The 54,158-nt window shown below is 63.9% G+C and carries 55 protein-coding genes (1 of these 55 running past the window's edge); 24 read left to right on the forward strand and 31 right to left on the reverse strand.

All coding sequences use genetic code 11. The annotated features are described in order from the left end of the window. Window positions 1-168 precede the first annotated feature (168 nt). Window positions 169-387 (reverse strand): hypothetical protein, encoded by a 219-nt coding sequence (locus tag HYH08_RS11020; RefSeq protein ID WP_220009818.1) that lies wholly within the window; start codon window positions 385-387, stop codon window positions 169-171. A gap of 242 nt (window positions 388-629) precedes the next feature. Between HYH08_RS11020 and HYH08_RS11025 the strand changes: the two genes are divergently transcribed. The 4 genes from HYH08_RS11025 (at window position 630) to uraD (ending at window position 3,251) form a co-directional block, all read left to right on the forward strand. Beyond that, window positions 630-917 (forward strand): hypothetical protein, encoded by a 288-nt coding sequence (locus HYH08_RS11025; RefSeq protein WP_220009819.1) that lies wholly within the window; start codon window positions 630-632, stop codon window positions 915-917. A gap of 89 nt (window positions 918-1,006) precedes the next feature. Beyond that, entirely contained in the window at window positions 1,007-1,420 is a 414-nt protein-coding gene (locus tag HYH08_RS11030) for a DUF3830 family protein (protein ID WP_220009820.1), read from the forward strand. Further along, on the forward strand, window positions 1,421-2,356 hold the full coding sequence (puuE, locus tag HYH08_RS11035) for an allantoinase PuuE (RefSeq protein ID WP_220009821.1): 936 nt from the start codon (window positions 1,421-1,423) through the stop codon (window positions 2,354-2,356). Window positions 2,357-2,360: 4 nt separating this feature from the next. Then, window positions 2,361-3,251 (forward strand): 2-oxo-4-hydroxy-4-carboxy-5-ureidoimidazoline decarboxylase, encoded by an 891-nt coding sequence (uraD, locus tag HYH08_RS11040; RefSeq protein WP_220009822.1) that lies wholly within the window; start codon window positions 2,361-2,363, stop codon window positions 3,249-3,251. Here uraD and HYH08_RS11045 read toward each other — a convergent pair. From HYH08_RS11045 to HYH08_RS11055, 3 genes are read right to left on the reverse strand one after another with little or no spacing between them, the layout of a single operon-like run. Further along, window positions 3,248-4,645 carry a nucleobase:cation symporter-2 family protein gene (locus HYH08_RS11045; RefSeq protein WP_220009823.1) on the reverse strand — a complete coding sequence of 466 codons (1,398 nt, stop codon included), beginning with the start codon at window positions 4,643-4,645 and terminating at the stop codon, window positions 3,248-3,250. The genes uraD and HYH08_RS11045 overlap by 4 nt on opposite strands. Window positions 4,646-4,669: 24 nt before the next feature. Continuing rightward, entirely contained in the window at window positions 4,670-7,393 is a 2,724-nt protein-coding gene (locus HYH08_RS11050) for a molybdopterin-dependent oxidoreductase (protein WP_220009824.1), read from the reverse strand. Continuing rightward, entirely contained in the window at window positions 7,390-8,217 is an 828-nt protein-coding gene (locus HYH08_RS11055; RefSeq protein ID WP_220009825.1) for an FAD binding domain-containing protein, read from the reverse strand. Before HYH08_RS11055 ends, HYH08_RS11050 begins: the two co-directional genes overlap by 4 nt. 152 nt (window positions 8,218-8,369) lie before the next feature. On the opposite strand from HYH08_RS11055, the gene HYH08_RS11060 reads away from it, so the two are divergent. Continuing rightward, on the forward strand, window positions 8,370-9,719 hold the full coding sequence (locus tag HYH08_RS11060; RefSeq protein WP_220009826.1) for an 8-oxoguanine deaminase: 1,350 nt from the start codon (window positions 8,370-8,372) through the stop codon (window positions 9,717-9,719). 109 nt (window positions 9,720-9,828) lie between these two features. Here HYH08_RS11060 and HYH08_RS11065 read toward each other — a convergent pair whose 3' ends face one another. The 4 genes from HYH08_RS11065 to HYH08_RS11080 all read right to left on the reverse strand — a co-directional run bounded on the left by HYH08_RS11065 (window position 9,829) and on the right by HYH08_RS11080 (window position 14,534). Then, the gene (locus HYH08_RS11065) at window positions 9,829-10,905 is read right to left on the reverse strand and encodes a BMP family ABC transporter substrate-binding protein (protein ID WP_220010120.1); all 1,077 of its coding nucleotides are present in this window, start codon (window positions 10,903-10,905) and stop codon (window positions 9,829-9,831) included. A 78-nt stretch (window positions 10,906-10,983) separates the two neighbouring features. Continuing rightward, the gene (locus tag HYH08_RS11070; protein WP_220009827.1) at window positions 10,984-11,901 is read right to left on the reverse strand and encodes an ABC transporter permease; all 918 of its coding nucleotides are present in this window, start codon (window positions 11,899-11,901) and stop codon (window positions 10,984-10,986) included. Further along, on the reverse strand, window positions 11,888-12,979 hold the full coding sequence (locus tag HYH08_RS11075) for an ABC transporter permease (RefSeq protein WP_220009828.1): 1,092 nt from the start codon (window positions 12,977-12,979) through the stop codon (window positions 11,888-11,890). Before HYH08_RS11075 ends, HYH08_RS11070 begins: the two co-directional genes overlap by 14 nt. After that, entirely contained in the window at window positions 12,963-14,534 is a 1,572-nt protein-coding gene (locus HYH08_RS11080) for an ABC transporter ATP-binding protein (RefSeq protein ID WP_220009829.1), read from the reverse strand. Before HYH08_RS11080 ends, HYH08_RS11075 begins: the two co-directional genes overlap by 17 nt. Before the next feature lie 580 nt (window positions 14,535-15,114). On the opposite strand from HYH08_RS11080, the gene HYH08_RS11085 reads away from it, so the two are divergent. Further along, window positions 15,115-16,221 (forward strand): hypothetical protein, encoded by a 1,107-nt coding sequence (locus tag HYH08_RS11085; protein ID WP_220009830.1) that lies wholly within the window; start codon window positions 15,115-15,117, stop codon window positions 16,219-16,221. A gap of 191 nt (window positions 16,222-16,412) precedes the next feature. On the opposite strand, the gene HYH08_RS11090 is transcribed toward HYH08_RS11085, so the two are convergent. Genes HYH08_RS11090 through HYH08_RS11115 form a run of 6 tightly spaced genes read right to left on the reverse strand, consistent with a single transcriptional unit; the run spans window position 16,413 to window position 22,290 of the window. Further along, the gene (locus HYH08_RS11090) at window positions 16,413-16,898 is read right to left on the reverse strand and encodes a nucleoside deaminase (protein WP_220009831.1); all 486 of its coding nucleotides are present in this window, start codon (window positions 16,896-16,898) and stop codon (window positions 16,413-16,415) included. Window positions 16,899-16,911: 13 nt separating this feature from the next. Next, complete coding sequence (locus HYH08_RS11095) at window positions 16,912-18,444, reverse strand: ABC transporter ATP-binding protein (RefSeq protein WP_220009832.1); 1,533 nt, start codon at window positions 18,442-18,444, stop codon at window positions 16,912-16,914. Then, window positions 18,441-19,124, reverse strand: coding sequence for a biuret amidohydrolase (gene biuH / locus HYH08_RS11100; RefSeq protein WP_220009833.1), 684 nt, complete (start codon window positions 19,122-19,124; stop codon window positions 18,441-18,443). The genes HYH08_RS11095 and biuH overlap by 4 nt, the downstream gene beginning before the upstream one ends. Before the next feature lie 18 nt (window positions 19,125-19,142). After that, on the reverse strand, window positions 19,143-20,069 hold the full coding sequence (locus HYH08_RS11105) for an ABC transporter permease (RefSeq protein ID WP_220009834.1): 927 nt from the start codon (window positions 20,067-20,069) through the stop codon (window positions 19,143-19,145). Further along, window positions 20,069-21,181, reverse strand: coding sequence for an ABC transporter permease (locus HYH08_RS11110; RefSeq protein WP_220009835.1), 1,113 nt, complete (start codon window positions 21,179-21,181; stop codon window positions 20,069-20,071). The genes HYH08_RS11105 and HYH08_RS11110 overlap by 1 nt, the downstream gene beginning before the upstream one ends. Further along, window positions 21,178-22,290 carry a BMP family ABC transporter substrate-binding protein gene (locus HYH08_RS11115; protein ID WP_220009836.1) on the reverse strand — a complete coding sequence of 371 codons (1,113 nt, stop codon included), beginning with the start codon at window positions 22,288-22,290 and terminating at the stop codon, window positions 21,178-21,180. The genes HYH08_RS11110 and HYH08_RS11115 overlap by 4 nt, the downstream gene beginning before the upstream one ends. A gap of 405 nt (window positions 22,291-22,695) precedes the next feature. Here HYH08_RS11115 and HYH08_RS11120 point away from each other — a divergent pair, with 405 nt between their 5' ends. Together HYH08_RS11120 and HYH08_RS11125 are read left to right on the forward strand one after the other, a co-directional pair. Beyond that, on the forward strand, window positions 22,696-23,958 hold the full coding sequence (locus HYH08_RS11120; protein WP_220009837.1) for an allantoate amidohydrolase: 1,263 nt from the start codon (window positions 22,696-22,698) through the stop codon (window positions 23,956-23,958). A 92-nt stretch (window positions 23,959-24,050) separates the two neighbouring features. Further along, the gene (locus HYH08_RS11125) at window positions 24,051-25,424 is read left to right on the forward strand and encodes a hypothetical protein (protein ID WP_220009838.1); all 1,374 of its coding nucleotides are present in this window, start codon (window positions 24,051-24,053) and stop codon (window positions 25,422-25,424) included. Window positions 25,425-25,434: 10 nt separating this feature from the next. Here HYH08_RS11125 and HYH08_RS11130 read toward each other — a convergent pair whose 3' ends face one another. The 3 genes from HYH08_RS11130 to HYH08_RS11140 form a co-directional block, all read right to left on the reverse strand. Further along, the gene (locus HYH08_RS11130; protein WP_220009839.1) at window positions 25,435-26,754 is read right to left on the reverse strand and encodes a dicarboxylate/amino acid:cation symporter; all 1,320 of its coding nucleotides are present in this window, start codon (window positions 26,752-26,754) and stop codon (window positions 25,435-25,437) included. 84 nt (window positions 26,755-26,838) lie between these two features. After that, the gene (locus HYH08_RS11135; RefSeq protein WP_220009840.1) at window positions 26,839-27,852 is read right to left on the reverse strand and encodes a formamidase; all 1,014 of its coding nucleotides are present in this window, start codon (window positions 27,850-27,852) and stop codon (window positions 26,839-26,841) included. Between the two features lie 327 nt (window positions 27,853-28,179). Then, complete coding sequence (locus tag HYH08_RS11140) at window positions 28,180-28,401, reverse strand: hypothetical protein (RefSeq protein ID WP_220009841.1); 222 nt, start codon at window positions 28,399-28,401, stop codon at window positions 28,180-28,182. A 344-nt stretch (window positions 28,402-28,745) separates the two neighbouring features. On the opposite strand from HYH08_RS11140, the gene HYH08_RS11145 reads away from it, so the two are divergent. Then, window positions 28,746-28,928, forward strand: a complete 183-nt coding sequence (locus HYH08_RS11145) for a hypothetical protein (RefSeq protein ID WP_220009842.1) — start codon at window positions 28,746-28,748, stop codon at window positions 28,926-28,928. A gap of 21 nt (window positions 28,929-28,949) precedes the next feature. Here HYH08_RS11145 and HYH08_RS11150 read toward each other — a convergent pair whose 3' ends face one another. From HYH08_RS11150 to HYH08_RS11160, 3 genes are all read right to left on the reverse strand, one after another. After that, entirely contained in the window at window positions 28,950-30,329 is a 1,380-nt protein-coding gene (locus HYH08_RS11150) for a vWA domain-containing protein (RefSeq protein ID WP_220009843.1), read from the reverse strand. Between the two features lie 6 nt (window positions 30,330-30,335). Next, window positions 30,336-31,283, reverse strand: coding sequence for an AAA family ATPase (locus HYH08_RS11155; RefSeq protein WP_220009844.1), 948 nt, complete (start codon window positions 31,281-31,283; stop codon window positions 30,336-30,338). A 147-nt stretch (window positions 31,284-31,430) separates the two neighbouring features. Beyond that, on the reverse strand, window positions 31,431-31,631 hold the full coding sequence (locus tag HYH08_RS11160) for a hypothetical protein (protein WP_057749711.1): 201 nt from the start codon (window positions 31,629-31,631) through the stop codon (window positions 31,431-31,433). A gap of 227 nt (window positions 31,632-31,858) precedes the next feature. On the opposite strand from HYH08_RS11160, the gene HYH08_RS11165 reads away from it, so the two are divergent. Continuing rightward, window positions 31,859-32,833, forward strand: a complete 975-nt coding sequence (locus tag HYH08_RS11165; RefSeq protein ID WP_220009845.1) for a quinone oxidoreductase family protein — start codon at window positions 31,859-31,861, stop codon at window positions 32,831-32,833. Window positions 32,834-32,875: 42 nt separating this feature from the next. Here HYH08_RS11165 and HYH08_RS11170 read toward each other — a convergent pair whose 3' ends face one another. Further along, window positions 32,876-33,151 (reverse strand): hypothetical protein, encoded by a 276-nt coding sequence (locus HYH08_RS11170; protein WP_220009846.1) that lies wholly within the window; start codon window positions 33,149-33,151, stop codon window positions 32,876-32,878. Between the two features lie 95 nt (window positions 33,152-33,246). Continuing rightward, on the reverse strand, window positions 33,247-33,855 hold the full coding sequence (locus tag HYH08_RS11175) for a S24 family peptidase (RefSeq protein WP_220009847.1): 609 nt from the start codon (window positions 33,853-33,855) through the stop codon (window positions 33,247-33,249). Between the two features lie 168 nt (window positions 33,856-34,023). Here HYH08_RS11175 and HYH08_RS11180 point away from each other — a divergent pair, with 168 nt between their 5' ends. Further along, window positions 34,024-34,551: a GcrA family cell cycle regulator gene (locus HYH08_RS11180; protein ID WP_220009848.1), complete on the forward strand. Its 528-nt coding sequence runs from the start codon at window positions 34,024-34,026 to the stop codon at window positions 34,549-34,551. A 45-nt stretch (window positions 34,552-34,596) separates the two neighbouring features. After that, the gene (locus HYH08_RS11185; RefSeq protein WP_220009849.1) at window positions 34,597-35,172 is read left to right on the forward strand and encodes a hypothetical protein; all 576 of its coding nucleotides are present in this window, start codon (window positions 34,597-34,599) and stop codon (window positions 35,170-35,172) included. A gap of 45 nt (window positions 35,173-35,217) precedes the next feature. Here HYH08_RS11185 and HYH08_RS11190 read toward each other — a convergent pair whose 3' ends face one another. Continuing rightward, on the reverse strand, window positions 35,218-35,574 hold the full coding sequence (locus HYH08_RS11190) for a hypothetical protein (protein ID WP_220009850.1): 357 nt from the start codon (window positions 35,572-35,574) through the stop codon (window positions 35,218-35,220). 634 nt (window positions 35,575-36,208) lie between these two features. Between HYH08_RS11190 and HYH08_RS11195 the strand changes: the two genes are divergently transcribed. Further along, window positions 36,209-36,394, forward strand: a complete 186-nt coding sequence (locus HYH08_RS11195) for a hypothetical protein (protein WP_007601490.1) — start codon at window positions 36,209-36,211, stop codon at window positions 36,392-36,394. A 139-nt stretch (window positions 36,395-36,533) separates the two neighbouring features. Beyond that, on the forward strand, window positions 36,534-36,875 hold the full coding sequence (locus HYH08_RS11200) for a phasin (protein WP_220009851.1): 342 nt from the start codon (window positions 36,534-36,536) through the stop codon (window positions 36,873-36,875). 221 nt (window positions 36,876-37,096) lie between these two features. Here HYH08_RS11200 and HYH08_RS11205 read toward each other — a convergent pair whose 3' ends face one another. The 3 genes from HYH08_RS11205 to HYH08_RS11215 form a co-directional block, all read right to left on the reverse strand. Beyond that, window positions 37,097-37,417, reverse strand: coding sequence for a c-type cytochrome (locus tag HYH08_RS11205; RefSeq protein ID WP_220009852.1), 321 nt, complete (start codon window positions 37,415-37,417; stop codon window positions 37,097-37,099). Between the two features lie 309 nt (window positions 37,418-37,726). Next, window positions 37,727-38,557: an alpha/beta hydrolase gene (locus HYH08_RS11210; RefSeq protein ID WP_220009853.1), complete on the reverse strand. Its 831-nt coding sequence runs from the start codon at window positions 38,555-38,557 to the stop codon at window positions 37,727-37,729. 152 nt (window positions 38,558-38,709) lie between these two features. Then, a complete protein-coding gene (locus tag HYH08_RS11215) occupies window positions 38,710-40,212 on the reverse strand; it encodes a ShlB/FhaC/HecB family hemolysin secretion/activation protein (protein WP_349631414.1) in 1,503 nt (500 codons plus the stop codon). Between HYH08_RS11215 and HYH08_RS37790 the strand changes: the two genes are divergently transcribed. From HYH08_RS37790 to HYH08_RS11225, 3 genes are all read left to right on the forward strand, one after another. Then, window positions 40,195-40,464 carry a hypothetical protein gene (locus tag HYH08_RS37790; protein ID WP_228747806.1) on the forward strand — a complete coding sequence of 90 codons (270 nt, stop codon included), beginning with the start codon at window positions 40,195-40,197 and terminating at the stop codon, window positions 40,462-40,464. The genes HYH08_RS11215 and HYH08_RS37790 overlap by 18 nt on opposite strands. Before the next feature lie 172 nt (window positions 40,465-40,636). Continuing rightward, window positions 40,637-41,920: a FecR family protein gene (locus tag HYH08_RS11220; protein ID WP_220009855.1), complete on the forward strand. Its 1,284-nt coding sequence runs from the start codon at window positions 40,637-40,639 to the stop codon at window positions 41,918-41,920. Between the two features lie 61 nt (window positions 41,921-41,981). Further along, window positions 41,982-44,726 carry an EAL domain-containing protein gene (locus tag HYH08_RS11225; protein WP_220009856.1) on the forward strand — a complete coding sequence of 915 codons (2,745 nt, stop codon included), beginning with the start codon at window positions 41,982-41,984 and terminating at the stop codon, window positions 44,724-44,726. A gap of 24 nt (window positions 44,727-44,750) precedes the next feature. Here the strand turns inward: HYH08_RS11225 and HYH08_RS11230 are convergent, their stop codons facing one another. Beyond that, entirely contained in the window at window positions 44,751-45,011 is a 261-nt protein-coding gene (locus tag HYH08_RS11230; protein ID WP_220009857.1) for a hypothetical protein, read from the reverse strand. A gap of 255 nt (window positions 45,012-45,266) precedes the next feature. Between HYH08_RS11230 and rocF the strand changes: the two genes are divergently transcribed. The 4 genes from rocF to HYH08_RS11250 all read left to right on the forward strand — a co-directional run bounded on the left by rocF (window position 45,267) and on the right by HYH08_RS11250 (window position 48,604). Next, window positions 45,267-46,244, forward strand: a complete 978-nt coding sequence (gene rocF / locus HYH08_RS11235) for an arginase (protein ID WP_220009858.1) — start codon at window positions 45,267-45,269, stop codon at window positions 46,242-46,244. A 164-nt stretch (window positions 46,245-46,408) separates the two neighbouring features. Further along, window positions 46,409-47,677 carry a sulfite dehydrogenase gene (gene soxC / locus HYH08_RS11240; RefSeq protein ID WP_220009859.1) on the forward strand — a complete coding sequence of 423 codons (1,269 nt, stop codon included), beginning with the start codon at window positions 46,409-46,411 and terminating at the stop codon, window positions 47,675-47,677. Further along, the gene (locus HYH08_RS11245) at window positions 47,664-48,206 is read left to right on the forward strand and encodes a c-type cytochrome (RefSeq protein ID WP_220009860.1); all 543 of its coding nucleotides are present in this window, start codon (window positions 47,664-47,666) and stop codon (window positions 48,204-48,206) included. Before soxC ends, HYH08_RS11245 begins: the two co-directional genes overlap by 14 nt. Window positions 48,207-48,319: 113 nt before the next feature. After that, window positions 48,320-48,604: a hypothetical protein gene (locus tag HYH08_RS11250; RefSeq protein ID WP_220009861.1), complete on the forward strand. Its 285-nt coding sequence runs from the start codon at window positions 48,320-48,322 to the stop codon at window positions 48,602-48,604. 6 nt (window positions 48,605-48,610) lie between these two features. Here the strand turns inward: HYH08_RS11250 and HYH08_RS11255 are convergent, their stop codons facing one another. Continuing rightward, window positions 48,611-49,825: a mandelate racemase/muconate lactonizing enzyme family protein gene (locus HYH08_RS11255; protein ID WP_220009862.1), complete on the reverse strand. Its 1,215-nt coding sequence runs from the start codon at window positions 49,823-49,825 to the stop codon at window positions 48,611-48,613. Between the two features lie 172 nt (window positions 49,826-49,997). Here HYH08_RS11255 and HYH08_RS11260 point away from each other — a divergent pair, with 172 nt between their 5' ends. Beyond that, window positions 49,998-50,186 carry a hypothetical protein gene (locus tag HYH08_RS11260; protein WP_220009863.1) on the forward strand — a complete coding sequence of 63 codons (189 nt, stop codon included), beginning with the start codon at window positions 49,998-50,000 and terminating at the stop codon, window positions 50,184-50,186. Between the two features lie 141 nt (window positions 50,187-50,327). Here the strand turns inward: HYH08_RS11260 and HYH08_RS11265 are convergent, their stop codons facing one another. Next, complete coding sequence (locus HYH08_RS11265; RefSeq protein WP_220009864.1) at window positions 50,328-51,617, reverse strand: NRAMP family divalent metal transporter; 1,290 nt, start codon at window positions 51,615-51,617, stop codon at window positions 50,328-50,330. 271 nt (window positions 51,618-51,888) lie between these two features. Here HYH08_RS11265 and HYH08_RS11270 point away from each other — a divergent pair, with 271 nt between their 5' ends. Then, a complete protein-coding gene (locus HYH08_RS11270) occupies window positions 51,889-52,566 on the forward strand; it encodes a phytanoyl-CoA dioxygenase family protein (protein ID WP_220009865.1) in 678 nt (225 codons plus the stop codon). Between the two features lie 16 nt (window positions 52,567-52,582). Here HYH08_RS11270 and HYH08_RS11275 read toward each other — a convergent pair whose 3' ends face one another. Beyond that, on the reverse strand, window positions 52,583-53,314 hold the full coding sequence (locus HYH08_RS11275; protein WP_220009866.1) for a Crp/Fnr family transcriptional regulator: 732 nt from the start codon (window positions 53,312-53,314) through the stop codon (window positions 52,583-52,585). Between the two features lie 568 nt (window positions 53,315-53,882). On the opposite strand from HYH08_RS11275, the gene HYH08_RS11280 reads away from it, so the two are divergent. Next, entirely contained in the window at window positions 53,883-54,056 is a 174-nt protein-coding gene (locus HYH08_RS11280; RefSeq protein WP_220009867.1) for a DUF3606 domain-containing protein, read from the forward strand. 20 nt (window positions 54,057-54,076) lie between these two features. On the opposite strand, the gene HYH08_RS11285 is transcribed toward HYH08_RS11280, so the two are convergent. Then, window positions 54,077-54,158, reverse strand: partial view of a hypothetical protein gene (locus HYH08_RS11285; RefSeq protein WP_220010121.1) — the final stretch only. It continues 104 nt past the right edge of the window; 82 of the gene's 186 nt are visible here — the last part of the coding sequence; the start codon falls outside the window, past its right edge; the stop codon is at window positions 54,077-54,079.

The following is a 54,158-nucleotide window of genomic DNA, read 5'->3' on the forward strand; positions in this document are numbered from 1 at the left end:
GGACGCAGCGCAGCGTCTCTTCGACGGTGCGCTGCAGAGCCGGGGCCCATCTCTCCACACCGCCCGTGCCGCCTTCTGGGTCCCGGCTCTGCGCCGCAGCGCTGCACGCTGCAGCGCGTCCGGGACACGCGCGGAGTGTTGAAGCAACTGCGCTCTACGCGCCCAACCTCACCGTCCCGCGGGCGCCGACATCGCACCATTCTCGTAACGCTGCCAGTCGGGCGTCGTCGGCTGCGACGGCCAGATCGCGGCGTTGGAATCGCGAACGGACTGGGACATCGGCGCGGGCTGGGCCTTGCGGGCGTGGTGGCGATCGTTCGCCGCGGCGGTCTGGATGGTGGCGGCGGTGATCAGCGTGGCGCTGAGAATGGCAAGAGTCTTTCGCATGGTTGTTTCTCCCGTGACGACGCTCCGGCTGTCAGACATGTTGTCGTCGTCGCAGCTGAGGTGGCGATGCGGCCTGCCGAATATCAGCAGCGCTGGCTTCACGATCGGCGGCGCCGCCTTCACGATGGGGCGAGCCAATTTTTTGGTCCCGGCTAAATATTCGGCAACCGCACCCGTGGCCCCGATGGACTTGCTCCCCGCAATCCGGTTCAATGGGGTCAATTGGTTTCAAGGCGACAAAGATGTCGAAATATCTGCTGGTTCTCCTCCTGATCGCCTCGCCGGCGGCTGCGCAGGTCAAGCTCACTCCGAAGAGCACGGCGGCGCATCCGGACCCCTGCGCCCCGATCGGACGGACCGCGGACGGCAAGCTGGTCTATTCCATGAAGTGCGAGACCCTGCCGCCCCCGCCCGCACCGCCGCCGCAGGCGGAACTGAAGGAGGCGCCGCCCTCGGCCGCGCCCGCCGCCGAGGCGGAGCCGGAGGTGCGACGGAGCGGCATTTTCGGCTGGTCCTACGATCGCAGGTGAGGGTCCGCGCCACTTGCGCGAAGCCCGGTGGAATGCTCTTTGCTTGAAAATTCCCCGTGGGGTACCCGCCCCCGATCCAGAGAGATGAGATGAGCAAACTCGTTATCCGCGCCGGCGACTACACCTTCGATGCACGCTTCGAGGAGCAGGCCGCGCCCAAGACCGTCGCCGCGTTCCGCAAGGCGATGCCATTCGAAAGCCACATCATCCATGTGCGCTGGAGCGGCGAGGCGGTGTGGATGCCGCTCGGCGACCTCGATTTCGGCGTCGGCTATGAGAACCACACCAGCTATCCCGCACCGGGCCAGATCATCCTCTATCCCGGCGGCATCAGCGAGACCGAGATTCTGATGGCGTATGGCGGCGTGAGCTTCGCCAGCAAGATGGGCCAGCTCGCCGGCAACCACTTCGTCACCGTGACCTCGGGCCTGGAGAATCTGGCGACCCTCGGCAAAAGCGTACTCTGGAAGGGTGCACTGCCGATCCGCTTCGAGGAAGTCTGAGTGATAGAGCCCCGCTACCCGCGCGATCTTCGCGGCTACGGCCGCAATCCGCCGCATCCACAATGGCCGGGCAACGCGCGGGTCGCGGTGCAGTTCGTCGTCAATTTCGAGGAAGGCGGCGAGAACAACATCCTGCACGGCGACCGCGCCTCGGAAGCGTTTTTGTCCGACGTGCTCGGCGCGCAGCCCTGGCCGGGCCAGCGCCACGCCAATATCGAATCCATGTTCGAATATGGCTCGCGCGCCGGCTTCTGGCGGCTGTGGCGGATGTTCGGTGAACGGAAATGGCCGACCACCGTGTTCGGTGTCGCCACGGCGCTGCAGCGCAATCCGGAGATCGTGGCGGCGATGAAGGAGTCCGGCTGGGACATCGCCAGCCACAGCCTGAAATGGATCGAGCACAAGGACATGACCGAGGCGCAGGAGCGCGCCGAGATCGCCGAGTCCATTCGCGTCCACACCGAGGCCACGGGATCGCGTCCACTCGGCTGGTACACCGGGCGCTCCTCGATCAACACCAACCGGCTGCTGATGGAGGAGGGCGGCTTCCTCTATCTCTGCGACTCCTATGCCGACGATCTGCCCTATTGGGTCAAGGGCGCCAACGGCAAGCAGCTCATCATTCCCTATACGCTGGACGCCAACGACATGCGGTTCATCAACCCGCAGGGTTTTGCCGAAGGCGAGCAGTTCTACACCTATCTGAAGGACGCTTTCGACGTGCTCTATGCCGAAGGCGAGACCGCGCCGAAGATGATGTCGGTCGGCCTGCACTGCCGTCTCGCCGGCCGGCCCGGCCGTGCGGCGGGGCTCATCCGCTTCCTCGATTACATCGGCAAGCACGAACGCGTCTGGGTGCCGACGCGATTGCAGATCGCGCAGCATTGGCACGACAAGCATGCGCATCTGGCGGCCGATGCGTTCGAGATCGGGTGAAGATATGACTTCGCAAATTTCGCTCGCCGCTCTCAACGCCGCCAGCAAGGCCGACTTCGTCGCGGCGCTCGCCAATGTCGTCGAATATTCGCCGTGGATCGCCGAGCAGATCGCGGCGCAGCGGCCGTTCGCCGGCATCAACCAGCTCCACGCCGCGTTGATGGCGGCGATCCAGGCCGCCGAGCCCGACGTGCAACTGGCGCTGATCCGCGCCCATCCCGATCTCGCCAACAAGACCCAGCGCGCGGCAGGGCTCACGGCAGAATCGACCGAGGAGCAGAACAGCGCGGGCCTCGACCGTCTCTCGGATGCCGAATACACGGCATTCGAACGCGTCAACAACGCCTATCGCGAAAAGTTCGGCTTCCCCTACATCGTCTGCGTGCGACGTCACACCAAGGATTCCGTGCTGCGGGACTTCGAGACGCGGTTGCGCAATATCGCCAAGACAGAGACCCGCCGCGCGATCGAGGAGATCGGCCGCATCTCGGCGTTGCGGCTCGATCAGCTCGTCACTGCCGACGACAAGCTGAAAGTGCACGGTCGTCTCTCGACGCATGTGCTCGATAATCACGCCGGCAAGCCCGCGCCCGGCATTCCGGTCGAGCTCGTCGAGCTTGCGAATCTCGGCGAGAGCCGCGTCATCGCGCGCACCGTGACGAATGCGGACGGTCGTACCGACCAGCCGTTGATCGGCGGGCGCCCGCTGCCGATCGGCCGCTACGAACTCCGCTTCAGCGTCGCCAAATATTACGCCGAGCGCAACGTGCCGCTGTCGGACCCGCCGTTCCTCGACGAGATCCCGCTGCGCTTTTCGATCAGCGAGCCGGAGAGCCATTACCACGTGCCGCTGCTGGTGACGCCGTGGAGCTATTCGACCTATCGCGGCAGTTAGACATGCTGCGCCGATGCGGAGGCTGACGCTGCATCGGCTTCCGCTGCGGCGCCACCGCTCAAGCCGTTGAAGAACGCGTTGAGCAGCACCGAGACGACCGCGCAGAGCAAAATGCCGGACTCCAGCAGCGGCTGGAGATCGTGCGGCAGATTCCGGAAGAAGCCGGGTGCTGCGAGCGGGATCAGGCCGAAGCCGATCGAGATCGCGACGATGAAGAGATTGTAGCGGTTGTTGCGGAAATCGACTGCGGTAAGGATGCGCGCGCCTGTTGCCGCGACCATGCCGAACATCACGAGGCCGGCGCCGCCGAGCACGACCAGCGGCACCGCCTCGACCAGCGCGGCGAGCTTCGGCAGCAGCCCGAGCACGAGCATGATGCAGCCGCCTGTTACGGTCACCCAGCGCGAGCGCACGCCGGTGACCGAGACGAGGCCGACATTCTGCGAGAACGAGGTGTAGGGAAACGTGTTGAAGATGCCGCCGAGCAGCGTGCCGACGCCGTCGGCCCGCAGGCCGCGACTGAGGGCTTCACGGTCGATCGACTTGCCGGTGATGTCGCCGAGCGCGAGGAACATGCCGAGAGACTCGATCATCACCACGATCATGACGATGCACATGGTGACGACAGGCACGAGATGGAATTGCGGCATGCCGAAGCGGAACGGGATCACGACAGCGCCCCAGGAGGCCGCCGCGACCTTGTCGAAATGCATCACGCCCAGGATGCTCGCCAGGACGGCACCGGCGATGATGCCGAGCAGCACCGAGACGTTGGCGAGGAAGCCGGTGCCCCATTTGATCAGGCCGAGGATGAAGAGCAGCACAAACAGCGAGATGCCGAGGCCCTGCAACTGCCCGTAGGCCGGATTGGGAAAGCTGCCGGGGACGCCGTCGACGACCTTGGTCAGCGTCGGCAGGCCGCCGCCGGCCCAGTTGATGCCGACCCGCATCAGCGAGATGCCGATGACGAGAATGATGGTACCGGTGACGACGGGCGGAAACAGGGGCAGCAGCCGGCTGACGAACGGCGCGACGATGATGCCGAAAATGCCGGCCGCGATAACGGAGCCGTAGATGCCGAGCAGGCCGATATCGGGCGCCGCCGCCATCGACAGCATCGGGCCGACCGACGCAAAGGTCACGCCCATCATCACGGGCAGGCGGATGCCGACACCGGGGAAGCCGAGACATTGCACCAGCGTCGCCAGCCCGCAGGCGAACAGATCGGCGCTGATCAGGAAGGCGACGTCCTCCGGCGGCAGCTTGAGCGCGCGTCCGATGATCAGAGGCACCGCGACCGCGCCGGCATACATCACCAGCACATGCTGGAGCCCGAGTGCGAGGAGGCGCGGAACCGGCAAAACCTCGTCGACGGGATGCACTTCGCTGGCCATCGATCAATCCTCAATGAAATGTGCTCAACCAAATTTATCGTGCAGGGCCGGAAACAGCCGGTCCGGCTTGAAAGGCGGCGCGGTGAAGCGGATGCCGGTGGCATTCGCGATGGCGTTGCCGAGCGCCGCGGCGACCGGATTGTACGGGCTCTCGCTCATCGACTTCGCGCCGAGCGGCCCGATCGTGTCGGATGTCTCGGCGAACAGCACCTCGGTGCGCGGAACGTCGGCGAAAGATGGCAAATGATAGTCGCGGAATTTCGGGTTGGTGACGCGCCCCTCCGCATCGATCACCATCTCCTCGTACAGCGCGGCACCCAGCGCCTGCGCGACGCCGCCTTCAACTTGGCCCCGGCACTGCATGGGATTGGCGACTACGCCGGCGTCCGCCGCCTGCACGCTCCGGAGAATCTTGAGCTCGCCGGTCGCCTTGTTCACGGCGACACGAAAGCCCTGGACGTTGAAGCCGACCGACCGCGGCGTTCCGCCGGAATTGCCGCTCGCCGCGAGCGGCAGGCCGCGTTCGCGGGCAAGCTTCGCCAGTTCGGCAAAGGACATCCGCCGGACGCCGCTGACGACGGCCTCGCCCTCGAGCGCGCAGGTCCTGATGTCGCAAAGCCAGGCGTCTGCCGCCGCGGCCTTCAGATCGGTCGCGAGCTGCATCGCTGCGGCATGCGTCGCCTTGCCGGCGACGAAGGTGCCGGCGCTGCCATAGGCGCCGGTGTCGTGGCCGCCATGGGCGGTGTCGGACTGGCGCAGGCGGATCCGGTCGACCGTCGTCGCCAGCGTCGTCGCGGCGATCTGCCGGTGCACGGTGCTGGTGCCGTTGCCAAACTCGGCGGTCCCGACGGTGAGATCGAAACCGCCGTCCTCGTTGAGGACGATCGTGGCGTCCGCGATGTGGCCGGCCGGCGGCACCGTGTCGATCATGGTCAGCGCGATGCCGTCGCCGATCAGCCATTCCGGCGACAGATCCGGCTGCGGGCCGTCCGCGTGCATCGCGCGCTCGACGAGGTCCAGGCACTGATCGAGCCCGTAGGAGCCATAGAGCACGTCGTGGAATTCGGACGGCGGCGGCGACAGCATGGGATCGCCGGGCTTGACGACGTTCAGCCTGCGCATGTCGTAGGGGCTGATGCCGAGCTGCCGGGCAAGCTCATCGATCGCCGCTTCGACCGCGATCTGCGTCTGCGGCAGTCCATAGCCACGAAACGCGCCTGCAGGTACCGTGTTGGTGTAGACGGCATAGCCGTCCACCCGCTTGTTCGGGCAATTGTAGACGCTGATGGACTCCCCCAGCGAATGGAACATCACCGGGCCGGCATGATTGCCGTAGGCGCCAGTGTTGGAGAGCACCTCGAGCTGAAGCGCGGTCAGCTTGCCGTCCGCATCGGCGCCGGCCTTGACGTGAACCCGCATCGGATGCCGCGTCGAGGTCGCGATGAACTGCTCTTCGCGCGTGAGCTCCAGCTTCACCGGGCGTCCGCTCCTGAGAGCGGCGAGCGCCAGGATGTCCTCGACGAACATCTCCTGCTTGCCGCCAAAGCCGCCGCCGACGCGCTCGCAGAACACGCGGACCTTGTCCATCGGAAGCTGGAAGATGTCCGACAGCGCGCGCCGCGTCAGGAAAGGCACCTGCGTCGAGGTGCGGACGTTGAGCACGCCTTCGGCATCCAGCCAGGCGAGGCCGCCGTGAGTTTCCAGGGCCGCATGCTGCACGCGATGACTGTGGAAGGTTGCCTCATAGGTGACGGCGGAGGTGGCGAGCGCGGTCGCGACATCGCCGTATTCGCCATGCGTCTCCGCGACGAGGTTGCGCTGCGCGTCGGCGACACGACTCTCCGTGGTGCGGTCGGGATGAATGATCGGCGCGCCCGGCGCCATCGCCTGCTCGGGATCGATCAGCGCAGGAAGGATCTCGTAGTCGACCTTGATGCGCCGGCAGGCCTCCTCGGCGGCCGCTTCGGTCTCGGCGACGACGGCGGCAACCTTTTGGCCGATGAAGCGAACGACGTCGTCGAGGACGCGGGTGTCCTCGGGGTCCATCCAGTCCTTCTCGTGCCGCGCGGTCGACATCAGCACCGAGGGCGCGTCCTCATGGGTCAGCACCGTATGCACGCCGGGAACACGAAGCGCGTCCGAGGTGTCGATCGCGACGATCCTCGCATGCGCATGCGGCGAGCGCAGCAGCTTGATGTGCAGCAGGCCGTCGATGACTGTGTCGAACGTATAGCGCGCCTGGCCGCGCACGACATCGGGACCCGCCGGGGCCGGCAGGCTGCGGCCGAAGGCGGCGCCGGCTTCGACGCTCGCCTCGACATTGTTTTTGCCGAGGATCGCATCCTCGATCGCGCGATAACCGGTGCAGCGGCAGATGTTGCCCTTCAATGCAACGCCGAGATCGGTGCGCTGCGCCTGGTTGAGCGAGGCGCAGGTCAGGATCATGCCGGCGGTGCAGAAGCCGCATTGAAAGCCTTGTGCATCGAGAAAGGCCTGCTGCATCGGATGTGCGCCGTGATCGCCGCCCAGGCCTTCGATCGTGGTGACGACGCGACCTTCGGCGCGGAAGGCGGGGATCAGGCAGCTATGCACGGGCTCGCCGTCGAGCAGCACGGTGCAGGCGCCGCAATCGCCGGCATCACACCCCTTTTTCACGCCGAAATGGCCGAGCTCCCGCAGGAACGTGCGCAGGCACTGGCCGGCGCGCGGCTCCTGCGTAAACGGCGTGCCGTTGATCTCGAAGCTCATGACGGCGATGCCTCGCGTAGTTCGCGGCGGATCTCCTCGGCGAGCCGCAGCGTCATGTGCTTGCGCCAGAGCGGCTTGCCGTGGATGTCGGTGTGGTACAGCTCGTCCGTGATCTGCTGCGAGATCGCGTCAGCAAGCGCGCTCGCGTCCGGGGCCTTGGGAAACGACAGCCGGATGGGGCGCACGGTCGAAGCGGTCACGGTCAGCGCCAATGCGCCATTGCTATCGAGGCTGCCGATCAGGAGCGCCGCGGAGCGGCCGACCGGTGCCAGCGAGATCTGGCGAAACGCCGTGCGGCGCTTCAACGCTGCAAGCGGGATGTCGATCTGCCGCAGCAGGTCGCCTTGCGTCAGGCGGTTGCGCTGATTGCCGGTCACGAAGTCGATGACGGGAATCCTCTGCTCGCCGCCGCCGGCTTTCCAGATCGTGCAGACGCCATCGAGCGCGGAAGTGAGCGAGATCATCGGTCCCGCCGGCAGCGACATGCAGAGATTGCCGCCGACGGTCGCCGTCTTCCAGATCTTGAACGAGGCAAGAAAGGCGCGGCAGCACTGGCCGATCAGCGGCGCTGCGAGCCAGTCGGGCGGGCAGGCGAAGCCATCGAGCTGCGCGACGGTGCAGGTGGCGGCAATCGAGAGATGGTCATCCGTGATCGTCAGCGCCGGCCATTTCAGATCGGTAAGATCGATCAGCCGTGTTAGGTGCGCTTGCGGCTCCGAGAACAGCCAGGTGCCGCCTGCGAGCCAAGCATCACCTGACGTCCAAACGGGCAGGTCGGAGCGCGTTTGCGGACGGGCCACCGTGGTGATGGTATTCAAATCCATGGCTGCGCCGCGCTTGCACCGAGTGAATCGAACAGGGAGAAAGTCTTGCAAGACCAGCGCCAAGTGGCAACAACAACTCGCGGTGATGACGCAGCCGGACTGGCCTCCGCCTTGCAGGCCCGTCTTCGGCGAAGATGAGGAGAACCGTGATCATGAGCGACGCAAAGCCGATCTGGATCAGGGATCCCCTGGCCATCCTCGCCGACGGTGCCGAGCGCGGAGTCGTGGTGAAGGGCGGCCGGATCGTCGAGCTCGTACCGGCCGGCGGCACGCCCGCGACCGCGGATGTCGCGGCGTTCGATGCAGCAGAACATGTCGTGCTGCCGGGCCTGATCAACACGCACCATCATTTCTACCAGACACTGACGCGGGCGCTGCCGGCGGCGATGGACCGCGAGCTGTTTCCCTGGCTCCAGGCGCTCTATCCGGTATGGGCGAAGCTGACGCCGGAGCGGTTGCAACTCGGCGTCACGGTGGCGATGTCGGAGCTGCTGCTTTCGGGCTGCACCACGACGACGGACCATCACTATGTCTTTCCGGCCGGGCTCGAAGAGTCCGTCGATATCGAGGTCGACGTCGCCAAGCGGCTCGGTGTGCGTGTGCTGCTGACACGCGGCTCGATGAACCTGTCGCAACGCGACGGCGGACTGCCGCCGGATAGCGTCGTGCAGGACGAGGATACCATCCTCGCCGACAGTGCGCGCGTGGTGACCAAATATCATCAGCGCGGTGCGGATGCGATGGTGCAGATCGCGCTCGCGCCGTGCTCGCCGTTCTCGGTGACGACGTCGCTGATGCGGGCGACCGCCGACCTCGCCGACAAGCTCGACGTGCGCCTGCACACTCATCTTGCCGAGACCGAGGACGAGAACAAATTCTGTCAGCAGATGTATGGCTGCCGGCCGCTCGACTATCTCGAACAATGCGGCTGGCTCAACGCGCGGACCTGGCTCGCCCACGGCATATTTTTCAACGCCGACGAGATGAAGCGGCTGGGTAAGGCGAAGACGACCATCAGCCATTGTGCGTGCAGCAACCAGTTGCTGGCGTCCGGCTGCTGCCCGGTGTGCGATATGGAGGAGGCGGGTGTCGGGATCGGCATCGGTGTCGACGGCTCCGCTTCGAACGACGGATCGAACCTGATGCAGGAGGTGCGCGCCGCGTTCCTGCTGCAACGGGCGCGCTACGGCGTGACGAAGGTCAGTCACAAGGATGCGCTGCGCTGGGCCACCAAGGGCTCGGCGGCCTGCGTCGGCCGGCCGGAACTCGGCGAGATCGCCGTCGGCAAGGCGGCCGATCTCGCGCTGTTCAAGTTGGACGAATTGCGCTTTTCCGGCCATGGCGATCCCTTGGCCGCGTTGGTGCTGTGCGGGGCGCATCGGGCCGATCGGGTGATGGTGGCGGGGAAATGGGCCGTGATCGACGGGGCGATCCCGGGACTGGATGTCACTGACCTGATCCGCCGTCATAGTTCGGCGGCGCGGGCCATGCACGCGGGATAGACCGGGAAAGATAGAAAGAGGGGGCGACCACAAGTGCCGGGTGCTTCTGGCCACCCCCTCCGAACCTCCTCCGGGAGGAGCAGGTGATTTGGTCAATGCAAGAAGCGTGCTACTTGCCCGGCAGCTTGTCGTCGATGCCCTTCACGTAGAAATTCATCCCGAGAATCTGCCCGTCGGCGAGATTGGCGCCGCCCTTGCACTCGATCTCCTTGCCGTCCTGCCCAATGACCGGGCATTTGAACGGATGCAGCTTGCCCGCGGTGATCGCGGCCTGGGCATCCTCGGCGATTTTCTTCACGTCGTCCGGCATGTTGGTGTAGGGCGCCATGGCGAACATGTGGCTGTCGAGGCCGCCCCAGGTGTCCTCGGACTTCCAGGTTCCCGCGAGCTCGGCCTTGACGCGCTCGATGTAATAGGGGCCCCAGGTGTCGAGGATCGAGGTCAGCTGGGTCTTCGGGCCGAACTTGATCATCTCGGAATCCTGGCCGAAGGCGAGCTTGCCGCGTTCGCTGGCAATCTGCATCGGCGCCGGCGAGTCCGTGTGCTGCATGATCACGTCGGCGCCCTGGTCGATCAGCGCCTTGGCGGCGTCAGCTTCCTTGCCGGGGTCGAACCAGGTGTTGGCCCAGATGATCTTGACCTTGATGGTCGGGTTGATCGTCTGCGCCGCGAGGATCGTCGCGTTGATGCCGGAGACGACCTCGGGGATCGGGAACGAGCCGATATAGCCGAGCACGCCCGATTTCGACATCTTGGCCGCGATCAGGCCCTGGATGTAGCGGCCCTGATACCATTTGGACGAATAGGTCGACATGTTCTTGTCGCGCTTGTAGCCGGTGGCGTGCTCGAAATGCACGTTCGGATACTTCTTGGCGACCTTCAGCGTCGGATCCATGTAGCCGAACGACGTCGTGAAGATCAGCTTGTTGCCGGCGCGAACGAGCTGCTCGATGGCGCGCTCGGCGTCGGGGCCTTCGGGCACGTTTTCGAGGTAGGTGGTCTCGATCTTGTCGCCGAGCTCCTTGACGAGAGCCTGGCGGCCGAGATCGTGCTGGTAGGTCCAGCCGAGGTCACCGATCGGGCCGAGGTAAATGAAACCGACCTTCAGCTTATCGGCGGCGGAGGCTGCACTGACGCTTCCGGCAAGCAAGAGCCCGGCAGCCAGTGCAAGAACTGATTTCCTCATCATCAATCTCCAAACATCAGGGGAAAGCCACGATCCGCAACGTGTGCGCCCCATCGCGCACGCCGCGGAAATGAAACGCTAGCGGTCAGGCACGAACACGGTGCCGAGCGCGGCCGGCGCGGTCGAGCCGCCGGTACGCGCGCGGGAGAGCAGGACCAGCACGATGACGGTCGCGAGATAAGGCAGCGCCGACATGAATTGCGAGGGAATACCGACGCCCCACCCCTGCGCATGCAATTGCAGGATCGTCACTGCGCCGAACAGATAAGCGCCGACCACGAGGCGCCCGGGTCGCCAGGACGAGAACACCACCAGTGCCAGCGCGATCCAGCCGCGGCCCGCGGTCATGCCGGGGATGAAGAACGGCGTGTAAGCGAGCGGGAGGTAAGCACCGGCCAAGCCCGCACAGGCGCCGCCGAACATCACGGCGAAGGTGCGGATGCGCAGCACGGGGTAGCCGAGCGCATGCGCCGAGACGTGATTGTCGCCGCAGGCGCGCAGGATCAATCCCGCCCGCGTGCGGTACAGGAACCACCAGACGCCGATGATGAGCGCAATCGAGAAATAGACGAAGGCGTCCTCGCCGAACAGCACCCGTCCGATCAGCGGCATGTCGGTGAGACCGGGAATGTAGAGATGCACGGCCGGTGTGATGCGTTCGCCGACGAAGCCGGCGCCGATCAGACCGGAGAGACCGATGCCGAGAATGGTCAGCGCAAGGCCCGTCGCAACCTGGTTGACGGCGAGCCCGAGCGCCATCAGCGCGAACACCAGCGACATCAGCACGCCCGCGACGATGCCGAACAGCGCGCCGATGAAGATCGAGCCGGTCAGCCAGGCGCCGCCAAAGCCGCAGGCGGCGCCGACGATCATCATGCCCTCGACGCCCAGATTGAGCACGCCTGAGCGTTCGGTGACGAGCTCGCCGGTCGCGGCGAGCAGCAGCGGTGTCGAGGCGGCGAGGACCGCGAGGATGATGGCTTCAATGAGTTCCACTGGCCACCTGTCGGTTCGGAGAGACCAGCTTGAAGCGGTAGAGAATGAGGGAGTCGCAGGCGAGCACGTAGAACAGCAGAATGCCCTGAAACACCTTGGTGACATCCAACGGGATCTTCATCGCGATCTGCGCCTGCTCGCCGCCGATAAAGGTCAGTGCGAGAAAAAGGCCTGCAATTAATATTCCAAGCGGGTTCAGCCGGCCGAGGAAGGCGACGATGATGGCAGTAAAGCCGTAGCCGGGCGAGATGCCTGGCTGGAGATGCCCAACGGGTCCCGCGACCTCGATGATGCCGGCAAGGCCCGCCAGCGCGCCCGAGACGGCGAAGGTCAGGATGATCAGCTGGTTGGCGTTGAAGCCGCCGAACCGCGCCGCGCGGGGCGCAGCGCCAACGACGCGGATCTCAAAACCCTTGATGGTGCGTCCGAGCAGGATTGCTGCGGCCGCGACGACCAGCAGGGTGATGATCGAGCCGAGATGCAGCCGGCCGCCGTCGATCAGCAGCGGCACTGTCGCGACCGGATCGAATTCGGCCGTGGTCGGGAAATTGAAACCTTGCGGATCGCGCCAGGGACCGCGCACGAGATAGTCGAGGAAGAGGTCGGCGACATAGACCAGCATGAGGCTGGTCAGGATCTCGCTGGCGCCGAACTTCACCTTGCAGATCGCCGGGATCAACGCATAGAGGGCGCCTGCGGCGGCGGCGAGCACCAGCATCGCCGGCAGCACCCAGGCGCCGGCGTCGGTGCCTTGCGTCTTCACCGCGATCCAGCTTCCGGCGACGGCGCCGATCAGGAACTGGCCTTCGGCGCCGATGTTCCAGGCGTTCGCGAGGTAGCAGAGCGACAGGCCGATCGCGATCATCACCAGCGGCGTCGCCTTCACCGCGATTTCCTGGAGTGAATAGGCGTCGGTCAAAGGCGCGATGAAATAGGCATGCAGCGCGAGAAACGGATTCTTGCCGAGGATCGCGAACAGGATGGTCATGGTGACGATCGTGAGGCCAATCGCGATCAGCGGCGAGACCAGCGCGATCGTGTTGGAGCGCTCGGCGCGCTTCTCAAGCACCAACTGCATGCGCGGCCTCCTTCGGCTCGAGGCTGCTGCCGCCCATGAGAAGGCCGAGCTTTTCGCGCGTCGCATCAGCGGTGGCGAGCGGCGCCGAAAGGTGACCGTGGAACATCACGGCGATGCGGTCGGCGATCTCGGCGAGCTCGTCGAGATCCTGACTGGTCACCAGCACGGCGGCGCCGGCGCTTGCAAGATCAAGCAGCGCCTGGCGGATGACAGCGGCTGCGCCCGCATCGACGCCCCAGGTGGGCTGGCTCACCACCAGCACCGCAGGATTGCGCAGGATCTCGCGTCCGACGATGAATTTCTGCAAATTGCCGCCGGAAAGACTCGCGGCTTCAGGATCGCGCTTGGCCTTGCGGACGTCGAACGTCTCGGTGGCGCGATCGACGGTCTTCAGCGTGGCTGCGGTATCGATGAAGCCGTGATGGACCATGCCGCTGGCCGCGTGCCCGGTCAGCAGCGCATTCTCCGACAGCTTCATGCGGGGCGCGGTGCCGTGGCCGAGACGTTCCTCGGGAACGAAGGCTGCGCCGAGCTTGCGCCGCTGGGTGATCGAGAGGTGGCCGGCGGCAATGCCCTCGATCACGACCGTGCCGGGGTCCTTCGAGAGGCGCTCGCCGGAGAGTGCGGCGAACAGCTCGTCCTGGCCGTTGCCGGCGACGCCCGCGATGCCGAGGATCTCGCCCCCCTTGAGCTCGAATGAGATGTGCTCGAGCCGCACGCCATGCGCTTCGCTTGGCGCGAGCGAAAGGTCGTTGACGACGAGCCGCGGCACCGTGGTCTTCCGGCCCGCAGCCGCCTTCACTTCCTTGATCTCGCCGCCCACCATCATGCGCGCGAGCGAAGCCGCCGTCTCGAGCCGGGGATTGCAGGTATCGACTTTCTTGCCGCCGCGCAGAATGGTTGCGGTGTCGCAGAGCCGCTTCACCTCTTCCAGCTTGTGGCTGATATAGAGGATGGCGCGGCCTTCGGCCTTGAGGCGTTCCAGCACGATGAAGAGCTGGTCGGCCTCCTGCGGCGTGAGCACCGCAGTGGGCTCGTCCAGGATCAGGAATTTCGGGTCCTGCATCAGCGCGCGCACGATCTCGATGCGCTGACGCTCGCCGACCGACAATTGCCAGACCTCGCGCCTGGGATCGAGCGGCAGGCCGTAGGTCTTGGAGACCTGCTCCAGCCGTGCCGACATGTCCTTGAAGGACTCTCTTCCGTCGAGCCCGAGCGCGACGTTCTCGGCAACGGTGAGATTGTCGAACAGCGAGAAATGCTGGAACACCATGCCGATGCCGCGGCTGCGCGCTTCGGACGGGCCGGACAGCACGATGGGCTGGCCCTGCCAGCGGATCTCGCCCGCGCTGGGCTGGATCAGGCCGTAGATCGCCTTGACCAGCGTCGACTTGCCCGCGCCGTTCTCGCCCAGCAGGGCGTGGATTTCCTTCGGCCAGATATCGATGTCGATGGAATCGTTGGCGAGGAAATCCCCATAGCGCTTGGTGAGCCCGAGCGTCTGAAGCAGCGGGGATTCGCCGGAATGCAGGCCGTTAGGCGTCGAATCTAACATTCGCTGATGCGCTTGCATGGGATGAAGTGCCTCAATACTGGGCTAGTTTGAACCGCCGCGTAAGGTGTGAAAAAGCGTCATCCCTTGCTCAACGCTTCGGCAGGCGGCTGGTGTCGGCGAGTCGTGGCTTCTGCGGACGAGGAGCAGCTCAAATGGTTTTGAGGCGCCTCCGCGGCTCGTTTCCCGCGCGCAATGCCTGTTGCAAAATTGTGACGGTGCAATCCAAATCCGAACCTGCTGTGCAGGTCTGACGTGAAGTTGAGCAAAATCGCGTCAGCACGCGTATGCAATCTCGGGCTGACGCGACAGGCATCCATGACGATCTTGTCCGTGGTGTCGGATCGAGATGAAAGGTAAGCAGAATCAAACAGGAATATCTGGCAAACGCGGACATCACGTCGCCGTATGCGAGCGCTCGCGATAAGCAAAAACCCCCAAAATGCCGCGATGCAGCGTCGGCTGCTGCCAAAACATGCGCCATGCCTTGAAAAAAGTTGAGGCTTCTCACTCCGGGAGATCGGCGCAAGTGTCGCACCCAAGGGACGTTCATTTTTACGTGTCCAAACTTGGGGGTATCAGGATGTCGTTTCGTTTGAAGGCAATTGCAGCTGCGGCGCTGTCACTTGCGACGCTCGCCATAAGCGGTCGGGCTCAGGCTGCGGATCTGCCGGTCAAGGCTGCCAAGAAGGCGCCCGACCTCCCGTTCTTCCTGGTGATCGACAACCGGGTGACGTTCTCCTGGATGCCCAAAGGCACCGATCCCGGCGTGTGGAGTGTCCGTCCGGACGGGAGCATCAACGGCACCACCGCCAAGCAGGTCTACTCCTTTACCCACTTCGACCTCTGGGCCTATGGCACCAACTTTTTCACCATCTCGATGTACAAGTCGGACAGGAACGATCCTGCCAATCCCTGCACCGCGCCGGGCGTGACGATCACCGGCGGGGCCGCTGACTGCGCCGGCGCGACCGAGATCTACGGTCTGTTCCGCTCGACCTTCGGCTGGAACGAGATCTTCAACACCAAGGCCTTCACCATGGGGCCGCTGCACAACATCTCGTTCGAAGTGGGTATGGACGCCAACACCGAGAACAACTTCCTGGCGCCCGCCAAGCGTGACGTCGTTGCCGGTCTGCAGTTCGCCTTCGACCTTCCCTACAAGGGTTACATCAACGTCGCGCCGTTGATGTACTACGAGTTCCTGAACCACAATGCCTTCACGCAGTGCGGCCTGTTTGGACCGGGCGTGCCGGGGGTGACCTGTAACTCGGACGGCAATGTCAGCTACAAGCCGACCTGGGCCGTCGAAATCAACTACTACATGGACCTTGGCTTCCTTCCGCCGAACATGCAGTTCTGGTCGATCAGCGGTCGCGCCGGCTGGTATGGCGCCAAGGGCGACTCGAACGGCCTGCCTGCGCTCTCGGGTATCGGCCGCTTCTCCACAGCCTCAAAGGTCGAGCTGAACAGCGAACCGATCCGCCTGACCTTCGACGCTTCGAAGGCGGTCTGGGGTGACAAGTATTCGCACTTCGTCGACCTCTGGGTCGCCTACCGCTATTGGCAGAACAAGTTCGGCCTCGACCATAATGCGATGCCCGGCGTCTGCACGGTCGCTGCGACCGGGCAGAGCACCAAGAGCTGCACCGAGTCGACGGTGTACGGTGGCGTGACGGTGAAGTTCTGATCGGCTGATAATTTCCAGGGCTTGGATGGCGCCGCGCGGGAATGCGTGGCGCCATTTGCGTGTGCCGTGAGCAACGCTGTCGTTGATGGGCAAGGCGAAGCGTGCCTACGACTTTTACTGATGTTGGAAGCAGATGGTGGGCATGGCGCACGGGCGCCTTTGCCCACCCCAAGATACTGAATGCTGGATACCTATTTCGTCCACACGCCGTCGTGTAGCGCTTCGGCTTCGTCTTGCAGCAGCGGGCCCACGACCTCAGTCGGCCTCTGGCCGCTGGCAAAGACCTCGCGGCACGGCAGATCGAGCGTTGGGTTCTCCGGATGGTTCCCGGTGACGCCGCGCAGGCGGTGCTCGCTGAGGCCGTAGACGACGCGGCCGATGCCGGCCCAGTAGATGGCGCCGGCGCACATCGCACATGGTTCGGCGGAGGAATAGAGCGTGGCGCCAGCCAGCACATCGCGGCCGAGTGTGCGGCAGGCTTGCGTTGCCGCGAGGCGCTCGGCATGGGCGGTGCCGTCGTGATCCGGCATGTAGCCGTTCTCGCTCTCGATCAGCACCTTGCCGTCGGCGTCGACCACGATGCAGCCGAAGGGATGGTTGCCATGGGTGAGAGAGCGCCGGGCGACTGCGAAGGACAAGCGCAGAAAGTGCTCGTCGCGTTCGGCCGTGCCGCTCATTGCTGCCCCCAGGTCAGTGCCCCGCCATGTGCCGGCCGACCACAGTGAGGTCGGCGTCGCTGGTCCGCCCTTCATACACGAATTCGCCGTGGAACATCACCACCAGCCGGTCGGAGAGTTCGAGTAGCTCGTCGAGATCTTCGCTGACGAGGAGCACGGCTGCGCCGCGGTTGCGTGCAGCCATGATCTCGGCATGGATCTGCGCGACAGCCGCGAAGTCGAGGCCGAAGCATGGATTGGCCGCGATCAGCACTTCGACGTCGCCTGCGAGCTCGCGTGCGAGCACCGCGCGCTGGACGTTACCGCCCGACAGCGCCGAGATCGGCGTCTCCGGCGTGCGGGTCTTGATCTTGTACTGGCCGATCTTCTTCTTTGCGTCGTCGCGGAAGGCACCGCGATTGAGCCACCAGCCGCCGCTGGCAAACGGGGCGCGGTCGAACTCGCGGAAGGCGATGTTGTCGGCAACGCTCATGCCGCCGACGCAGGCGTTCTTCAGCGGCTCCTCCGGAAGGAGCGACATCCTGTGGCGGCGCATCTCCTCGCGGCTCGCGTGATAGGGATCGCCGGCAACCCGGACTTCGCCGCTCTCGGCCTCGCGCTGGCCCGCCAGCACCTCGACGAGCTGGCGCTGACCGTTGCCGGAGACGCCGGCAATGCCGACGATCTCGCCGGCGCAGACCGTCAGGGAGACATCACGCACGGCGACCGCGCCGGCATCGTCGAGCGCGCGGATCTTTTTCAGCTCGAGCCGGGCCTTGCCGGCTTCGCCGGTGCGTGGCGGCTGCACCGTCAGCTCCTCGGCGCCGATCATCGTGCGCGCCATCGCATCCGGTGTGAGCTCGGCGACCTTGCCGGCTCCCGCGAGCTTGCCGCGGCGCAGGATGGTCACCTCGTCGGCGAAGGCCATGACCTCGCGGAACTTGTGGGTGATCATCAGAATGGTCAGCTCGCCCTTCACGACCATGTCGCGGAGCATGCCGAGCACTTCGTCGGCCTCTGCCGGTGTCAGCACCGAGGTCGGCTCGTCCAGGATCAAGAAACGGCGTTTCAGATAGAGCTGCTTGAGGATCTCGCATTTCTGGCGTTCGCCGGCGGAGATGTCGGAGACTTTTGCCGAAAGCGGCACCTTGAAGGGCATCCGCGCCAGGAAGGCCTCGAGCTCCTTCATCTCCTTCGGCCAATTCACGACGGCCGGCACGTCGTCGCGGGCGAGCACGAGGTTTTCCGCCACCGTCATGGCCGGCACCAGCGTAAAGTGCTGGTAGACCATGCCGAGGCCGAGCGCATGGGCGTCCTTCGGGTTGGCGATGGCCTGCTCGCGGCCGCCGACGATGATGTCGCCTTCGGTCGCGTGGTAATAGCCCATGATGCATTTGACGAGGGTGGACTTGCCGGCGCCGTTCTCGCCCAGCAGCGCATGGAATGAGCCCGGGCGCACCTTCAGCTCGACATTATCAAGCGCCAGGAAGTCGCCGAAGCGCATCGTCATGGCGATGGCATCGACGCCGAATGCGCCTGAAGGCGGAGGCGTTTCGCCGATGATCACGTGATCGCTCCGATGAAGGCGTCAGAGGTCGAGACCGCGCCGAACACGCCGCCCTGCATCTTGATCATCTTCAGCGCGTGGTCGTGGTTGCTCTTGTCGGTCGCGCCGCAGCAATCGTGCAGCAGCACGCATTCGAAGCCGCGGTCATTGGCCTCGCGCATGGTGGTGTGGACGCAGACGTCGGTGGTGATGCCGGTGAGCACGATGTTCTCGATGCCGCGCACGCGCAGGATCAATTCGAGATCGGTGGCGCAGAATGAGCCCTTGCCGGGCTTGTCGATGATCGGCTCGCCCGGCAGCGGCGCCAGTTCCTCGATGATGTCCCAGCCGGGCTCGCCGCGCACCAGGATGCGGCCGCACGGGCCGGGATCGCCAATGCCGGCGCCGATCTGGCGCGAGCGCCAGCGCTTGTTGGCGGGAAGGTCGGAAAGGTCGGGACGGTGGCCCTCGCGCGTGTGGATGATGTGGAAGCCTTGCGCGCGCATCGCCGCGAGCAGCTTCCTGATCGGCTCGATCGGGGCTCGCGTCAGCGAGAGGTCATAGCCCATCTTGTCGACATAGCCGCCGACGCCGCAGAAATCGGTCTGCATGTCGATGATGATGAGCGCGGTGTTCTCGGGGCGGAGATCGCCGTTGTAAGGCCAGGCGTAGGGTTCGGACTTGATGTAGCGCTCGGGCATGGACGACCTCGTGCGGGTTTACCGTGTGATCGAAAGTTCGGCGGGCGCGCCGGTCAGCGTCCGCTTCGGCGAGCAGGTGATGATCATGATCGCCAGCGTCAGGATGTAGGGCGCGGCGTTGAAGAGGTGATAGCCGGAGGTGACGCCAACGGATTGAAGTGCCGGTCCCAGCGCCGCGGCGCCGCCGAAGGCGAGCGAGGCCCACAGGCAGAGCAGGGGATCCCAGCGCGCGAAGATCACGAGCGCGACCGCCGTGATGCCCTGCCCGGACGAGAGGCCCTCGTTCCAGCTGCCGGGATAGAACAGCGACAGGAACGAGCCGCCGATGCCGGCAAGAAAGCCGCCGACCATGGTGGCGCGCAGGCGGATCAGCAGCACCGAATGGCCCATCGCACGCGCGGCATCAGAGCTCTCGCCTGCGGTGCGGATGAGCAGGCCCCAGCGTGTGGTGCGGAAGGCCCAGTAGAGGATCGGGGCCAGCGCGACGCCGATCAGAAAGAGGACGTTGACACGCAAGGCGGCGCGCACTTGCGGGACGTCGCTCCACCAGCCGAAATCGATCGCAGGCAGGCGCGGGGCCGTCGGCTCGATCAACGGCTTGCCGAGATAGAAGGCGAGGCCGGTACCGAACAGCATCAGGGCGATGCCGACGGCAACGTCGTTGACGCGCGGGAGCGAGCAGATGCCGGCATGGAGCGCGCCGAGCAGCGCACCGGTGATGCCGGCGGCGAGCACGCCCAACCACGGCGATCCCGTGACATAGGAGATGCCATAGGCGCTCATCGCTCCCATCACCAGCGTGCCCTCGAGGCCGAGATTGATGCGGCCGGAGCGCTCGGTGATGCATTCCCCCAAGCTCACGAACAGGAATGGCGTCGAGACGCGAATGGCGCCGCCGAGGACGGCGAGCGGGACGGTCCAGAGTCCGATCGATCCGTCTGCCATCAGGATTTTCCTTTCAGGAAACCGATGCGGCCGTAGAGCGCATCGCTGGCGAGCACGAAGACGAAGATGATGCCTTGCAGCACCAGCACGGAGGCGTCGGGCAATCCGAGGCGGCGTTGCAAGAGGCCGCCGCTGGCGCTGATGCCGCCGAGCAGGATCGCGACGGGGATGATGGCGAGCGGATTCTGCCGTGCGAGGAAGGCGACGAGGATGCCGGTGAAGCCATAACCTGCCGCGAGATTGGCGTTGGTGCGCCCCTGCACGGCGGCGACCTCGACCATGCCGGCAAGACCCGCGGCGCCCCCGGCGAGGAAGCAGACGGTGAGGATTAGCTTGCTGACGCCGAGACCGACGATTTTTGCGGCGCGGATGTTGCCGCCAGCGACGCGCGCGGCAAAGCCGAACACGGTGTGATAGATCAGGATGTAAGACGCGATCGCTGCGATCAGTCCGAAGACGAGGCCCCAATGCACGTCGGTGCCGGGGATGGAACCGATCATGTTGGCGGCACCGATCTCGCGCGTGGACGGCTTGTTGAGGCTGGCGGGATCGCGCATCGCGCCTTCGACGAGATGATTGAGGATCGCAAGGCCGATATAGACGAGCAGCAGGCTCGAGATCGTCTCGTTGACGCCGCGATACTGCCGCAAGGCCCCCGAGAGCATGATCCACAAGCCGCCACCGACGACGCCGGCGATGACCATGGCGATCTGCACGACGAGCGGCGGCATGCCCTGGAGCGCGAGTGCGATGCTCGTCGCCGACAGCGCGCCGATCAGCAGCGCACCTTCGCCGCCGATGATGACCATGCCGAGCTGTGCGGGCAGCGCGGTGCAGAGCGCCGTGAGGATCAGGGGCGCCGCACGCGTCAGCGTGTTTTGCCAGGAGAACCAGGTGCCGAAGGCGCCCTGGTACATGTAGAAATAGAGGTCGAGCGGATTCTTGCCGAACAGCATGACGAAGATGCCGAACACCGCGAGCGCGCCGACGAGCGCCGCGCCCGGGATCAGGACATATTCGATCGTGCCGCCGTAGCGCTGGAGAAAGCCGGGATCGGCGGCCGGGGCAATCGCCCCGGCTGCTTCGGCAGAATCCGCTGCTTCCGATGTCACGAAGTCGCTCCGATCACGCCTTCGACGAGATAGTCCATCTTCTCGAGCTCAGGATCCTTCTGGCCACGATCGGTGCCGGCCGGGATGACGGTCTTGCCCTTGTTGTCCACGAGCCCGCCCTTGAAGATGGCAAACCCTTCCGCCGACAGGAACTTCGCCTTGGCCTCGTCGGCCGCCTTGCGTGCTTCGGCCGAGACGGCCTCGCCATAGGGCGAAGTCTTGACGATTTCCTCCTTCAGACCACCGCGATAGAAATTCGGGATGCCTTCACCCGTGGCGATCATCTTCACGAACTTCGGATAGAGCGCCTCCCAGTTCCACTCGGCACCGGTGAGATAGGCTTTTGGCGCGAGCGGCGATTGATTGACGTGATAGCCGCAGACGAACGCGCCGCGGCGCGCGGCGTTCTCGACCATGGTCTTGGGACCATCGACGTGACAGGTCAGCACGTCCACGCCCTGGTCGATCAGGCTGTTGGTCGCTTCAGCCTCCTTGACCGGCATCGACCAGTCACCCGTGAAGATCACCTGCGTCGTCGCCTTCGGATTGACGGACTTGGCGCCAAGTTCGAAGGCATTGATGTTACGCAGCACCTGCGGGATTGGCTTCGCTGCAACGAAGCCGAGCTTGCTGCTCTTCGAGGTCAGGCCGGCGACGACGCCGGAGATGTACTGGGCCTCGTCGATATAGCCGAAATAGCTGCCGGCGTTCTTCGGGTCCTTGTCGCTCCAGAGGCCGCCGCAATGCTCGAAGCGCAGCTTCGGGTACTTGTTGGCCATCTTGATCATGTGCGGATTGTAGTAGCCGAACGAGGTCGGGAAGAGCAGCGTGGCGCCGTCGAGATTGATCATGGACTCGATGGTCTTCTCGACCGCGTCGGTCTCCGGCACCTTCTCTTCCTCGACCACCTTTAGGCCGGGGATCTTCTTCAGCGCCGCCGCACCTTGGGCGTGCGCCTGGTTGTAGCCGTAGTCATCGCGCGAGCCGACATAGATGAAGCCGATGGTGGTGTCGGCGGCGAAGGCCGGGCGCACGCCCGCTGCCGCGCCCAGAGTGAGAGCCGCGCCGCCTTGCAACAAATGACGTCGTGAAATCCTGCCAAAATCCATTGCTCGCTCCCTTGGCGGGTGCCCCGCCTTAATCTCGCGGCCGCGCCGGTCTGGCGGAGCCAGGATAAGATGTCGCAAGCTTCATGCCAGAGGCTACGAAGCGTGCATTTCCAATTAAATGATTGATATACCTATTGTATTTTTACATTCGGATTCTTGGTCAGGAAATCAGCAGATTAATTTATGAGCTGTTTTTCATGATTGTATGCAGTTGAGTTAAGCAATTTTGGCGGACGCTGACATGTGCATGACCGACGCCGGACGGTCTGCCGGTAAGGCGCATTCATGCTAACCACGCGCTGGTTGGGATGATGCCGCTGCATGATTTTGCTGGCACCGAACTTGTATCGATTGTCGCCAGGGCCGCCGCCGCTGCGGCCCCTCGAAGATGGAAAGCTCGCCGAGATGGGTGCTGGTAACGCCGTTCACGATGCATCGCTCGGCCACGAGATCGTCCGGCGCATCAACGAGCTCGGGTCTATCTCGGAAGACCCCGAAAAGCTCACACGTATCTATCTGAGCAAGGAGTTGCGGACTGCCGCTGAGCTTATCCTCGGCTGGATGCGCGAGGCCGGCATGAGCGCGCATCTCGATGCCATCGGCAATGTCTGCGGCCGCTACGAGGGCGAGCGGCCGGGTGCACCCTGCCTGATGCTGGGTTCGCACTACGACACCGTGCGCGATGCCGGCAAATGGGACGGGCCGCTGGGGGTGATCACGGCGATCTCCTGCGTCGCCGATCTCAATCGCCGCGGCAAGCGCCTGTCGTTTGCGATTGAGGTGATCGGCTTTGCCGACGAGGAGGGCGTGCGTTTTGCGTCCACTCTGCTCGGCAGCCGCGCGGTGGCCGGCACTTTTGACGAGAGCGTCTTGAATACGCGAGATCGGGACGGCGTCTCGATGCGCGATGCGCTCGTGACGTTTGGCCTCGATCCCGACCATATCGGCGCGGCCGCGCGCGCCCGGCGCGAGCTGCTTGGCTATCTCGAATTGCACATCGAGCAGGGGCCGGTGTTGGAAGCGCAGAATCTCCCCGTCGGCGTCGTCACCGCCATTGCGGGCGCCACGCGGCTTGCCGCGCGGCTGACCGGCATGGCCGGTCACGCCGGCACCGTGCCGATGGCTCTGCGGCGCGATGCACTCGCGGGCGCTGCCGAATGCATCGGCGCCATCGAACAGTTCTGCCGCACCGACGAGGCCGGGCTGGTCGGCACCGTCGGCTACATTCAGGCACGGCCCGGCGCGACCAACGTCATTCCCGGCGAGGTGTCGTTCACCATCGACATGCGCGCGCCGACCGACATGCACCGCAAGCGCGCGGTCGCAGATGTCGTCAGGCAGATCGAAGCGATCGCAAAGCGCCGTCAACTGGCGCTCCAGCTCGACGTCACCCACGAGAACCGCACGGCGCCTTGCGCGCCCTGGCTGAAAGACCAGATCGCGCAGGCGATCGCCGCGGAAGGTTTGGCCGTCTTCGATCTGCCGAGCGGGGCGGGGCATGACGGCATGGCGATGATCGATATCGCCGATGTCGGCATGATCTTCGTCCGTTGCCGCGGCGGCATCAGCCATCATCCGGACGAGCATGTCGAGCTTGCGGACGTCGATGCCGGCGCGCGAGTGCTGCTGCGGGTGATCGAGAATTTCAAGCCGCGGGAGGGCCGCTGACCGCCGGGAGCCCGGAAGTCACCGGGTAGAGACACGAATCGGACAGGTGTAAACGGTAACCGGCACCACGTGACATCAATCGATTGACGCAGATGAACAGCGACATCTCCTTTCCCCCACACCGTGAGAACCGCTTCTATCAGGGCGCGGCTGCGACGTTCGTCGCCAATGCTCTTCAGGCGATCAATTTTCTCGGTGATCGGTTCATGAGGAAGTCGCCTCATTCGCTGTCGGCGATCGAGGATCTTTACCGGCATTCGATGGACAGTGCCTTTTCGGTGACCGAGGCTTTCCTCGTCACGGGCGCACCGCATGCCTCCGCCTACTACCCGCGCGATTTCGCCTGGTTCTATCCTGACGTGCTCGACCCCGAGACCATCATGGATGCGCAGGATGCGGTGCGCCGGGCGCGCCTGCTCGATAAAAGCGTCCGCCTGCTGCTCGAGGCCGTTCGCGCCGACGTCGTCACGACCACCATCGTCCCGGCGGGGCGCTGCCGGTATCTCGGCGTCAACTATTTCTCGCGGCCCTCGGATACGCTGCTCGGCATTCTCGCCGGCCTGCAGCAGATGCTTTCAGCCGAGGAACGGGCGTCGTCCTATCTGGCGATGTCGCAATGTGCGCATGCCGGCCGCCTGCTGCTGGCCGAATACGGCGGCGATCTGAAGCGCGCGATCCTGAAGCTCGCAAGCGAGCTGGAGCCGTTCGAGGCCGACGGCACCAGATATTTGCTGTGCGACGCGAGCGGCCCTCGCTCTGCGGCGACGGATACCCGTGCCGAGCGCCGGCGCTTTGTCACCAATGCTTGCGTCTACACGACGTTCGCGTGGAGCGTGCAGCTTGGCGTCGTCGACGAGAACGAGCTGAAGCGGCTGCTTGGGCGCGATCTCGCGCAATACAAGCGGGATCTGCTCTGCCTGTTCGGCAAGGACGGCTATATCAGGCATTCGCTGGATGGCTGGGCGGGATCTCCGGCGTCGTTGGTGGCGCTGGACTTCGTCAGCGTGCATCGCGGCTTCTGGAATATGAGCGATGCCGGCGAGCGCACGCTGTTCGCGGCGACGACGGACCTGATCATCGCGGAGCCGCGATTCCGCATCCCCAGCACATTTCATTTCCTGGTCTCCGCGGATAATCCGCGGAACAAGATGATCCACAAGATTGCGGCGCCGGCCTATCAGGGACGTTCCTCGTGGCCGACGTTCAACGTCGAGTTCGCGGATCGCATGCTGGACTTCGATGAAGCCTCGGGGAGCGATACCTATCGGGCCTGTGCGCAGGGAATCTTGAAGGACATCCGGACCGCGACCGAGGTCCATGGCGGATATCAGGAGCTGATATCGGAGCAGGGCCTCAAATATCGGACCTGGGCCTATAAGGGCGCGGTGGCGCATTCCTGGTTTCCGCGCTTCCTGTCCGTCTGGAGGAGGGCGTATGGAACGCCGCTCCTCCAGTGGAATGATTGATCCGCGGAAATTAGCCCGCCGTCACGTCGACCAGCTCGCCGCCTTCGAGAACCTTGGCGGCCTTGGCGCGGTCGAGGTCGCCTTCCCACGCGGCCACGACGACCGTGGCGACGCAATTGCCGACGAGGTTGCCGACCGCGCGGGCCATGCCGATGAACCAGTCCACCGACAGCACTAACACGAGGCCGATCGCGGGGATGCTCGGCACCGCATTAAGCGTTGCGGCTAGGATCACGATCGCCGAGCCCGGCACGCCGTGCGCGCCCTTTGAAGTGATCAGGGAGACGCCGAGCACCAGCAGAAGATCGCCGAAGGAGAGCGGCGTGTTGGTCGCCTGCGCGATGAACACGACGGCGAGCGTCAGATAGATCGAGAAGGCGTCGAGGTTGAAGGAATAGCCGGTCGGAATGACGAGGCCGACCACGGAATCCTTCACGCCCATCCGCTCCAGCTTCTTCATGATCTGCGGCAGCACCGCATCTGACGAGGCGGTCGCAAGCACGATGGTCAGCTCCTCGCGCAGATAGGCGAGGAATTTGAGGATATTGATGCCGGCGAGCGCCATCACGCTGCCGAGCACGCCCAGCACGAAGATGCCGACCGAGACGTAGAACAGCATCACCAGCGACACGAGCTGTTTCAGCGAGCCGACGCCGTATTTGCCGACGGTGTAGGCGACCGCGCCGAGCACACCGAGTGGCGCCACGCGAACGATGAGCCCCATGACACGGAACAGCACGGTGGAGGCCGCGTCGATCATGTTGGTGACGAGCGCACCCTTCTCGCCGCCGACGAGCGCGAGGCCGACGCCGAACAGCACGGCGAAGAACAGCACCTGGAGCACGTCATTGCGCGACAGCGCGTCAAACGAGGTAGTCGGAATCACGTTCATCAGGAAGGCGCCGATGCCGCCGCCGGCCAGCTTGTGGGCGTTGTCGGCATAGGTGTTGAGGGCCTTGGCATCCAAAGTCGAGGGATCGATATTCATGCCGTGACCGGGGCCGAACAGATAGGCGAGCAGCAGGCCGACCACGAGGGCAACGGTGGTCATCACCTCGAAATAGACCAGCGCCTTGACGCCGACCCGACCGACCTTCTTGAGGTCACCGGCGCCGGCAATGCCGTGCACGACAACGCAGAACACGATCGGCGCCACAATCATCGAGATCAGCTTCAGAAAGGCGTCGCTGAGAATCTTGAGCCCGATGGCGAAGTCCGGGACGACCATGCCCAAGATGACGCCAAGCACCAGCGCGGCGAGGACCTGGACGAACAGCGAGGTATAGAGCGGCTTGGTCTCGGCGGCCGGCGCCGCGGCAATGGTCGACATGAGAATACCCCCGTTTTTGACGTCTCGATGTCAAAAACGGAGCAACTCCCGTGCCAGAATGTCGCGGTTTCCGCTCGAAATGGTCTATTCCGCCGCCTTCGCCGTCTTGCCGAACATCCGTGTCGGCGCCGGGAAGCCGCAGGAGGTGCCGTCGGTGACCTTCACCTGATCCTCCCAGGGGAGGCGGTAGGTGCCCGCGACCATGTCCTGCATGAAAGTGTACGGGCAGTCCATCGCGCCGCCCTTCACCGCGACGTAGCCGCGGTGCCAGAGCTGGTAGATGTTGTTCTCGACGCCCCAGTTGATGCGGGCTTCGCGCACGAGATCGGGGCGGACTTCGGCGGTGATGATCTCGTCGGCGCGACCGGTGGTGCCGTGTGCCAGCACAGTCCCATCGAAATTGACGATCATGCCTTCGCCCATGGAATCGAACGAGCCGTCCGAGCCGCACATGCAGACATTCGCCGTGACCATCAGGTTCTGGAATGAATTGGCCTGGTTGGTGAAGCGCCAGGCGTCGCGGATCGGCGCGGTGTAGCCGGCGGTGCGGATCATGACCTCAGCGCCCTTGTAGGCGCATTCCCGCGCCATTTCCGGGAACATGCCGTCGTGGCAGATGATCAGCGCGATCTTGGCGCCTTTCGGTCCCTCGATCACGGGAATGCCGATATCACCGGGTTCCCACGGCTCGACCGGAATCCAGGGATGGAGTTTGCGATAATAGAGCTTGATCTCGCCGTGGTCGTCGATGATCAGGCCTGAGTTGTAGGGATTGCCGTGCGGGTTGAACTCCATGATGGAGAAGCAGCCCCAGATCCTGTTATCGATGCATGCCTTCTTGAACGCAGCGACCTCGGGCCCGTCGAGCCGGCACATGATCTCGGGATTGATGTCCATCGAGAGGCCGTGCAGCGAATATTCGGGGAACACCACCAGATCCATGGTGGAGAGATTGCGGCGGGCCTTGCCGACCATCCACACGATGCGCTCGGTCTGTCTGGCGAGATCGGCGCGGGTCACGACGCTCGGCAGCTGCAATTGGACCAGCCCGATGACCACGCCCTCGGGCGATTTGTTCAATCCGCCAAGCCCGTTCATGACCAGCTCCCTTACCTATCTGGCGCGGCGTCGTTGCGCGCTCGTTTCCGAACAGAGCAAATCCGATTTTGGCGATGGGCAAAAGTCTATTTTTCAGGCGCCAGGCGATCGGCGGGCTCGCGCATCGATATGATCGATCTCGTCAATGCGGTTTCTGTTCGGTCCATGTTCACGCCGGTGCTGGTGGCGCGGCGATGCCTGCGGTGCTGATCCTGTCGATCGCGCTGGAAGTGGCGCTCGGTCCCAGATTCCGGCGATGGTGTGGGGGCTCGGTATTGTGTTCATCGCTTACGCGATCGTGACCGCGCAGATTTTTTGACGCATGCGTCAGGCGGCGAGGTCCAGCAAACGGCATGATCCGCGCACCAGCGCCTTGCGTCCGATCGGTGTCATCGTTGGTACGCCGTCATTGACTACGACAAGGCCGAGCGCGACCAGGCTTTGGACGACATATGCCTTCGAGGAACGACTATTCGACATCGGATTGCGGAGCGCCTTCAGCGCTTCCCACTGGTCGGATGAAAGATCGAAGTCGAAATCGTTGCTCATGTTGCCTCAAGCGATCGTGCCGCGCGCCCCTGTTAGCGGCGCTGCATGAAGACCATGCGACGACAATGAGTCGGGAATTCGATGAGCTGTTTAGAACTTCTCTTCACGAATTGCCGCACTCGGTTGCGCCACAAGAGTTAAGATCGTTTGCGAACGGCTATCGTCCCGATCTCCGATCACTAATTGATGATCCGTGCTTGATGACGTGGAGCTGCTGCAGTGCACGGGAAGCATCGCTGTCCCATCATGCGTCGCAATATGCACAGAAATCTTGAGACGGGTCGTTCGGAAGTTTGTTACGCTGATTCGCGAGGGATGAACTTCACGCGGCAGGAGTGGAGTGCATGAACAGGCTGGTGGAAATTCGCAGTCAGGAATCTCTTTGCCGGGAACGTGCTGCGCTGGATTCCGAGCGCCGCGTCTTCTGGCTTGCGCAAGCCCAGGAATGGGAGCAGCGCGCACTCGATGAAATTGCCTATCATTTCCGGGAGTGCAACGTCGCGCAGGCGGAGCTTGCGCGAGGCTGACGTCCGGCGGCGTATCGAGACCTACTGATAAGTCGCCACGATGTCGGATACGGCGCGCTCGAGTTGCTGCGCGGTAGCACATTGGCGCACGACGCTGCAAAAGGTCGCATAGCGCGGCATCTCGGAATCGCCAAAGCCCCACGCCAGCCGTCCCTCGGGATTGAGCCAGACCAACCGCTTCGAGCGCTCGGAGATGCGGCGCAAGATGTCGGCGCGCGGATCGAGATTGTTGGTGCGGGCATCACCGAGCACGATCACCGTGGTCTGCGGCGTCAGCGTACTCATGAAGTCCTTCTCGAAATCGACCAGCGACGAGCCGTAGTCGGACGAGCCGAAGCCGACCTTGGACATGATCTCGGCCATTGCCTCTTCCGGCGATTTCTTCTCCAGGATCTCGCTGACCTCGATCGTGTGTGAGGAGAAGGCGAAGGAGCGGACGTCGTCGACGACCTCGTGCAGCGAGTGGATCAGGAGCAGGAAGAAATCCGATACCTGCGCGACCGAACCCGAAACGTCGCAGAGCGCCACGATTTTTGGCCGGTCGCGGTGCTTGCGCTTCCACGCGGTCAGGAAGGGTACGCCGCCCCAGGCGGCATTGCGGCGGAGCGTGCGGCGGACGTCGAGATGGCCGCGGCGCTGGCGCTTGCGCGGCTTGGAATAGCGCTCGCGCAATCGGCGCGCGATCTGGCGGATGAGGGCCCGCATCTCGGCGACCTGACGCCGCTCGATGCGGGCAAGCGGTGCGTTGCGCAGGATCTCGTTGCGTAGGTTTTCGGCCTCCTCGCGGGCATACAGTGCAAGGCCCTGCGAGACCGTGTCACGAACCATTTCGCGCAAGGCATCGAGGGCGGCGCGGAGGCGCTCGGCGAGTGCGGGATTGGTTGCGGTCAACTCGTCAAGCTCGTCGCGCAGGCGCTGCAGGCCCATGGCGTCCAGAATGCGGCTGGAGAAGATGCCGCGCTGGGTGGAATAGCGGATATCGGAGAGCGAAGCTGCACCGGAGGCACTCGCGATTGCGGCTGCGAGCGCATTGCGATCCTGCGACAGCAGCATCTGCGCCAACGGGCCCAATTCCTCGGGCGGTTGGCCTTCGCCTGCTTCGCTGGTCGAGCCGGATTGGGAAGACTGATCCGCGCTTTGCGAAGCGTCTTCGTTCCTGCCGGCTTCGGGCTCGTTCTCGCGTGGCTCGGGCTGACTGAAGAACAGGTCAAAACAATCGCCGAGCGCGAGCTTCTCGTCCTGAGACTTGGCAAGCGTCAGCAGAAGCGTATCGCGCAGGATGGTCCGGTTGGAAAAGCCGACCTGCGAAACAGCACGCATCGCATCGATGCTTTCGGCGGGCGAGACGTGGACGCCCACGCCGCGCGCTGCCCGAAAGAAACGATGGAGGTTCTCGCGCATCGGGCGTCAACCGAAGACGTTGGATCGTGCCGCCTTGGCAATGAAGGTCGTGATTTGTGGAGCCGCAGCCTCGATGTCAGCTTCGTATTTCAGGAGCACGTTGAGCGTGTCCTTGACGATGTCCGTATCGAGCTCGGCGGCCTGGAGCAGCACCAGCACGCGCGCCCAGTCGATGGTCTCGCTGACCGAGGGCAGCTTCTTCAGGTCCAGCGAGCGGATCTCGTGGATGAAGCCGACCATCTGCCGGCGCAGCGTCTGAGAGATGCCGGGCACACGGCTCTCGACGATACGCTCCTCGAGACGCTGCTCGGGGAAGCCGATGTGCAGATGCAGGCAGCGGCGCTTCAGGGCGTCGCCGAGGTCGCGTTCGCTGTTGGAGGTGAGGATCACAGTCGGCGGCGTGATCGCCGAAACGGTGCCGAGCTCGGGGATCGTGACCTGGAAGTCCGAGAGGATTTCCAGCAGCAGCGATTCGAATTCGGCGTCCGACTTGTCGATCTCGTCGATCAGCAGCACGCAGCCGCCGGGTTGCTCCAGCGCCTGAAGCAGGGGGCGTGGCTCGACGAATTCCTTGGAGAAGAACACGTCGCCGAAATCGTGGAGCTGGTCGAGCGCGGCATGCAATGTCTGTGCGCCGCCCAAGACTTCGCCGAGCTTGTCCTTCAGAATCTGGGTGTAGAGAAGTTGCTTGGCGTATTTCCACTCATAGAGTGCCTTGGCCTCGTCGAGGCCTTCGTAGCACTGCAAGCGGATCATCTTCTTGCCGCGCCAGGCGGCGATCGCCTTGGCAAGCTCGGTCTTGCCGACGCCCGCGGGGCCCTCGACCAGGATCGGCTTTTCGATCTGTTGTGACAAAAAGACGGCGGTCGCGATCTGCCGGCTCGCGATGTAGCCCTGCGCGGCAAGGCCGCTCTCCACTGCCTCGATCGCTGTCGAGGGCTTCTGTTCAGCCACGAATTGGCGCTCCCAAAGGTCTTGCTTGAGCCTTGTTCTGCCTGCGTTCCCAGCAAAGAACAAGCCTCGTTTGGGAGACATCTGACCCGCGTGAGGGGCGTTTTTTCCGCTGAACGCAAATAGTTAAGCGGTGCGCCGATCGCGCGATCAGTGCCGCAGCAGCTCCGGCTTCCGGATGGTCTGCCGGACTTCGGCGCCGCAATCGGCGCATTCATAGACGAAGTCGATCTTGGCAAGGCTCCAATGTGGCTCGACCTCGCGCACATACATCGGCAGGAATCCCATGCATGTCGGGCAAATCACAGGCGCGATTTCGATATCCTGATGATGCTGTACATAAGCTGGCATCTCGGCTCTCCTTCGCAGGCGACCACCAAACCCCGGGCAAAGGCTACTGCCGGTCGCGTCGCGGTTGTCATCAACTCTTTCGAACAGAGGCGGAACGGCGGGCGTTTGTCGTTCGCTGTGACATTCTTGTTACGTCTTCTATACTGTAACGGGCGGACCAAATGCCTATTTCTCTGGCCGATCCGCTTTCCACGGACCTTCACTGCAACGATAAGGGAGCAACGCCCATGACGCACGCCATTCGCTTTCACAAGACCGGCGGTCCTGAAGTCCTCGTCTGGGAGGAGGTCAATGTCGGCAAGCCTGGACCCGGCGAAGCGCGCATTCGCCACACCGCCGTCGGTCTCAACTTCGTCGATATCTACAATCGTTCGGGCGTGTATCCGGTGCAATTGCCGAGTGGTCTTGGGAGTGAGGGGGCGGGTGTTGTCGAGGAAGTCGGGCCCGGTGTCACCGATCTGAAGGCTGGAGATCGCGTCGCCTATGGTGCTTCGCCGCTCGGTGCCTATTCCGAGGCGCGGCTGATCCCCGCCGACCGTTTGTTGAAGCTGCCCGACGGTGTCGACGACAAGACCGCAGCGGCGATGATGCTGAAGGGGCTCACCACGCAGTATCTGATCCGGCAGACCTATCGCGTGAAGGCCGGCGATACCATCCTGCTCCATGCCGCCGCCGGGGGGGTCGGTCTGATCCTGAGCCAATGGGCAAAACATCTCGGCGCGACCGTCATCGGCACCGTCAGCAGCGACGAGAAGGCGCAGCTCGCCAAGGCGCATGGCTGCGATCACGTCATCATCTACACGCGCGAGGATTTCGTGAAGCGCGTGGACGAGATCACGGGCGGCAAGAAAGTGCCCGTGGTTTACGACTCCGTCGGCAAGGATACGTTTCTGAAATCACTGGACTGCCTCGCGCCGCTAGGAGTTGCCGCGCTGTTCGGTGCTTCCTCAGGTGCGGTTGAGCCGCTCAATCTTGGCCTGCTCGCGCAGAAGGGCTCGCTCTACGTCACTCGTCCGACGCTCTTCACCTACGCCGCAAAGCGGGATGCCCTGGTCGCGATGGCGAACGAGTTGTTCGACGTCGTCAAATCCGGCGCCGTCAAGATCGAAGTGCACCAGACCTATCCGCTGAAGGATGCGGCCAAGGCGCATGCCGATCTCGCCGCGCGCAAGACAACCGGATCGACCGTTCTCACGGTGTGATCGCGTGCTGGAGGGTGGCGCAGGTCGCTTGTTAAGCCTGCGTCACGTCCTCTCGTGCTTGCGCAGGTCGCGGGCGTGATCCAGGCGGAGCGCCTGGAGGTCGACGTCCTCAGGCGGGACATGGGGGAGGGCGGCTTCGGTCAGGATCGCCTCGGTGACATCCTCGACCGAATTCTCCGCGATCTCGTGGATGAATGAGATGTTCTGGTATTCGCCTGAAGCGATGCGCGAAACGACTTCGCGCCTGGTGATCTCGGGGTCCACGACTGCCTCGCGGCCGCGCCGCCCATAGTCGATCATCACGACGAAATACTGCATGAAACGATCCTGCCGCGCCCCACGGGGAGCGCGGCAGAGTATTTCCGAAAAACGGAATCAAGTCAAGCTGTATTTCCAAAAATCGGAAATCGGCCTCATTTGCCCTTCTTGCGGGGGCGGGCCGACTTGGCGCGCAGCCGCTCGAGCTGTCCCTTGGGCATCGACAGGCAGATCTCGCCGACCCATTCGAGCTTCACGCCGACGATCGGCTTGGCATTGAAGCTGGTCAGGTTGACGACGGAGGGTGACTTGCCCCGCTCGATGGTCTTTAGATAGCGCTCACCGGTCTTGAGCCGGACGACCGCCTCTTCGCCGTAGAAGCTCGACAACGGATGGCGCTGGTCCTTGTAGACCACGATCACGTCGCCGCTCTCGTATTTGGGCATCATCGAATCGCCCACGATCTCGAAGGCGATCGTTTCCTCCATGATCGGGAAGGGCAGTGCGATGTCGCCGAGGCCTTCCGGGGGAACCTGCTCATAGTCCGGCTCGATGACGGCGCCGGCGCCGACGCGGCCCATGATCGGCGCGAGATTGAGCTCGAGATATTCCATGATCGGAATGATTTCGGAGGCCTTCACCAAGCGCTCGCCGCCGAGGATCTCGGACACCGCGCCCGGCCGCACGCCCATCGCCGCCGCAAGGCCGCCTTTGCTCTTGCCTGTCTTCTCCAGGCCCCGCTCGATCATCGCAACGTCCAACATGGTGATTCCCTCGATTGCCCATCGACTGCAACCCTTTTAGTCCGAAATTCGGAATTAATGCAATTATGAATATCAGAAATATAGCTTGACACTTTCTTCGGAATACCGGAATGTGCATCTCGCTCCCCGATCGTGCGATCGGAAGGAGGCGCATCACAGGATAGCAGCATGGAACCGGGCCATTGGCCGTCGGAGCATTCCGACGTGCTTCGCGACTATTTTCTCAAAGGCATGTCTTATGCGGAAATCGGGCAGGAGATTAATGCAAGGTTCGGAACGGCTTATACGCGGAGCGCAATTGTCGGCCGGGTCAGGCGGCTTGGGCTCATTGCACCGCCGCGGATAACGAGCCCGTCGATCGCGCCATCATTGCCCGGTGAGGCAGTCCCGCCGTCGCGGGGGCGGTTGGCGTGCCTGGACGTGCCGCCGCGGTCCGCGATGAAGCCTGTCGCGCCGGTCGAGTTGCGCTGTGTCGGCGTCCAGCCACGTCTGGTGGCGCTGGATCAGCTCGATTGCGAGGACTGCCGTTATCCCTATGGCGGCGACAAGGACGGAGAGGAGATCACCTTCTGCGGTCATCCGCGCCAGCCGGGCTCGAGCTATTGCGCGCCGCATGCCCGCCTGACGCGGCGGTCCGGAGCTGCGCCTGGCCGCGTCGCCGGTCCCGTCGTGCTGCGGCTGGTCTCCGCCGCCTGAAGCGGCGGCTGCCGTTCAACTGTCAGCTTTGCAAGGAGTACCAGAGTGGCACGCGCCGGACGCAACAAATCCTACAAATTGACTGGCATTTATGACCGCCGCTCACGCGAGGCGCCGTTCAATGCCGAACTGGCGGAGGTCGAGGTCGACAATCCGCTTGCGCTCGATCCCGGCGAGAAGATCGTGGTCGTCCGGTCGGTTCGTGGCGACCCGCTCGGGCGGCTGCACGCGCATCACCAGATCGACGAGGCGCAATATCGCGGCGGACGCGCCTTCCAGAACGATTGGGAGCGGGCTGAGCGGGGCCCCCAGGCGGTCGATACGACGCGCGAATATGTTGACGGTGCAGGCACGCGCGAGCCTGTCACCGAGAGCCAGCGACAGGCAGTACTGCGGCTGAATCGCATCGAGCGCGAACTCGGCACTGATGGATCGGCGCTTGTGTACGACGTGCTGGTGCTGGGCCTGACCATGGATCAGATCGGGGAGCGCCGGGGCGTCCGGACGCAGCGCTGGACCGACTATTTCGCGCGGCGTTTCCGCGAATGCCTGGACCGGCTGGCGCTAATCTACGGCTTTGCGACGGAAACGGAGACAAAACGTGCAAGCCAGCGCAGATGATTGCGGCGCGCCTGCGGCCTCGCCGCGGGCGCGCCGGCTTGCTGCTCAGGGATGGGGTACGATCTGGTACGGCGTCGTGTAGGGCTCGACGCGAAGCGAGGCGTTGGCCAGGAGGCCGATCTTAGCGGTCGGCGCCTGCTGCAATTCGCCGTTGGGCCCGCGGTGCACGTTGTATTGCCAGACGGTGAGATCGCCCTTCTGCGCCAGCGCGTGTGCCACCGCGCTGGCATCGTTGCCGCCGAGCGCCTGAAGCTCGTCCGCCGACAAACCCACGACGATTTCGTCCTTGATGGTGACGATCTTGAACAGGTTCATCTTGGTCTCCTGCGCCCATGCGCCTTGTATCGAGAGGGTGAGAAGCGCAACCGCGGCGCCCTTGATGAGATCGCAGCGAGAAAGCATGCCGTCGTCCTTTGGTGCTGACGCGCGCCCGAATCGGTTTTAAGTCATCAGCCATGGCGCCCGTGATCTGCGTGGCCGTTTCGCAACCGCTTGGTCGTCCTATCCTGAACGTGGGTTCATGGACGGAAACATATCGGGCGCGATGAACCTTGATGCGAAGGGGCAAATCGACATTCATTTCGTCGACGATACAACCGCTGAGATCGGACTCAACAATTACGTGTATATCCTCAGGAAGCGCTAAGGCGGTGTCCGCTAACCTCTGTTCAGTTGGAAACAGGACGAAACGCCAAGCCGGTTGACAGCGATAGCGGCTGCGTGCGTGATGGATGCTGCTTCTTGACGCAGGCCGGTGACGGCGGTCCATATTCCTGTTATCCGGAATTGCCGTGCTGCGATGCAGACGAAGCATCGCTCAGCCGGTGGTTGGGCTTGCCGGAGGGGTTGTTCCTTGTCATAATTACAACCTGTTCGGTTGAGCCCGAACGCTTCGGATGTGTTGTCCGGAGTGCCAACCCGCCGGGGCCATCCGGCCGAGAGTTCGTCCGGGCCATGGGGTCCGGTTGTGGCGTTTGGCTCTCGCGTGGGACCTCGATGCCGGATCAGGAAGGCCGATGCTTGTCATAGGTGCGAGATGAAGAACCTCAATTTCGCGGCTGAACTGCACCTCAAGCTTGGCGCACCTGCGAGCGGCACTGTCGAGAGCCTGCGTCTGCTCCGCGCTTTTTTGAAGCTCGCGCCGCGACAGCGTTTTGAGGTCATCAAGCTCGTCGAAGACCTCGCGACCGAAGAAGCCCTTCCCGAACACCCCCTGTCCTGAGCCAGGCCGCGCGTCTGAGGCCGTTTCCTCCGTTTTCCTGCCCAAGCCGGACTGCCGGGGACGTTTCCCCCGGCGCTCGCCGCTGGAAGGCGGTCCGGCAAGTGTGGTATTCAGCTAAGAAAAAGGGAGGAGTGCGACCATGATCGAACCGAAGCTCGAAGTTCCGGCCGAATTGCGCGACCTGGCCGAGAAGACGATCGACCAGGCCGAAAAGGCATTCGGCATGTTTTTCGAAGCCGCCACCAAATCGATGACGTCGGTTCCCGGAGCGGGCAACGAAGTGTCGAAACAGGCTCTCGCCTTTACCGAGCAGAATATGAAGTCGGCGTTCGAGCATGCGCGCAAGCTCGTTCATGCCACCGACCTTCAGGAGGCGATGCGAATCCAATCCGACTTCCTGCGCAGTCAGTTCACCAGCGCTGGAGATCACATGCGTCAGATGACGGGCAGCTTCATGCAACCGGGTAAGGGCAAATCCTGATTTTTCAGGTCCTGATTTCCCAAGTCCTGATTTCCCAGGTGTATACAGCCTGCCCACAAATTGATCTTGCGCGGCATTAAGATCCGCTCTTCGATATGAATGCAGGTCCATGATGGGCCACCGAGTGTCCTCATTCGCCGTCCATCATCCTTTCTGCTGATCCCTGTCGGTCCTCCGGCAGGGATTTGCAGTTTATAGCAGAGGTCGTATTGGCCTGCGCTTTAGGGGCGCAGTGATCCGATATAGGCGGCGATGTCGCTGGCTTCGGTCCGGCTCAACGGAAAGTTCGGCATCTTCGGATGCGGGTCGAGCAGGAAGAAAGCGAGCCGCTCGGGACTGAAGTCCGGCCGGCGCGCAACCGACGCAAAGGAAGGGACATCGGCGCTGGCTTGGGCCTGGCCGCTCGCCACGACGTGGCAGCTTGCACACCAGCGCTTGGCAAGGTCGGCGCCGTGACTGGCATCGGCGGCGAAGGCGGATGACGAGCCGGGGCTCGATGCGACGGCAAGCATCAGGCACATTCGTCTCAAATGCTGGCGCATACGGCAACCCTCATGGATCTGCTTGCGACTGCGGCACTCACCCGCAGCACGATCCCGGAAATTGCGAGAGATCGATGCGGGCGATGATCGACCGCAGCAGCCTGCGGGCCGATCGATAGAGATGGCGCACAAACCCCGACGTCCTCGCCGCGGGGAGACCGAGGCTTCTCGTATCAAGGCTCCTCGTATCAGCGCTTTTCGTATCAAGGCTTGCGATGATGTGCGACACTGGCCTCTCCGGGATGGTGACGTCTTTCCTATCCTGGCCGGCGGTGAGCTGCCTTGATCTGTCGCAAAGCTTTTTTGCGGCTAGTAGTCACCAGGGTTCATGATCATCGGGCTCTTCGTGTCAGCCGGTGCGAGGGCGCTGCTGGCGCTGTCGCGCAGGAAGCGATCGAGCGTCGCCTGGATTTTTTCTTTGACTGCATCAGGACCTCGGTCGCTCATCTCGTTGTGCTGCGCACCGGTATGGACGATATCGATGCCGCGCGCCTTGGCCTCTTCCGGCGTCGGCAGCACACCCGGGTCGGTGACGAAATGCGGATCCTTGGAACGGAATGAAAGGACCTTCATGCTGTCGCTGAGAACGAACGGCACCCGCAGATTGTCGAGCGTGATGACTTTCGACACCAGCTCGGGGTGCTGCTGGGCGACATACATCGATACGTCGCCGCCGTTGGAATGCCCAACGAGCGTAATATGGTCGTAATCGACATTTTCCTGCCGCTTCTTCAGTTCGCCCAGCGTAAAGAGAATGTTGGCCTCGCAGCGGATATACACCTCGCGCCGGCCGACATATTGCTGGCCGACATGGGTCATCAGCGGCGGATCGCTCGGCAGGTCCTGCTGGATGCTGGCAACGAGATAACCGCGTGCCGCGAGCACGTTGGCGAGGAAGGAGTATTCGGTGGCCTTGACGGTGTTGCCGTTGCTGATGATGGCAAGCGGCAGCTTCCAGAGGCCGAGATTGGCCTTGGTTTCGTAGTCGCGCCGCACGGCGACCTCGACCGTGATCGGCCGCTGCCGCGAGGCGTCGAAGAGAGTCCATGTGTCGTGGCGGATCGCAAACCGGCTAACGACGAAATACTGGCCGATGCCGAGGGCACAGAGAAACGCCAGGACTGCAAACACCCTTTTCATAGTTACGTCCCAATCACTTTCGACTGAAAATGGTCATTGGCAGCCTCTGATCGAGCGATCGTGAGCAGGTTACGGGATTAAATTTAGGCAAGTCTGTGAGCAAGGCCGCAAAAGGGCAGCATGGCGGGATGCGCCGCGCGAAGGCCTCGCAGCTAGAGGCAGCCGCCTTTGCCGCGCTCGGGGCAGAGCCGGAACGCGCTCGACAGGGTGAACAGGAAGCGCGGACTGCGGCGCTCGTTGTCGGGCGCCCGGTAGCTCAAGGGGACTGCCACGCCGAGATCGGCTTGAAGGTCGTCCGGCAGGAAGAAGCGCACGCCGGCGCCCGCCGACGTCAGCGCCAAGCCGTCGCTGAGCCGATAACCGTCATTCCAGACCGCGCCGGCGTCGCCAAAAGCGTAGAGCTGATAGCCAGTCCAGTAGCGGAAATTGAGCTTCTGGTCGAAACGGACTTCGAGCGAGCCGGCAAGGCCGTTGTCGCCGCTGATTTCGGCTGCGCCATAGCCCCGGCCGAAGGCGGCACCGCCGAGATAGAATTGCTGCGAGGTGAACAGCGGCCGGGATGCCGTCTGGCTCGCCGCGGAGATCTTGAGCGACCAGGCGTCGTTGAGGGTCTGGTAGCGCGTGAACCAGAGGTTCAGCACCGAGAAGTTCGACGACGCACCATCGCGCGACAACAGATCGTCGTCGAACTGCGAGGCACCGAAGATGTTGAGCCCTTGGCGGTAGGTCAGCGTCGCGAAGTTGTTACCGCCGAAGCCATCCTGGAGCCGATAGTCAGCGGTGAAGCTCGCGGTTCTGATATGGTCGTTGTACCAGGGGCCGTAAAGGTCGTGCTCGGACACGTTGCTGAAGGTGCCTGCCAGCGTGAGCGTCAGCCCGGACGATTGCGACATGAAGGGCACGGCGCTTGCCCGCATCTCGAACGCCTCGGTCGTGGTGATGTCGCTGTCGAGGCGGCGGGCGTCGCCCGGCCGCACCGCGCTGTAGAGGACGGACGCACCCAGGCGCACGCCATCGACGCCGACGGGCGCGTCATAGGAGAGGCGCCCAAAGCCCAGCTCGCGCGGGTCATTGGCAATGGTCGACAAGTTGACCGCAAGCGTGTCGCCGGGCGTGAGGTAGGAGTTGAACGCGCCGGTCGCATAAGTCTGCCACGGGCCCACCGAGGACGATCCGAGATTGTCCAGACCGAATGATGAGAAGACGTGCCAGGTCTTCACATAGACGATGAGGCGGAAGCGGCCGGTCGCACCGCCAATCTCTTCCAGCGCGGTATCCGTGATCCGGACGCCCGGCCTGCCGTTGATGAGGAAAAGCTGGCGTTCGAGCGTTGCCAGGCGCGACGGCTGCTCGGCCAGAACCGGGCCGAGCATCGGCCTGATGCCGAACTGCTCGGCGCCGTCGCCTTTCAGCTCCGCTTGCACGATCGCGCCTTCGATCACCTGGATCCGGACGCGGCCGTCGGCGATGTCCTGCGGCGGCACGATCGCCCGGCTCAGATGGAAGCCGGCGGCGCGGTAGAGGTCGCTGATCGTGCCAGCGATCGTGGCGAGGTCGGCCTGCGAGACCTTCTTGCCAAGATAGGGGTAATAGGCTGCGGCGATGCGGTCGCCGCGGATGGCATGGGCGCCGGAGACATGGACGCCGCGCAGCACGAATTGGGGTCTGGTGTCACCGCCGGTGTTGGGCTGGCCAACCGTCGGCAATCTGACGGGGGGACGTCGCAGCGATTCCTGCTCGGTTTGGTTTTCAAAGTATTTCTCGGGCTGCCGGGGATCGAAGCCCGGCTGGTTCGCCTGCTGCGCGAATGCCTGCGAAACTCCTGTGAAAATCGGCGTGAGGAGGAGCAACGCGGTAAGGAGATGCCGCTTCTCAATGCGTGCAACGAGCCGATCCCCGTAGTTTGACGGAGAAGTCCCGATGATCTGGTAAGGTCTCGTTAGCCGCATGATTTTTAATAGTTTTTTATGGTCAATGATTGGTTAATGCGGCCGCTCGACTGGCTGGTTCACGCTAATTCTCTCTTGAGTGATTTCGGATAGCCCTCAGGGGTCGCAATAACGCGGACTGAGGATCGTCATGCTGGGCAGATTTGGAATGCGGTGCGCCTTGGTGGCGGCACTGATCCTGGGAACGGCCTGCGGCGCATCCGCCGCGGACGATGGTGTCTGGTCGGTCAGCAAATCCTCGGGCGAGGTCTGGCTGGCCGCGAGCGGCGCGCAGCAGGTCTCATTGGGCCAGGAGGGGACGTTGAACCCGGGCGATACCATTCGCACCGGGCGCAACGGACGAGTGCTGCTCGTCCGCGGCGAGGAAACGATCCTGATCTCGCCGAACTCCGTGGTGGGCTTGCCGGCCGAGAAGAAGGACGGACTCTCGACCACCATTGTCCAGCAGGCAGGTTCGATCCTGCTCGAGGTCGAGAAGCGCAACGTCAAGCATTTCGAGGTGGAGACGCCTTATCTCGCCGCCGTGGTCAAGGGAACGCAGTTCAGCGTGACCGTCGGTGCGGGCAGCACCAAGGTCGGCGTCTTCCGCGGCCAGGTCGAAGTCTCCGATTTCAAGACCGGGCAGATCGCCCAGGTCATGCCTGGACAATCGGCCACCGCTTTCGAGCACGGCAAGCCCGGCCTCAGCCTGGGCGGCGCCGGCACCTTCAATCCGATCGAGCAAGGCAAGCCGCGCGCCCCGACGATCGAGCGTGTCCCCGTGCCGAAATCGGGCCTGTCGGCCCCGCGTAATGCCGCGAACGGTCACGCGATCCATGCGCTCGGCGCGATCGATAAGGGGACCAAGGCAGCGGGTGCGCCGATGCAATCGCATCAGGCAAACGGAGGTCTCGCCCCCAAGGCCGGCGTGGTGCGCATCTCGAATTCGCTCGGCGAAGTCAAGTTGAACGTCCACAAGGTCACGAATGGTCTTGCCCACGGCGCGGTCGCGCCGGGTCGGGTCCGCAACGCCGCGAACCCAAGCACCGGCACGACTACGGTGTGGAGCGAGAGCCCGACAAGCACGACCACCACAGCCTCCAACAGCTCCGCCATAACGGCGGCCATCGCGAGCAGCAGCGCATCCGCTGCCGCGGCCACATCGACGTCGTCGAATGCAACGAAAGCGGCCACTGTTGCGACCGCCGCCGGTTCAACCAGTAATGTGTCCAGCGGCAGCTCGGGAAATGGCGGCAGCGGGACAGGCGCGACCGGCAATGGCAACAGCGGCACCGGCAACAACGGTACCGGCAACGGGAACAGCGGCAACGGCAATAGCGGCAACGGTAACAGCGGCAACGGGAATAACGGCAACAGCGGTAACGGCAACAATGGCAACAACGGCCACCACTATGGTTGGTACAGGCATCACTAGAACCGTGCCGTCGGCATAGGGGAGCACCTGGCGGCCAGGGTCGTCGGTGCGGGGGAGCAAGGTGAAACGTTATCGGCCGCATATTCTTGTCTTGATCGCGCTGGCGGTCGTGCTGTCCACGGGGTGGCATGGCGCGCTTCGCAATGCGCTCACCGATCTGCGGTTTGCCTGGCAATCGCGGGCGGCGACCGGCAATGTCGTCGTGGTCGCGATCGACGCACCGTCCATCGACCAGATCGGGGTGTGGCCCTGGCCTCGCCGGCTCCATGCGGACCTATTGCGCAGGCTCGAGGCCGCGGGTGCGCAGGATGTTGCCTTCGACGTGGATTTCAGCACGCCGTCAGATCCGGCTTCCGACGAGGCCTTCCTCGCGGCGCTTCGCGAGGTCGGCGGGTCGACGATCCTGCCGTCCTTCAAGCAGCCGACGCCGAATGGTAGCGCGGCTCACATCAACCGTCCCCTGAAGTCGTTCAGCAACCAGTCCTGGCCGGCCCTCGTCAATGTCGGGATCGAGTCCGACGGCCTGGTTCGCCGCTATCCCGTCGGTGAGAAGCTCGGTGATGACGTGATGCCATCGATGGCGGTCGTGCTGGCCGGGCAGGACACCAATCGGCGTCCGCCCTTCCTGATCGATTTCGGCATTCGTGCGGGCTCCATTCCAAGCGTCTCCTATGTCGACGTCCTGCGTGGCGATGCCGCGACCCTCGACAAGCTGAGAGACAAGAAGATCATCGTCGGGGCCACCGCGCTCGAGCTCGGTGACCGCTTCAGTGTTCCGAACGGCAAGATCGTCTCGGGTCCCGTTCTCCAGGCACTGGCGGCCGAATCGATCCTCCAGAACCGGATGCTGCATTGGACGTCCGATGTCGGCATGATGGTTGGCCTCGGTCTGCTCTGCCTGCTGATGATGTACGCGTGGCGCCGCTTTGCACCGGGCGTCCGCGTCGCGGTCCTGGTCGCGGCAGGCGTCGGGGCCGAGGCGATTGCCACGCTTGTTCAAGCCAGATGGCCCCTCATCATCGACACTTCGCTGTTTCATATCGCAATCATCGCCTATCTGACGGCGATCGCGCTCGACGAGATCGACTTCCGCAGCCTTCTGGGGCGCATTGCCGAGAGCCGTTTTCACCGCATCGCGATGTCACTTGGTGACGGCCTGGTCTGCACCGACGAGGAGCACCGCATCACGGTGTGGAATCCCGGCGCCAGCGCGATCTTCGGCTATATGCCGACCGAGATGATCGGACGGCCGTTCGAGGCCCTCTGCGCGGTGCCGGCGGATGGCGGCGCAAAGGCTTTTGCCATGCGCGATGCTGCGCGTCAGGCGCTGCTGATGCCCGGCGGGGCTGTCGTCGTCGAGTTCGAGGGACGCCGCAAGAACGGCGAGACGTTCCCCGTCGAAGCGAGTTTCTCGGGCTGGCAGGGAACGGAAGGCTTTCAGTACGGCGCGATCCTGCGCGACATCTCGGTTCGCAAGCGCGAGGCCGAGCGCGTCAGATATCTCGCCGAACACGACGCGCTCACCGGCCTTGCCAATCGCAACATGCTGCATGCCGGCCTGACCAGCCTGATCGCCGCGGCAGAGGGGCGCTCTTCCGACGTCGCCCTGCTCGTGCTCGGGCTCGACGGCTTCCAGCAGATCAACGACATGCTTGGACATTCAGCCGGCGACCTCGTCTTGCGGGCCGTCGCCGAACGTCTGAGCGCCGAGGTCAATGGCAAGGGGGTCGTCGCCCGCCTTAGCGGCGATGAATTCGCCATCGCGCTTGACTGTGCGGAGGCCGCCGGGCCGATTGCGGACTTTGCCGAACGGATCTCACGCGCGTTCGAAGCGCCGCTTGCAGCGGGCACACGCGAGCACCGCGTCAGGATCAGCATCGGTGTCGCCGTCTATCCCGACGGCGGACACAACGCCGACGAGCTTCTGAGCAACGGCCATCTCGCATTGAGCCGTGCGAAGACGACGCGGCGCGGTGGCCATTTGATCTTCGAGAGCGCGATCCGACAGGAGTTGGAGAACCGGCTGACGCTGGAGAACGAATTGGCGCTTGCTGTGGACCGCAGCGAGTTCGAGCTGTTCTACCAGCCCCAGGTCCGCCTGGTTGACGGCAGCCTGGTCGGGGCCGAAGCGCTGATCCGCTGGCGGCATCCGGTGCGCGGCTATGTCTCGCCTGGCGAGTTCATGCCGGTGGTCAACACCTCGGCACTATCAGAGCGGATCGGGAACTGGGTGATGGAGACGGCCTGCCGGCAGGCGCGTGCCTGGGAATTGTCGGGCAACCGCGTGCGCGTCGCGGTCAACCTCTCGCCCTCGCAGCTCCATTCCGGCGATCTCGCGCATTCGGTCGCGGCGCTGCTCGAAGCGACGGGGCTCACGCCGTCGCTGCTCGAGCTCGAGGTCACCGAAGACATCCTGCTGCACGACGAAAGCCGCGTGCTCGACATGTTCAAGCGAATCCAGCAACTCGGCGTCCGCGTCCTGTTCGACGATTTCGGCACTGGCTACGCGAGCCTTAGCTATCTGAAGAAGTTTCCGCTCGACGGGCTCAAGATCGATCGCTCGTTCGTGCTCGATCTGCTGGCCGACTCCGACGACGCGGCGATCGTCGGCTCGACCATCGGCCTCAGCAAGCAGCTCGGGCTCACGGTCGTGGCTGAAGGTATCGAGAACCGGGCCACGGCCGATTTCCTCGTCGGCATGGGATGCGAGGAAGGGCAGGGATATTTCTTCGGCCGTCCGATGCCGGCGGAAGCGTTCGACAGTCAGTTCCTGGCGGCCGATCATGTCGCCGTCAGCGCCGCTTAGACGGTCGCGTATTCAGCAGAACCACTAACGCCGGCGTGCCACCGCGACGCCGAACAGAAAGGCCACAAAGAGGCTGGCCAAGGGCGCCTCGCGCGTGATCGCGGCGACCGTCGCGAGCGGTCGGCCCGGCTTTCGAGCTTCCTCGACCACTGCAGTCAGGCGATCGACAGCAGCGTGCAGACCTCCCGCGACCTCGCCGATCGTGCGGCTTACGTCCGTCGCCGCGTCGATGGCGCGTTCGGCCATGCCGGGTTGAGGACCAGACTGCGGTATCTCCGTGCTCAAGCGCGCGACCTCCCGGCATGACGATGTGACGGAAGCCGGCACCTTTGGCTATCCGCGCGAGCGCTTGTTCTGAACAGCGGGTCTTGCGACCTTTGGCTATCCGCGACAGGCGCCGTTTTGAACGGCGGGTGCCGGCCTTGCGATGAAAATGCGGGCCACGGGATTTTGTTCCGGAGCCAAGGTGATTCGCCCGTGAAACGACGGGTGCGAATCTCTGTTAGGCTGCGGCAGCCTTTCTGATCCCAGGAGACCGCCGTGACCGATCGGACCCTGACAGATCGAGCCCGGCGCATCGCCTTGCTCGGTGCTCCCATCGACATGGGAGCCTCGCAGCGCGGCACCCTGATGGGCCCGGCGGCGCTGCGCACTGCCGGTCTTGCGACCCTTCTGGAGAGCCTCGACTTCGAGGTCATCGACTACGGCGACCTCTCCGTGGCCGAGGTTAGGGACCTCGCAGACAAACCGCCCGAGAAAGCCAATCACTACCGAGAAATCCAACGCTGGACGCGCGTGCTGAGCCGCAGGGGCTATGAGATCGCGGAAACCGGCGCGCTCCCGATCTTCCTGGGCGGCGATCACACGCTGTCGATGGGCTCGGTCAATGCGATGGCACACCATTGGCAGGAGCGCGGGCGTGAGCTGTTCGTGCTCTGGCTGGACGCGCATGCCGACTACAACACGCCGGAGACGACGATCACGGCGAACATGCACGGCATGTCGGCGGCGTTCCTGTGTGGCGAGCCCGGTCTCGACGGCCTGCTCGGCGATGACCCGCGTGCCTCGATCGATCCTGACAGGCTCGATCTGTTCGGCGCACGCTCGATAGACAAGCTCGAAAAGGAATTGATGCGCGCTCGCCGCATCAGGGTCGTCGACATGCGCCAGATCGACGAGTTCGGGGTCGCCGTGCTGATCCGGCGCGTCATCGAACGCGTCAAGGCCAGCAATGGCGTCCTGCATGTCAGCTTCGATGTGGATTTTCTCGATCCATGCGTGGCGCCGGGTGTCGGCACCACGGTGCCGGGCGGGGCAACTTACCGCGAGGCGCATTTGATCATGGAGCTGTTGCACGATTCCGGCGTGGTGGGATCGGTCGACATTGTCGAGCTCAATCCGTTTCTCGACGAGCGCGGCCGTACCGCGCGCACTGCCGTCGAGCTGATCGGCAGCCTGTTCGGGCAGCAGATCACCGATCGTCCGACGCCAAGCAATGCGATCGCGCCGGGCGAGTGAATCGGGCCGCCGGCGTTTGTGCGCTGCAAGGAAAGGAACTGCTCTTGCAGCCGGTGGATTTAGGTCAGGCCTGATCGAAATCGCCTGCTTTTGAAACAGCCGCGAATTGCAAATGCGGTTGTCTGACGGTTTCATGCGGGCTCAGCGCCAGCCGGGGACCCGCAATGAGCAGCACGAGACGTTCCGACGACGATCCCTTGAACGCCACACGCCGGCGTTTCCTGACAGGCAGCGCGACAGCGCTCGGAGGCGCAGTGCTCGGTACGGGCGCTGCTGCGGCGGAGACCGACAACCTTCCGCCCAACGTTCCCGAATGGATGAAGACGCCGGGCGAGCCGACGGGAGGCCAGCTTTATGGCGCGCCATCGCCGTTCGAAAAGGACGTCGTCAGGAACATCTCGAAGACGCTCAAGCAATACATCTCCGCCTCCAGTCGTTCACCCTTGCAAGACCTCGACGGCATCATCACGCCGAACGGGCTGTTCTACGAGCGGCATCATGGCGGCGTCCCGGCGATCGATCCGGCGCAGCACCGGCTGATTCTGCACGGTCTCGTCGAGCGCCCGCTGATCTTCACGATGGACGATCTGCGTCGCTTCCCGTCGCAGTCCCGCATCCACTTTCTCGAGTGCTCCGGCAATCCCGGCTACAGCAAGCCTTACGGCAAGACGGCATCCGACCTCGTGGGGCTGGTGAGCTGCGCGGAATGGACCGGCGTCAGCCTGAAGCTGGTGCTTCAGGAAGCCGGGTTAAGGCCCGATGCCAAATGGGTGGTCGCCGAAGGCGCGGATGCGGCAGCATTGACGCGAAGCATCCCGATCGAGAAATGTCTCGAGGACGCCATGCTGGTTTACAGCCAGAACGGCGAGCGGCTGCGTCCACAGCAGGGCTATCCGCTGCGACTGTTCCTGCCCGGCTTCGAAGGCAATATGAGCGTGAAATGGCTGCGGCGCCTGCACGTGACTGCGGAGCCCGCCTACTCGCGCGAGGAGACCTCGAAATACACCGATCTCCTGCCGGATGGCACCGCACGTGAGTTTTCCTTCTACATGGAAGCGAAGTCCATCATCACGCGTCCCTCGGGCGGCCAGCGCCTGAACGCGCCCGGCTTCCAGGAGATCACAGGCATCGCCTGGAGCGGGCATGGCAAGATCACGCGGGTCGAGGTGTCGGTCGATGACGGCAAGAGCTGGCAGGACGCGCAATTGCAGGAGCCGGTGCTGACGCGTGCTCTGACACGCTTCCGTTTGCCCTGGCGATGGGACGGCAAGCCAGCCGTGATCCAGAGCCGCGCCATCGATGAGACGGGTTACGTGCAACCGACATTGGCCGAACTGCTTGCGGTACGCGGCGAGAATTATTTCTACCACAACAACGCGATCTGGCCCTGGCGCATCGCTGAGAGCGGCGAGGTGACCAATGCGCTGGGGTGAGACCTGTGGCATCGCCGTTGCCATTGCTCTGTGTGCCTTCGCAAGCGGAGCACGGGCGCAGAGCACGTACGGCATCGGTCGGCCGGCGACGAGCGCCGAGATCGCAGGCTGGAATATCGATATCGGACGCGACGGCAGCAATCTGCCGGAGGGGAGCGGTTCGGTCAGCCATGGACGCGAGGTGTTCGCCCAGCAATGTGCCTCGTGTCACGGCGACAAGGGCGAGGGTGGTCTCGGCGACCGGCTCGCCGGCGGGCAGGGCACGATCGGAACGCCCAAACCGATCCGGACGGTTGGCAGCTACTGGCGCTATGCGCCGACATTGTTCGACTACATCCGTCGTGCCATGCCGCAGAACGCACCGCAATCACTCAGCGACGAAGAGGTCTACGCGGTGTCGGCCTATATTCTCAATCTGAACGGACTGCTCGGAGCGGACGCAACGCTCGATGCAAAATCGCTCGCGGCCATCAAGATGCCAAATCGCGACGGGTTCGTCGGGGATGCGCGACCCGACGTGAAGAAGTGAACGTATCGTGATGAGCAGGTTCCGCGCCATGGCTCGGAACTTGCTTCAACGAAACTGGAACTCGCGGGACGCATTTGAATTAACCCCGCGAGAGGAAAGATACGGATCCTTCGATGGCAACTGATCGCTTCGCAAACTCCATGTCCACAGCGCTTCGTCATCCTGGCGTGATTGCGCTGATCGTGGCCGGCTTGACGATTGCGGCGATGTTGATCGTCGACCATGGGCCGTGGAGTCGCGCCAAGACGCAGCCGGCCCATGTCGCGATGTACGCAACGACGGGCGAGGCGGCGCGTGCGGCCGGCGCCAAGGTGCTTCCGACCGAACCCAAATCGCCGGTCGAGCCGGAACGGTTGGGGCCGAAGACCTCCCCCACCGTGAACCCCGTTACGCCATAAGGGGTCTCAGCTTTTTCGGCCGTAGTTGAGGAGGCCGCCGCTCGTCTTCGACGGATGCGCGCGCAGCGCCTCCTCGTTCGGCTCGGTACCCCAGCCGGGCCGGTCGGGGATGACCAGATGGCCCTCCTGAATGTCCGGCTCGTATGTGAAGAGCTCGCGGTCCCAGGCAAGGCGATCGATGTCGATTTCCATGATGCGCAAGTTCGGAACGGCCGCACAGAAATGCGCGTTCATCATCGAGCATAGATGGCCGTAGAAATTGTGCGGGGCGACGTTGACCTCGAACGCTTCCGCGGCGGCCGCAATCTTCATGGACTGCCACACGCCGTTCCAGGGCGTGTCGATGATCGCGACATCCATGGCCTGCTGATGGAAATAGGGCAGGAATTCGCGCAAGCCCAAGAGTGTCTCGCAGGACGAGATCGGATGCGGGCTCTGCCGGCGGATATAGCCGAGCGCTTCCGGATTAAAACTGTCGATCTCGATCCAGAACATGTCGAGGTCCGCGATGGTGCGCAGGATCTTCAGATAGCCCTCGGTCTTGGCGTTGAAATTGCAGTCGAGCAGGATATCGACGTCGGGGCCCGCGCCATCGCGCATCGCTTCCAGATGCATCCGCAGGTCGCGCAGGATCTTGCGGTCGACGTTGATCTCGGGCGAGAAGGGCGAGCCGAATCCGGGCCGCCATCCGGTCGGCTTGCCGTCGTCATAGGAGAAGATGTTGGTCTTGAGCGCGGTGAATTTCTTCTCGCGTACCTCGCGGCCCATCGCCTTGACGCCGTCGAGGCTTTCGATCGGCGGCTTGTACCAGGAGGGATGATTGATCCGCCAGGTCGCGCAATGCGACCAGTAGACCCTGACGCGGTCGCGGATCTTTCCGCCGAGCAGTTCGTAGCAGGGCACGCCGAGGCACTTCGCCTTGGCATCGAGCAGCGCGTTCTCGATCGCGCCGAGCGCCTGGGCGACGACCCCGCCTGCGGCGGGGCGGGTGGCCGCGAACAGTTCGGCGTAGATGCGTTCATGCTGGAAGACGTTCTGCCCGATGACCCGGGCGGACAGCCGCTGGATCGCAGCGCCAACGCCGGGCGAGCCAAAGCCCTCGTCGAACTCGCTCCAGCCGGCAATGCCGTCCTCGGTGGTCAGCTTGACGAAATGGTAGTTTCTCCAGCCCGCGTCGCAGGCGAGGAGTTCGATGCTTGTTGCTTTTGACGAATGGGTCATGTCGCTCCCTGTTGCCCGGCCGGGCCTTGTTTTTCTTGTGGCGGGTCGCAAGCCCGGCTCCAGCCCCAATTGTTAGGCTAGCGATCGGTCGGCGTGAAGCCTGCAGAGGCGCGACCGAAAGCTCGATCCGGCCCGGTTGCGCAAAAGCCCGTAGAATCCGGTGGGGATAGCCATGATCTTTCCCGGGATGGTCCCGAAAATGCGCCAAGCCCTGACTCATTTGGCCACAATCGGATCCGATCCAGAGGCCATGCAATTTCTAGCCATGATCTCGATTCTGGCGCTCCTCACGATGAGCGGGGCCGCCGTTTCCGACCGGTTTCTCACCGCCGATCAGCACGTCGCGCAAGGGGTGGAGTAGCGCGGCGGGCGAGGGCGCTTTGTCTTTGGGGAGACAGTGATGCTTTCGATAGATCAGTTCCTGCGGTTCATCAGCGTGCCGGCCGTGTTCGCGGCCTTCATCATCGCCTCGCAGATCTCGGCGGCGCTGTCCTCGCCCTAGTCACCCGAGCGCCGACGAGCCGAGCATCGCGAGGACCGCCAGCGCCATCAGGGCCGTGCCGCCCCAGCCCAGCCATATCAGCCAGGTCCGGGCCCTGAAGCGGCCCATCAGCGTGCGGCTCGAGACGATCATCATCATCATCGCCATGATCGGCACGGCGACGATGCCGTTGAGCACCGCGCTCCAGACGAGCATGTGGATGGAGTCGATGCCGGTAAATCCGAGCCCGAAGCCGATTGCGGTCGCGGCCGCGATGATGGTGTAGAAGCCGACGGCCTCGTCGGGCTTGGCCTCGAGCGTGGCGTGCCAGCCGAAAATTTCCGCAACGCCGTAAGCGGCCGAGCCCGCCAGCACCGGGATCGCCAGCAGGCCCGTGCCGATGATGCCGAGCGCGAACAGGGCGAAGGTGAAGTCGCCGGCGAGCGGGCGCAACGCCTCGGCGGCCTGCGTCGCCGAATTGATGTTGGTGACGCCGTTGGAATGCAGCACCGACGCGGTGGTCAGGATGATGAAGAAGGCGATGCCGTTGGAGAGCGCCATGCCGGCGAGGGTGTCGGTGCGGATGCGCGCGAGTTCCGGATCGCCGCCGCGCTTCAGATCGCGCAGTGGCTTGTCCTTCCTACCCTGGTTCATCTCCTCGACCTCTTGCGAGGCCTGCCAGAAGAACAGATAGGGGCTGATGGTGGTGCCGAGCACCGCGACGACCATCAGGAGATATTCGGCGCTGACATTGGGCTGCGGCCACACCGCCGCGAGCAGCGCCGTGCTCCAGGGGATTTTCACGGTGAAGGCGGTGGCGACATAAGCGAACAGCGCCAGGGTCAGGAATTTCAGCACCGGCGAATAGCGGCGATAGGGCAGGAACACCTGGAGCAGGGTGGAGCCGGCCGCGAAGATCAGCGCGTGCTCGTGGTTGAGGCCGCCGATCACGAGCGAGAGCGCCTCGGCCATCGCGGCGATGTCGGCCGCGATGTTGAACGTGTTCGCTGCGACCAGCATGGCGACCAGCGCCAGCACCGCCCAGCGCGGCGCGATCTGCATCACGTTGGCGGCCAGCCCCTTGCCGGTGACCCGGCCGATCCGTGCGCTGACGAGCTGGATGGCGATCATGAACGGCGTGGTCAGGAACACCGTCCAGAGCAGCCCGAAGCCAAATTGCGCGCCGGCCTGCGAATAGGTGGCGATCCCCGACGGATCGTCGTCGGCCGCCCCGGTGATGAGGCCGGGTCCCAGCCTCTGCAGCAGCGTCGGTGCGGATTTCGTCGGGGCAACGGCGCTGTCGCTTTTCATGAAGGGGCCTCGGCGGGAAAAGTCGGTAAGGAAATGCTGCGAGGGAACAAAGGTTCCCGTCCAGGATCGGCGCCGCAAATTCCGATTTCACGAAATAATGCTTGACCCGTCGGGCAAAACACCTGTATAAGGACATCATCGCAAGAACCATCAAAGCCCGTGCCGGGACCCCGCCGCGGGCTTTTCGTTTGCTCCGACCGAGACGGACAGCCCGCCGCTGGTCATGGCGCGATACCCTTGCTAAAGACACGCTGAGATTGTAGGGAGCGCCATGAGCCTTGCCCCGCCTCCCACCAAGGTCGAGCCGCTGAACGCAGAGCAGGCGGCACGGCTGGACCGCGACGGTTACCTCCTGCTGCGCGGCGCGGTCCCCGCGGCGTGGCGCGAGGCGTTGCGTGCTGCTTTCGACGCGGGTGTCGGGACCGGCGATCAATGGGCCGCACCGCGAGGGGCGGGCTGGCGTCACGCCCTCGTCGATCTCGACCCGACGGTGCAGCAGGCCTGCCGGGTCCCGCCGCTACTGGCCGCGGCCGCGCAGATGCTGGGTGCTCCGTTCTTTCTTGCCCAGGTCGAAGGCCGCGAGCCGCTCAAGGACGGCGGCCACCAGCCGCTGCATCGCGATGGCGCGGGCATGAAAGCCGTGGCCGCACTGGTCTTCCTCGATGCTTACGGGGCGGACAATGGCGCAACGCGCCTGATCCCGCGTCATCTCGATCCGGGAGCGCTTGATCAGGTCGCGGAGACGCTGTCCTCTATCATGGCGGGTGAGGCGGGAGACATCCTGGTGTTCGACGCCGATCTGCCGCATGGGGCGACCTGCAACAGATCCGGCGCGCGGCGGCGTTCGTTGCTGCTGAGCTTTGTGCCGGAGGACAGTCGCGCGACGATGGAGGCCTGCCGCGCCATTCGCAACGTGCGTATGGCGACGGACGAGATCTTCGTTCCCTGAGCGCGCCGTGACGGCTTCAGGCCGATGGCGACAGATGCAAATAGCGTCCATCGAACTGCGCCAGTTCCTGGAGCTTGTGCTCGTCGAAGATCTTGACCGTGCCGCGCTGCAGCTCCAGCACGCCGTCGATGCGCAGATCGCGCAGGATGCGGTTGGTGTGAACGCTGGTGACGCCCATGGCTTCGCCGAGCTGCTCCTGCGTCAGCGGAATCGCAAACGTGTTGTCGATGACGCGGCCGATCAGGCGAAGCCGCTCGCGCAGCTCGACGATCAGATGCGCGAGGCGATTGTAGGTCGAGCGCTGGCCGACATTGACGATCCATTCCCGGGAGATCGCGGCGTCCACCAGCGTGTCGCGCCAGAACATGTCGCCGACGCCCGGCCGCTCGCGGATGAGGTCCTTCAGCGCCCTGTGGCCGATGAAGGCGAGGGTGCAATCGGACAGGGCGACAAGGTCGTGATCCATCGCCGCGTAGTGCAGGTTTTGCAGGTTCGGCAGGTCGCCGGGAATGTGGATCGACAGGATCTGCCGCCTGCCGTCCGCGATCGTCTTGGCGCGCATGCAAAAGCCGTCGGCGATCAGGCAGCACTCGCTCGGCTGCTCGCCGTCGCGCAGCACGGTCTGGTTTTCGCGGTAGTGGCGCAAGGTGAACGGCAGCGCGGCCAAGGCCTGCAAATCCTGGTCAGACGCACCGGTCGTCGTTTTCAGTCGCTCGAACAGCGGCGGCCAGATTCTGTCGCTTGTCACGTCACTTGATCCCCCGCGCGCCAGAGCGCGCCGTGGGGGCAAAAAGCATGAAGCCGGCCTTGCTGTTGATAACAAAGGTTAAATTGGGCCGTCCCGGGATCGCAACATTGTGGACGATGCGTTTCCAGGGGCGGCGAATGCAACAAATATCAAGTTGGCCGAAGGGGCGCGCCGCGCCCGGCGCCTAACATTTATCAGTTTGCGTTCCCGACATGGGAACCAACCGGGGATGAGGCCGTTACGCTGCCGATTCGTGGCCTGTCACCACCCAGTCGTCGTGGCGAATGTCATGCCTCGATCGGGTGTCCCGAAACTGGAGACAGGCGATCACGACCATCCGCCGTCAGGGCGCGGACATCGAACGTGAGAAGGGCAGCCATGGCAGCCGACCTGATTTTCAAAGTTGCCATCGTCACGTTGTTTCTGTTTTCGGCGGTTCTGGCCTCGATGCTGTGGCTGAGGGTGTGAGCTGCGGGCGGCTGCGGCCGCAGGGATCGTCGTATCGGCCCGTTTGGGAACGGCAGCTCCATTGCCGCGTTTTCCCGTCACAAGCGCGAGGATCATCGGGATGGGCAGTCTGACGAAGCGCGAGCAGCCGGACCGCAGCAAGATCAACATGCACGAGGCCTTCGAGGTCAAATACTGGACCCACGCGCTCGGCGTGTCGAAGGAAGAGCTGCAAAAGGCCGTCGACAAGGTCGGCAACTCCGCCGCGGCCGTCCGCAAGGAGCTGTCGCTCTAGCGCGGCCCGGATGCCGCGTTTTATTTGATGCTGACGAACATGCCCCAGGCCGCGGCCAGCGCGCTGCCGGTGAAGACGACCACCGGGTTCTCGCAGAACACG

The organism is Bradyrhizobium sp. BR 10289, from assembly GCF_019455385.1.
Taxonomy (GTDB): Bacteria; Pseudomonadota; Alphaproteobacteria; order Rhizobiales; family Xanthobacteraceae; genus Bradyrhizobium.

Excerpts from the sequence above, each read along its gene's own strand:
- HYH08_RS11020 (WP_220009818.1), bottom strand. The coding sequence starts at position 387 with ATGCGAAAGACTCTTGCCATTCTCAGCGCCACGCTGATCACCGCCGCC.
- HYH08_RS11025 (WP_220009819.1), top strand. The coding sequence starts at position 630 with ATGTCGAAATATCTGCTGGTTCTCCTCCTGATCGCCTCGCCGGCGGCT.
- HYH08_RS11030 (WP_220009820.1), top strand. The coding sequence starts at position 1,007 with ATGAGCAAACTCGTTATCCGCGCCGGCGACTACACCTTCGATGCACGC.
- uraD (WP_220009822.1), top strand. The coding sequence starts at position 2,361 with ATGACTTCGCAAATTTCGCTCGCCGCTCTCAACGCCGCCAGCAAGGCC.
- HYH08_RS11045 (WP_220009823.1), bottom strand. The coding sequence starts at position 4,645 with ATGGCCAGCGAAGTGCATCCCGTCGACGAGGTTTTGCCGGTTCCGCGC.
- HYH08_RS11050 (WP_220009824.1), bottom strand. The coding sequence starts at position 7,393 with ATGAGCTTCGAGATCAACGGCACGCCGTTTACGCAGGAGCCGCGCGCC.
- HYH08_RS11055 (WP_220009825.1), bottom strand. The coding sequence starts at position 8,217 with ATGGATTTGAATACCATCACCACGGTGGCCCGTCCGCAAACGCGCTCC.
- HYH08_RS11060 (WP_220009826.1), top strand. The coding sequence starts at position 8,370 with ATGAGCGACGCAAAGCCGATCTGGATCAGGGATCCCCTGGCCATCCTC.
- HYH08_RS11065 (WP_220010120.1), bottom strand. The coding sequence starts at position 10,905 with ATGAGGAAATCAGTTCTTGCACTGGCTGCCGGGCTCTTGCTTGCCGGA.
- HYH08_RS11075 (WP_220009828.1), bottom strand. The coding sequence starts at position 12,979 with ATGCAGTTGGTGCTTGAGAAGCGCGCCGAGCGCTCCAACACGATCGCG.
- HYH08_RS11080 (WP_220009829.1), bottom strand. The coding sequence starts at position 14,534 with ATGTTAGATTCGACGCCTAACGGCCTGCATTCCGGCGAATCCCCGCTG.
- HYH08_RS11085 (WP_220009830.1), top strand. The coding sequence starts at position 15,115 with ATGTCGTTTCGTTTGAAGGCAATTGCAGCTGCGGCGCTGTCACTTGCG.
- HYH08_RS11090 (WP_220009831.1), bottom strand. The coding sequence starts at position 16,898 with ATGAGCGGCACGGCCGAACGCGACGAGCACTTTCTGCGCTTGTCCTTC.
- biuH (WP_220009833.1), bottom strand. The coding sequence starts at position 19,124 with ATGCCCGAGCGCTACATCAAGTCCGAACCCTACGCCTGGCCTTACAAC.
- HYH08_RS11105 (WP_220009834.1), bottom strand. The coding sequence starts at position 20,069 with ATGGCAGACGGATCGATCGGACTCTGGACCGTCCCGCTCGCCGTCCTC.
- HYH08_RS11115 (WP_220009836.1), bottom strand. The coding sequence starts at position 22,290 with ATGGATTTTGGCAGGATTTCACGACGTCATTTGTTGCAAGGCGGCGCG.
- HYH08_RS11120 (WP_220009837.1), top strand. The coding sequence starts at position 22,696 with ATGGGTGCTGGTAACGCCGTTCACGATGCATCGCTCGGCCACGAGATC.
- HYH08_RS11125 (WP_220009838.1), top strand. The coding sequence starts at position 24,051 with ATGAACAGCGACATCTCCTTTCCCCCACACCGTGAGAACCGCTTCTAT.
- HYH08_RS11130 (WP_220009839.1), bottom strand. The coding sequence starts at position 26,754 with ATGTCGACCATTGCCGCGGCGCCGGCCGCCGAGACCAAGCCGCTCTAT.
- HYH08_RS11135 (WP_220009840.1), bottom strand. The coding sequence starts at position 27,852 with ATGAACGGGCTTGGCGGATTGAACAAATCGCCCGAGGGCGTGGTCATC.
- HYH08_RS11140 (WP_220009841.1), bottom strand. The coding sequence starts at position 28,401 with ATGAGCAACGATTTCGACTTCGATCTTTCATCCGACCAGTGGGAAGCG.
- HYH08_RS11145 (WP_220009842.1), top strand. The coding sequence starts at position 28,746 with ATGAACAGGCTGGTGGAAATTCGCAGTCAGGAATCTCTTTGCCGGGAA.
- HYH08_RS11150 (WP_220009843.1), bottom strand. The coding sequence starts at position 30,329 with ATGCGCGAGAACCTCCATCGTTTCTTTCGGGCAGCGCGCGGCGTGGGC.
- HYH08_RS11160 (WP_057749711.1), bottom strand. The coding sequence starts at position 31,631 with ATGCCAGCTTATGTACAGCATCATCAGGATATCGAAATCGCGCCTGTG.
- HYH08_RS11165 (WP_220009845.1), top strand. The coding sequence starts at position 31,859 with ATGACGCACGCCATTCGCTTTCACAAGACCGGCGGTCCTGAAGTCCTC.
- HYH08_RS11170 (WP_220009846.1), bottom strand. The coding sequence starts at position 33,151 with ATGCAGTATTTCGTCGTGATGATCGACTATGGGCGGCGCGGCCGCGAG.
- HYH08_RS11175 (WP_220009847.1), bottom strand. The coding sequence starts at position 33,855 with ATGTTGGACGTTGCGATGATCGAGCGGGGCCTGGAGAAGACAGGCAAG.
- HYH08_RS11180 (WP_220009848.1), top strand. The coding sequence starts at position 34,024 with ATGGAACCGGGCCATTGGCCGTCGGAGCATTCCGACGTGCTTCGCGAC.
- HYH08_RS11190 (WP_220009850.1), bottom strand. The coding sequence starts at position 35,574 with ATGCTTTCTCGCTGCGATCTCATCAAGGGCGCCGCGGTTGCGCTTCTC.
- HYH08_RS11195 (WP_007601490.1), top strand. The coding sequence starts at position 36,209 with ATGAAGAACCTCAATTTCGCGGCTGAACTGCACCTCAAGCTTGGCGCA.
- HYH08_RS11200 (WP_220009851.1), top strand. The coding sequence starts at position 36,534 with ATGATCGAACCGAAGCTCGAAGTTCCGGCCGAATTGCGCGACCTGGCC.
- HYH08_RS11205 (WP_220009852.1), bottom strand. The coding sequence starts at position 37,417 with ATGCGCCAGCATTTGAGACGAATGTGCCTGATGCTTGCCGTCGCATCG.
- HYH08_RS11210 (WP_220009853.1), bottom strand. The coding sequence starts at position 38,557 with ATGAAAAGGGTGTTTGCAGTCCTGGCGTTTCTCTGTGCCCTCGGCATC.
- HYH08_RS37790 (WP_228747806.1), top strand. The coding sequence starts at position 40,195 with ATGGACGCCGCGCAGCACGAATTGGGGTCTGGTGTCACCGCCGGTGTT.
- HYH08_RS11220 (WP_220009855.1), top strand. The coding sequence starts at position 40,637 with ATGCTGGGCAGATTTGGAATGCGGTGCGCCTTGGTGGCGGCACTGATC.
- soxC (WP_220009859.1), top strand. The coding sequence starts at position 46,409 with ATGAGCAGCACGAGACGTTCCGACGACGATCCCTTGAACGCCACACGC.
- HYH08_RS11245 (WP_220009860.1), top strand. The coding sequence starts at position 47,664 with ATGCGCTGGGGTGAGACCTGTGGCATCGCCGTTGCCATTGCTCTGTGT.
- HYH08_RS11250 (WP_220009861.1), top strand. The coding sequence starts at position 48,320 with ATGGCAACTGATCGCTTCGCAAACTCCATGTCCACAGCGCTTCGTCAT.
- HYH08_RS11255 (WP_220009862.1), bottom strand. The coding sequence starts at position 49,825 with ATGACCCATTCGTCAAAAGCAACAAGCATCGAACTCCTCGCCTGCGAC.
- HYH08_RS11260 (WP_220009863.1), top strand. The coding sequence starts at position 49,998 with ATGATCTTTCCCGGGATGGTCCCGAAAATGCGCCAAGCCCTGACTCAT.
- HYH08_RS11265 (WP_220009864.1), bottom strand. The coding sequence starts at position 51,617 with ATGAAAAGCGACAGCGCCGTTGCCCCGACGAAATCCGCACCGACGCTG.
- HYH08_RS11270 (WP_220009865.1), top strand. The coding sequence starts at position 51,889 with ATGAGCCTTGCCCCGCCTCCCACCAAGGTCGAGCCGCTGAACGCAGAG.
- HYH08_RS11280 (WP_220009867.1), top strand. The coding sequence starts at position 53,883 with ATGGGCAGTCTGACGAAGCGCGAGCAGCCGGACCGCAGCAAGATCAAC.